Source organism: Bifidobacterium thermacidophilum subsp. thermacidophilum DSM 15837 (genome assembly GCF_000426425.1).
Lineage (GTDB): Bacteria > Actinomycetota > Actinomycetes > Actinomycetales > Bifidobacteriaceae > Bifidobacterium > Bifidobacterium thermacidophilum.
In genome coordinates this window covers 1-57,671 of sequence record NZ_AUFI01000014.1, presented here as the reverse complement: position 1 = coordinate 57,671, position 57,671 = coordinate 1, and the positions used below count along the sequence as shown (strand labels likewise).

50 protein-coding genes and 1 pseudogene (1 of these 51 running past the window's edge) are annotated in these 57,671 nt (G+C 61.6%); 32 read left to right on the top strand and 19 right to left on the bottom strand.

What is annotated here, in order from left to right:
- A protein-coding gene (locus tag K315_RS0108925) for a class I SAM-dependent methyltransferase (protein WP_029577139.1) crosses the window boundary here: on the top strand, positions 1 to 355 show its 3' end. 932 nt of this gene lie to the left of the window's left edge; only the last 355 of its 1,287 coding nucleotides appear in the window; the start codon falls outside the window, past its left edge; the stop codon is at positions 353 to 355.
- A 196-nt stretch (positions 356 to 551) separates the two neighbouring features.
- Positions 552 to 2,786 (top strand): primosomal protein N', encoded by a 2,235-nt coding sequence (locus K315_RS0108920; RefSeq protein WP_029577138.1) that lies wholly within the window; start codon positions 552 to 554, stop codon positions 2,784 to 2,786.
- A gap of 53 nt (positions 2,787 to 2,839) precedes the next feature.
- Here K315_RS0108920 and K315_RS0108915 read toward each other — a convergent pair whose 3' ends face one another.
- The gene (locus K315_RS0108915) at positions 2,840 to 3,139 is read right to left on the bottom strand and encodes a DUF1805 domain-containing protein (protein WP_029577137.1); all 300 of its coding nucleotides are present in this window, start codon (positions 3,137 to 3,139) and stop codon (positions 2,840 to 2,842) included.
- 177 nt (positions 3,140 to 3,316) lie between these two features.
- On the opposite strand from K315_RS0108915, the gene K315_RS0108910 reads away from it, so the two are divergent.
- Both K315_RS0108910 and fmt read left to right on the top strand, forming a co-directional pair.
- The gene (locus K315_RS0108910) at positions 3,317 to 4,024 is read left to right on the top strand and encodes an HAD family hydrolase (RefSeq protein ID WP_029577136.1); all 708 of its coding nucleotides are present in this window, start codon (positions 3,317 to 3,319) and stop codon (positions 4,022 to 4,024) included.
- 132 nt (positions 4,025 to 4,156) lie between these two features.
- Complete coding sequence (fmt, locus tag K315_RS0108905; protein WP_029577135.1) at positions 4,157 to 5,125, top strand: methionyl-tRNA formyltransferase; 969 nt, start codon at positions 4,157 to 4,159, stop codon at positions 5,123 to 5,125.
- A gap of 79 nt (positions 5,126 to 5,204) precedes the next feature.
- Here fmt and serB read toward each other — a convergent pair whose 3' ends face one another.
- Positions 5,205 to 5,888 carry a phosphoserine phosphatase SerB gene (serB, locus tag K315_RS0108900; protein ID WP_033521166.1) on the bottom strand — a complete coding sequence of 228 codons (684 nt, stop codon included), beginning with the start codon at positions 5,886 to 5,888 and terminating at the stop codon, positions 5,205 to 5,207.
- Between the two features lie 37 nt (positions 5,889 to 5,925).
- On the opposite strand from serB, the gene K315_RS0108895 reads away from it, so the two are divergent.
- From K315_RS0108895 to K315_RS0108870, 6 genes are all read left to right on the top strand, one after another.
- Positions 5,926 to 6,660: a DedA family protein gene (locus tag K315_RS0108895; protein WP_029577133.1), complete on the top strand. Its 735-nt coding sequence runs from the start codon at positions 5,926 to 5,928 to the stop codon at positions 6,658 to 6,660.
- 143 nt (positions 6,661 to 6,803) lie between these two features.
- Complete coding sequence (gene arc, locus K315_RS0108890) at positions 6,804 to 8,360, top strand: proteasome ATPase (protein WP_238556500.1); 1,557 nt, start codon at positions 6,804 to 6,806, stop codon at positions 8,358 to 8,360.
- Between the two features lie 40 nt (positions 8,361 to 8,400).
- Positions 8,401 to 10,014 (top strand): depupylase/deamidase Dop, encoded by a 1,614-nt coding sequence (dop, locus tag K315_RS0108885; protein WP_029577131.1) that lies wholly within the window; start codon positions 8,401 to 8,403, stop codon positions 10,012 to 10,014.
- Between the two features lie 105 nt (positions 10,015 to 10,119).
- Positions 10,120 to 10,953, top strand: a complete 834-nt coding sequence (locus K315_RS0108880) for an inositol monophosphatase family protein (protein ID WP_029577130.1) — start codon at positions 10,120 to 10,122, stop codon at positions 10,951 to 10,953.
- A 153-nt stretch (positions 10,954 to 11,106) separates the two neighbouring features.
- Positions 11,107 to 11,298: a ubiquitin-like protein Pup gene (locus K315_RS0108875; RefSeq protein WP_015450674.1), complete on the top strand. Its 192-nt coding sequence runs from the start codon at positions 11,107 to 11,109 to the stop codon at positions 11,296 to 11,298.
- Entirely contained in the window at positions 11,298 to 12,815 is a 1,518-nt protein-coding gene (locus K315_RS0108870) for a proteasome accessory factor PafA2 family protein (protein WP_029577129.1), read from the top strand. Before K315_RS0108875 ends, K315_RS0108870 begins: the two co-directional genes overlap by 1 nt.
- A 160-nt stretch (positions 12,816 to 12,975) precedes the next feature.
- Here K315_RS0108870 and K315_RS0108865 read toward each other — a convergent pair whose 3' ends face one another.
- From K315_RS0108865 to K315_RS0108810, 12 genes and pseudogenes are all read right to left on the bottom strand, one after another.
- A complete protein-coding gene (locus tag K315_RS0108865) occupies positions 12,976 to 13,257 on the bottom strand; it encodes an HU family DNA-binding protein (RefSeq protein WP_029577128.1) in 282 nt (93 codons plus the stop codon).
- A gap of 127 nt (positions 13,258 to 13,384) precedes the next feature.
- A complete protein-coding gene (locus K315_RS0108860) occupies positions 13,385 to 15,922 on the bottom strand; it encodes a lysylphosphatidylglycerol synthase transmembrane domain-containing protein (RefSeq protein WP_238556492.1) in 2,538 nt (845 codons plus the stop codon).
- A 148-nt stretch (positions 15,923 to 16,070) separates the two neighbouring features.
- Complete coding sequence (gene purB / locus K315_RS0108855) at positions 16,071 to 17,516, bottom strand: adenylosuccinate lyase (RefSeq protein WP_029577126.1); 1,446 nt, start codon at positions 17,514 to 17,516, stop codon at positions 16,071 to 16,073.
- A gap of 56 nt (positions 17,517 to 17,572) precedes the next feature.
- Positions 17,573 to 19,153 carry an alpha/beta fold hydrolase gene (locus K315_RS0108850; protein ID WP_029577125.1) on the bottom strand — a complete coding sequence of 527 codons (1,581 nt, stop codon included), beginning with the start codon at positions 19,151 to 19,153 and terminating at the stop codon, positions 17,573 to 17,575.
- Entirely contained in the window at positions 19,150 to 19,440 is a 291-nt protein-coding gene (locus K315_RS10560; RefSeq protein ID WP_029577124.1) for a hypothetical protein, read from the bottom strand. Before K315_RS10560 ends, K315_RS0108850 begins: the two co-directional genes overlap by 4 nt.
- A 118-nt stretch (positions 19,441 to 19,558) precedes the next feature.
- Complete coding sequence (locus K315_RS0108840; protein WP_029577123.1) at positions 19,559 to 20,167, bottom strand: DUF6466 family protein; 609 nt, start codon at positions 20,165 to 20,167, stop codon at positions 19,559 to 19,561.
- The gene (locus K315_RS0108835) at positions 20,164 to 21,183 is read right to left on the bottom strand and encodes a VWA domain-containing protein (RefSeq protein WP_029577122.1); all 1,020 of its coding nucleotides are present in this window, start codon (positions 21,181 to 21,183) and stop codon (positions 20,164 to 20,166) included. The genes K315_RS0108840 and K315_RS0108835 overlap by 4 nt, the downstream gene beginning before the upstream one ends.
- Entirely contained in the window at positions 21,180 to 22,265 is a 1,086-nt protein-coding gene (locus tag K315_RS0108830) for a VWA domain-containing protein (RefSeq protein WP_029577121.1), read from the bottom strand. The genes K315_RS0108835 and K315_RS0108830 overlap by 4 nt, the downstream gene beginning before the upstream one ends.
- On the bottom strand, positions 22,262 to 22,831 hold the full coding sequence (locus K315_RS0108825) for a hypothetical protein (RefSeq protein WP_238556493.1): 570 nt from the start codon (positions 22,829 to 22,831) through the stop codon (positions 22,262 to 22,264). The genes K315_RS0108830 and K315_RS0108825 overlap by 4 nt, the downstream gene beginning before the upstream one ends.
- Entirely contained in the window at positions 22,828 to 23,820 is a 993-nt protein-coding gene (locus K315_RS0108820) for a DUF58 domain-containing protein (RefSeq protein ID WP_044086122.1), read from the bottom strand. The genes K315_RS0108825 and K315_RS0108820 overlap by 4 nt, the downstream gene beginning before the upstream one ends.
- An 8-nt stretch (positions 23,821 to 23,828) precedes the next feature.
- Positions 23,829 to 24,902 (bottom strand): AAA family ATPase, encoded by a 1,074-nt coding sequence (locus K315_RS0108815; RefSeq protein WP_029577118.1) that lies wholly within the window; start codon positions 24,900 to 24,902, stop codon positions 23,829 to 23,831.
- A 222-nt stretch (positions 24,903 to 25,124) separates the two neighbouring features.
- A pseudogene (locus K315_RS0108810) lies at positions 25,125 to 25,823 on the bottom strand (uracil-DNA glycosylase); the annotation flags it as partial.
- Between the two features lie 209 nt (positions 25,824 to 26,032).
- On the opposite strand from K315_RS0108810, the gene K315_RS0108805 reads away from it, so the two are divergent.
- From K315_RS0108805 to groL, 3 genes are all read left to right on the top strand, one after another.
- Complete coding sequence (locus tag K315_RS0108805; RefSeq protein ID WP_029577116.1) at positions 26,033 to 26,674, top strand: LytR C-terminal domain-containing protein; 642 nt, start codon at positions 26,033 to 26,035, stop codon at positions 26,672 to 26,674.
- A gap of 104 nt (positions 26,675 to 26,778) precedes the next feature.
- The gene (locus K315_RS0108800; protein WP_029577115.1) at positions 26,779 to 26,982 is read left to right on the top strand and encodes a cold-shock protein; all 204 of its coding nucleotides are present in this window, start codon (positions 26,779 to 26,781) and stop codon (positions 26,980 to 26,982) included.
- 665 nt (positions 26,983 to 27,647) lie between these two features.
- Positions 27,648 to 29,273 carry a chaperonin GroEL gene (groL, locus tag K315_RS0108795; RefSeq protein ID WP_029577114.1) on the top strand — a complete coding sequence of 542 codons (1,626 nt, stop codon included), beginning with the start codon at positions 27,648 to 27,650 and terminating at the stop codon, positions 29,271 to 29,273.
- A gap of 312 nt (positions 29,274 to 29,585) precedes the next feature.
- Here the strand turns inward: groL and K315_RS0108790 are convergent, their stop codons facing one another.
- The gene (locus K315_RS0108790) at positions 29,586 to 29,879 is read right to left on the bottom strand and encodes a WXG100 family type VII secretion target (protein WP_015450656.1); all 294 of its coding nucleotides are present in this window, start codon (positions 29,877 to 29,879) and stop codon (positions 29,586 to 29,588) included.
- Positions 29,880 to 30,006: 127 nt separating this feature from the next.
- Positions 30,007 to 30,237, bottom strand: coding sequence for a hypothetical protein (locus K315_RS10555; RefSeq protein WP_162142825.1), 231 nt, complete (start codon positions 30,235 to 30,237; stop codon positions 30,007 to 30,009).
- Between K315_RS10555 and K315_RS09805 the strand changes: the two genes are divergently transcribed.
- The 5 genes from K315_RS09805 (at position 30,224) to K315_RS0108765 (ending at position 35,795) form a co-directional block, all read left to right on the top strand.
- A complete protein-coding gene (locus K315_RS09805; protein WP_193345927.1) occupies positions 30,224 to 31,063 on the top strand; it encodes a TPM domain-containing protein in 840 nt (279 codons plus the stop codon). The genes K315_RS10555 and K315_RS09805 overlap by 14 nt on opposite strands.
- 69 nt (positions 31,064 to 31,132) lie before the next feature.
- Complete coding sequence (locus tag K315_RS0108780; RefSeq protein ID WP_029577112.1) at positions 31,133 to 31,879, top strand: response regulator transcription factor; 747 nt, start codon at positions 31,133 to 31,135, stop codon at positions 31,877 to 31,879.
- Between the two features lie 98 nt (positions 31,880 to 31,977).
- A complete protein-coding gene (locus K315_RS0108775; RefSeq protein WP_029577111.1) occupies positions 31,978 to 33,903 on the top strand; it encodes a sensor histidine kinase in 1,926 nt (641 codons plus the stop codon).
- 102 nt (positions 33,904 to 34,005) lie between these two features.
- Positions 34,006 to 34,395: a cold-shock protein gene (locus K315_RS0108770; RefSeq protein WP_015450651.1), complete on the top strand. Its 390-nt coding sequence runs from the start codon at positions 34,006 to 34,008 to the stop codon at positions 34,393 to 34,395.
- Between the two features lie 5 nt (positions 34,396 to 34,400).
- On the top strand, positions 34,401 to 35,795 hold the full coding sequence (locus K315_RS0108765) for a DUF3027 domain-containing protein (protein WP_420796745.1): 1,395 nt from the start codon (positions 34,401 to 34,403) through the stop codon (positions 35,793 to 35,795).
- Positions 35,796 to 35,916: 121 nt separating this feature from the next.
- Here the strand turns inward: K315_RS0108765 and K315_RS0108760 are convergent, their stop codons facing one another.
- Positions 35,917 to 36,897 carry a universal stress protein gene (locus tag K315_RS0108760; RefSeq protein ID WP_029577109.1) on the bottom strand — a complete coding sequence of 327 codons (981 nt, stop codon included), beginning with the start codon at positions 36,895 to 36,897 and terminating at the stop codon, positions 35,917 to 35,919.
- A gap of 150 nt (positions 36,898 to 37,047) precedes the next feature.
- On the opposite strand from K315_RS0108760, the gene K315_RS0108755 reads away from it, so the two are divergent.
- Positions 37,048 to 39,654 carry an ATP-dependent Clp protease ATP-binding subunit gene (locus K315_RS0108755; protein ID WP_029577108.1) on the top strand — a complete coding sequence of 869 codons (2,607 nt, stop codon included), beginning with the start codon at positions 37,048 to 37,050 and terminating at the stop codon, positions 39,652 to 39,654.
- 286 nt (positions 39,655 to 39,940) lie between these two features.
- Here the strand turns inward: K315_RS0108755 and K315_RS0108750 are convergent, their stop codons facing one another.
- Positions 39,941 to 41,392, bottom strand: coding sequence for a DUF349 domain-containing protein (locus tag K315_RS0108750; RefSeq protein WP_029577107.1), 1,452 nt, complete (start codon positions 41,390 to 41,392; stop codon positions 39,941 to 39,943).
- 101 nt (positions 41,393 to 41,493) lie between these two features.
- Here K315_RS0108750 and hisS point away from each other — a divergent pair, with 101 nt between their 5' ends.
- The 12 genes from hisS to K315_RS0108695 all read left to right on the top strand — a co-directional run bounded on the left by hisS (position 41,494) and on the right by K315_RS0108695 (position 55,211).
- Positions 41,494 to 42,885 (top strand): histidine--tRNA ligase, encoded by a 1,392-nt coding sequence (hisS, locus tag K315_RS0108745; protein WP_033521161.1) that lies wholly within the window; start codon positions 41,494 to 41,496, stop codon positions 42,883 to 42,885.
- Between the two features lie 70 nt (positions 42,886 to 42,955).
- On the top strand, positions 42,956 to 44,755 hold the full coding sequence (aspS, locus tag K315_RS0108740) for an aspartate--tRNA ligase (protein ID WP_015450645.1): 1,800 nt from the start codon (positions 42,956 to 42,958) through the stop codon (positions 44,753 to 44,755).
- Positions 44,756 to 45,014: 259 nt separating this feature from the next.
- Positions 45,015 to 45,809: an amino acid ABC transporter ATP-binding protein gene (locus K315_RS0108735; protein WP_029577105.1), complete on the top strand. Its 795-nt coding sequence runs from the start codon at positions 45,015 to 45,017 to the stop codon at positions 45,807 to 45,809.
- Between the two features lie 77 nt (positions 45,810 to 45,886).
- Complete coding sequence (locus K315_RS0108730; RefSeq protein ID WP_238556494.1) at positions 45,887 to 46,735, top strand: glutamate ABC transporter substrate-binding protein; 849 nt, start codon at positions 45,887 to 45,889, stop codon at positions 46,733 to 46,735.
- On the top strand, positions 46,732 to 47,409 hold the full coding sequence (locus K315_RS0108725) for an amino acid ABC transporter permease (protein ID WP_029577103.1): 678 nt from the start codon (positions 46,732 to 46,734) through the stop codon (positions 47,407 to 47,409). The genes K315_RS0108730 and K315_RS0108725 overlap by 4 nt, the downstream gene beginning before the upstream one ends.
- Before the next feature lie 5 nt (positions 47,410 to 47,414).
- Positions 47,415 to 48,587, top strand: a complete 1,173-nt coding sequence (locus K315_RS0108720) for an amino acid ABC transporter permease (RefSeq protein WP_029577102.1) — start codon at positions 47,415 to 47,417, stop codon at positions 48,585 to 48,587.
- Between the two features lie 18 nt (positions 48,588 to 48,605).
- Entirely contained in the window at positions 48,606 to 48,734 is a 129-nt protein-coding gene (locus K315_RS10880) for a hypothetical protein (protein ID WP_274518223.1), read from the top strand.
- 249 nt (positions 48,735 to 48,983) lie between these two features.
- Positions 48,984 to 49,316 carry a YbaK/EbsC family protein gene (locus K315_RS10800; RefSeq protein WP_244874300.1) on the top strand — a complete coding sequence of 111 codons (333 nt, stop codon included), beginning with the start codon at positions 48,984 to 48,986 and terminating at the stop codon, positions 49,314 to 49,316.
- Positions 49,307 to 49,486, top strand: coding sequence for a YbaK/EbsC family protein (locus K315_RS10795; RefSeq protein WP_238556496.1), 180 nt, complete (start codon positions 49,307 to 49,309; stop codon positions 49,484 to 49,486). The genes K315_RS10800 and K315_RS10795 overlap by 10 nt, the downstream gene beginning before the upstream one ends.
- Positions 49,487 to 49,537: 51 nt before the next feature.
- Positions 49,538 to 50,605: a PPK2 family polyphosphate kinase gene (locus K315_RS0108705; RefSeq protein ID WP_029577101.1), complete on the top strand. Its 1,068-nt coding sequence runs from the start codon at positions 49,538 to 49,540 to the stop codon at positions 50,603 to 50,605.
- A gap of 384 nt (positions 50,606 to 50,989) precedes the next feature.
- Positions 50,990 to 53,590, top strand: a complete 2,601-nt coding sequence (locus K315_RS0108700) for a DEAD/DEAH box helicase (protein WP_029577100.1) — start codon at positions 50,990 to 50,992, stop codon at positions 53,588 to 53,590.
- 67 nt (positions 53,591 to 53,657) lie between these two features.
- Complete coding sequence (locus tag K315_RS0108695) at positions 53,658 to 55,211, top strand: replication-associated recombination protein A (protein ID WP_029577099.1); 1,554 nt, start codon at positions 53,658 to 53,660, stop codon at positions 55,209 to 55,211.
- A gap of 33 nt (positions 55,212 to 55,244) precedes the next feature.
- On the opposite strand, the gene K315_RS0108690 is transcribed toward K315_RS0108695, so the two are convergent.
- Entirely contained in the window at positions 55,245 to 55,550 is a 306-nt protein-coding gene (locus K315_RS0108690) for a YhbY family RNA-binding protein (RefSeq protein ID WP_015450635.1), read from the bottom strand.
- Positions 55,551 to 55,829: 279 nt separating this feature from the next.
- Here K315_RS0108690 and K315_RS0108685 point away from each other — a divergent pair, with 279 nt between their 5' ends.
- Positions 55,830 to 56,966, top strand: coding sequence for a 4-hydroxybutyrate dehydrogenase (locus K315_RS0108685; RefSeq protein ID WP_029577098.1), 1,137 nt, complete (start codon positions 55,830 to 55,832; stop codon positions 56,964 to 56,966).
- The last annotated feature ends 705 nt before the right edge of the window (positions 56,967 to 57,671 follow it).

Here is a 57,671-nt window from a genome sequence, read left to right as displayed (position 1 = left end):
TGCGGCGGGCGAGTTCATCGACCGCTACATATTCCCCGACGGCCAACTCGCGTCCCCCGGCGAAATCGAGATGAACATCCAGGACACCGGTTTCGAAGTGATCCACGAGGAGAACCTGCGGCAGCATTACGCGTTGACCCTGCATCATTGGAACCGCAATCTCGTGGACAACTGGAATGCGGCGGTCAAGCTGGTCGGCGAGCCGAAGGCGCGCCTGTGGGGCTTGTACATGGCCGGTTGCGCGTACAACTTCGAGATGAATAACATCCAAATTCACCAATACCTGTGCGTCAAGCCGAACGAGGAGGGGACAGCCACCTATCCGCTCCGGCCGTGGTGGGTTCATCAGGACTGACCTGACACCAGCGATGCACTGACCGGTCAATGTGCGGCCGGGCGCATTCCAGGGGTGTGGGGCACGGCGTTTTAGCTGTGCCCCACACCCCTTCCATATGCGGGCTGTCACGCGCCGCCGCTCACATACGTGGTGCGGGCGGAAACATGTTTTGTACGGTGACACGCCGAGTCTTGCAGGTGATATGGTGAACACCATGACTATCCCAGACGCCGAACAACCTGCCTTCGAGGGGCTTGAGCCGCGGCGCAGACGCAAGCGCACGGCGGCGAAGCGGCAGCGTGCCGAGCATCAGCCGATCGCGCGCGTCGTACTGGACGTGCAGGCCGCGCATCTGGGACAGACCTTCGATTACCTCGTACAGGACAAGCAGGATACACAAGCGGTGCCCGGCACCTTGGTGCGCGTGCGATTCGGCGGTAGACGCGTCAACGGCATCATCTGGGAGCGCGCCGAACGCAGTGAGACCCCGGACTCCTCGCTGCGGTACCTCGAACAGGTGCTTGGCGGGGAAATCCTGGTTCCCGCTAGGCTTAGGGACGATATCACGCTGATCGCGCAGGCGTACGGCGGCACCCGCGCCAATATCGTCAGACTCGCTGTGCCCCCGCGTGTCGCGCGCGTCGAACACGAGCAGCGGCTTGCCGCATCGTTCAGCGGGGATGCTGGTGCGCGCCAGACGATGTGTGCGCAGCACGCCGATGACCTGGGCGAGCGGCTTCTACCTGATTACGAGAACCTGCGGATGCTTGGCGAGACCTTGTCCACAGGGGGCAAAGGCGCTTTCGTAGCCGACGCCATGCCGGGGGCTGGGCATTGGGCGCTGCTGTTCGCCTGGATGGTGTTGCGTGCGCTCGCCGCCGGTCGCGGGGTTGTTGCGGTGATGCCTTCGATGCGTGCCGTGGATGATGCCGTGCGGCAATTGGGGTCGTTGGGACTGCGCCTCTTCGGTCCGCGCGCCTCGCAACAGGGCGGGTACACGGGAGATATCGCCGTGCTCGGCGCTTCGATGTCTCCGGCGGAGCGATACCGGTCCTATCTTGCCGTCGCATGCGGGCAGGTGCGCTGCGTCATCGGCACACGTGCCGCCATGTATGCGCCGATCGACGGCAACGCGATGTTCGTCATCGTCGACGATACCGCCTACCAGCAGGCGGATGGCATGGCGCCGTACGCGAATGCCCGCGGCGTGCTGCGGCTGAGGGCCAAGGCGCATGACGGTGTGTTCGTCGCGCTCGGCAATGCGAGAAGCCCGTTGAGCCAGTGGGAGACTGACGGCGGTCATGTCGCCGAGTCGCCGGTGAGCGGGTACAGCACTTCGATTCAACCCTTGCCAGCAGCTCTCAAGGAGCGCTCGCCTTGGATCAGGTGGCTCAACCGCGAGGAGCTTACGCGGCTTGCCGATCCCACCATCGGTTCGCGGGTGCCGCATACCGCGGTCGCCGTGCTGTCGCGGGCGCTGAAAACCGGCCCCGTGCTGCTGTCCATTCCCCAGGACGGCATTGCTCAAACACTCAGTTGTGCGGCGTGTCACCGGCAGGCGAGGTGCGGCAAGTGTACCGGGCCTTTGGAAATGGTGCCCGGCGTTTCGCAGCCGCGATGCCGTTGGTGTGCCGCGGCGGCGGTGAATTGGACATGTCCGCACTGCCATGGCGACCGTATGCGCGTCGTGCGGGTGGGAGCTGCAGGAACCGTGCAGGAGTTGCGCGGCCTGTTCAGGAACATCCCCATGGTGGTGTCTTCGCCTCACCAGCCTCAGGGGGTGATTGCCGATATCGCCGATGCACCGATGCTGGTAGTGGCCACTCCCGGAGCGGAACCCCGGGTGCGTGCCGATGACGGCGGCGTGGGAGCGTACCGCGCGGTGGCGATTCTCGACGCGTGGACCAGCCTGTATTCCCCAGACATTGATGCCAGGATTGATGCGCTTGATTCGTGGATGCGAGCCGTTCAATGGTGCGCGCCGCGCTCCGCAGGCGGTCAGGCGATGCTCATCGGGGAGGCTGACCCATTAGTCGCCCAATCCCTGATGACTTGGAATGCGCGCCTGCTCGCTTCCAAAGAGCTTGAAGAACGTGCCCAGACCGGATTACCGCCGGTATTCGCTTCGGCATGCGTATGGGGGTCGCGCCCTGCGGTCCGGACGATGCTGCAAGGTGCCGGATTGCTTGCCGGAGGCGATTGGGCGCTGCTGGATACCCAGTTCGGTCCGATGCCGGCGGTGCTTGGCCCGGTGCCGATTCCGCCGCCGCGAACGGTTGACGCGCGTGAGCTGGAAACCATGGCGGACCGGGTCAAAGCCGTCGTGCGTGTCCCGCAATCCAAGCGCGCTGAACTCGCCGAGCGTTTGCACCGGGAAAGTGCCCGGCATGTTGCCTCGCGCGAACCGGGGGAATTGCGTTTCCAACTCGATCCGAAAGACCTGATCTGAGCCGTCCCGCCGAATCCTTGCGCGCTCAGCACCGTACTCGACAGGAAAATGGTTCAGGCCAGCACAGCGGCGGCTTCGGCGCCTGTCATGCCGTCTTTGACGCCGGCGGCACGGGCCGCTTCGGTCATGCCCTTAATCGGGTTGCCGAGCACGGCCGCGAAATCCGCGCCTCCCACGAGCACGGCGGCATCGCCGAACTTCTCGGCGGCGGCGAGATTGAGATACCCGCACATGAGATAGCCTTTGCGCCCCTGCACCAGAATCATGTTCGGGTGGCCTTCACCGCCCGGGGCAACGACCATCGTGCCCTGCACTGTGGCTCCGTTCACATCAAGTTGTTCGATATTCAGCATGGTTCCTCCATACGTTGTGGCGTCTCAGCCGATGAGACGCGAATTGATCATCACAACAGTCTTATCACGAGCATGTCACGCGCCGACGGCTGTGTCTTGCGGCAGCTGTCCCGGCTATGCTGGAAGCGGATAGGAGCCCAGTGCGATGGGCGTGCACAGAACCCGAGTGAGGTGGATATGAAAGGCTGGCCAGGAGAACCGCAGATGGCGTATGACGAGCTGATGGCGCGGGATGCCGCCGCAGCCGCAGAAGGGGAGCCAATCACCCAAGTGATTTTCGATTTCGGCAACGTGCTGCTGTATTGGGATCCCGAAGCGGTGATGATTCCACGCTACAGTCAGCGGCTTGTGGACGGGTTCCTTGACAACGACATCTCCTCCTTCTACGACGCGAACGATCTGATGGACGCCGGCGCCTCGCTCGAGGAGGGCGTCGCGTATGTCCGCGAGCGCAAAGGCGAGCCGTGGGCGTCGATGATGCGCTATTACGTGGATAATTTCCGCGATTCGCTGACCGGCGTGGTCACGGGTGCCCGCGTGCTGATCGACGACCTCCATGCTGCGGGTATCGGGGTGTGGGGACTGTCGAACTGGCAGCAGGACCTGTATCGCATCGCCGACCGTGATTGTGATCTGCTTGGCATGCTCGATGGCAAGGTCGTCTCGGGCCAGGTGCGGATGCGCAAGCCGAACCGCGATATCTACGAGTACGCGTTGCACAGTTTCGGCATTCGCGCACGGGACAGCGTGTTTATTGACGACAAGGCGATGAACATCGTCGGGGCGAATCAGGTGGGGATTCGCGGCATCCGGTTCCGCGATCCGAGGAAGCTTCGCGCCTGCCTGATTGCGGCGGGCGTACCGATCCCGCCGGTACGGGACTAATCGGCCGAATCCGGCGAACCTTGATGATGCCGGCACTCTGGTAAGGTGCTGTTGCAGTCGTTTGTTGCCGTCCGGAGCGCCGGTCGCCGATGCGCGAGTGGAATACGGCATCGATGTACAGAATCGAGGATTATGCTCAAGGTCTTGTTCGCAGGCACGCCTGATGTGGCGGTGCCATCGCTGAAACTGCTGGCTGCCGATACGGAGCATTTCGAAGTGGTGGCGGTGCTCACCCGTCCCGACGCGCCGCAGGGCAGGGGACGCAAATTGACGCCGAGCCCAGTCAAGCAGGCCGCATTGGAATTGGGCTTGCCGGTGATCGAATCCGATCCGTCGGAGGAATGCTTTGTCGCCGAACTCGCCGCCACCGGTGCTGAGGCCGCAGCGGTCGTCGCCTACGGCAAAATCCTCAAACAGCGGGTGCTGGACGCGCTGCCGCTTGGCTGGTACAACCTTCATTTTTCGCTGCTACCGCAATGGCGTGGTGCCTCTCCAGTGCAACGCGCGATTTGGGCGGGGGATACAATCACCGGGGCCACGGTGTTCCGTATCACCCGCGGTATGGATGAGGGGCCGGTTCTGGCTCAGTCCACGGTTGAGATTGGCGCGCATGAGACCGCAGGGGAGCTGCTCGGGCGTCTGGCCGAAGACGGCTCGCATCTGCTTGCCGCCTCACTTGAGGCGATGGCTGAAGGCCGTATCAGTCCGGTTGACCAACCGCAGGGAGCCTATGAGGTCGCCGACAAAATCCGCACCGAGGACGCACATATCCGGTTCGATGTGCCGGTGTTCGCCGCTGACCGGCAGATTCGCGCATGCACCCCGCATCCCGGCGCATGGTGTACGCTCCATGCCGAGGGCGCAGACGGCGAATCCCAGACTCTGCATGTGCTTGAAGCGGCGCCCGCCGATATGGCCGACCCGAACCTGCCGGGGGCGCTTGAGACCGGAAAACTCGCGCTGAGTAAGAAACACGTGTGGATTGGAACGAAAAGCCAGCCTCTGGAGTTGATTCAGGTCAAGGCGCAAGGCAAAAAAGCGATGCGCGCGGCGGATTGGGCACGAGGCGCCCGGCTCACCGGAGAGGCCTACTGCGATTAACTGAACAGGTACGGCGCCTCGCCATGGCTGGTTGTGCCGACGCTGACAGCGTATTCAGCGTCCGCACAACCAGGCCGGGTCAGTCACGCGACAGCAGTCCGAGCACTTGGCGCAGGTCGCGTTCGTTGATTGCGACATCGGCGGCGAGCTGTACTTTCGGCTTGGCGCAGAACGCCACGCCGAGGCCGGCCGCCTTGATCATGGGTATGTCGTTGGCGCCGTCGCCGACCGCGACCGTCTGGTCAACGGCAATGCCGTCGAGTCGAGCCCACGCCTGCAAAGCATGCAGTTTCGTGGTTTTGCATACGATTTCACCGAGAACTCTGCCGGTCAACCGGCCGTCAACGACCTCCAGTCGGTTCGCCAGCGCATGGTCGATATGCGCATCTTGCACCAGACGGTCCACCACCTCGTGGAACCCGCCGCTGACCACGCCGACCGTCCAGCCATGCTGGTGTAGGGCGTCAATCAAATCAAGCGCGCCATTGGTGAACGTGATCCGGTGATACACCTCGTCGAACACGCTCACCGGCAGTCCGGCAAGCAGCTTGACCCGTTCGCGCAACGCCTCGCAGAACTCCAGTTCACCGGCCATCGCGCGGGCGGTCACGGCGGCAATCTGCCCGCCGACCCCCGCGGCGACACCCAGCTCGTCGATCACTTCTTGGTCGATGAGCGTGGAATCCACGTCCATCACCAAGATGCCCGGGCGGGCGAGGGTAGGGGTGGATTCGTTGGAAGCTCGCAAAGGTTCATCGGTCATGCCTTCGATTGTCTGAAAATACTGGGACAATGCCGACATGCGTGTTTATGCTTTTGCGACCACTGCCCCCATGTGCGACACATCCGACGGCGGCCTCATCGGCACCATCACCACATGGTTGGTGGAACTCATGGAATCCATCGGCGGCATCGGCGTGATGCTCGCCATCGCACTCGAATCCATATTTCCTCCCATTCCTAGTGAAATCATTCTTCCATTGGCGGGATTCACCGCTTCACGAGGCACCATGTCCCTGCCTGCGGCCATCGTGTGGGCCACCGTCGGCTCGCTTGTCGGCGCGCTGACCTTATACGGCGTGTCGCGTCTTGTCGGGCTGCATCGTATCCACCGTGCCGCCGACCTCATTCCGGGTGTGAGTCGCGATGACGTCAATCGTGCCAGCGATTGGTTCAGCCGCTACGGCACATGGTCCGTGCTGCTTGGCCGGGTCATTCCGGTGGTGCGTTCGCTGATTTCCATCCCCGCCGGTTTCAACCGTATGAACCTGCTGCAATTCAGTGGCTGGACCCTGCTCGGTTCGGCTGTCTGGAACACGGTGCTCGTCACTGCCGGCTACCTGCTGGGCGACAACTGGTGCTCGATTCTGGGCGTGCTCAACGTATTCGAGGACGTCGTCATCGCCGTGGTAATCGTGGTCGTGCTCGCGTTCATCGTGCTGCGGACGCGTAAGCTGATTGAGGGCAGGCGTACGCGCGCGGAGGAGACCGACGAGTCTGATCGCGCAACGAGGAACGACCTGCAGGAGCGGTGACGGCCACCGCAGGAAGCGAGACGACTATGAGCGATGACGAGACGAAAACGGCACAGGGGCCCGGTCAGGCGGACTGCCAAACCGATGCGCTTCAAGCGCGGGATCGTGCCCTTGATGAGCTCGCGCAAGCAAATGATCAGCTGATGGCGAAGAACCATGCGCTGGCGGCCGCGCTCACCCGCGCGAGTCAGGAGCTGACAAAAGCAAAATCTCAACTCGGCCAGTTCGCTCAGCTGCCGCTGAATTTCGCGACGATGGTCGCGGTTGAATCCTGCACCACCGATGATTTAGGCGTTCAGCACGCGAGTGCGGAGATCCTTTCCGGTTCCCGCCGCATGATTGTCCCCGTCTCGACGACCTTGCAGGCATCGCGCCTAAAGCCGGGGGATACGGTACTGCTTAACGAGAATATGGTGATCGTTGGCCGCAGGGACGCAGACCGTCTCGGTGCCGTGCTGCACGTCAAGCAGGTGTTCGCGGACGGCCGCGTACTGGCCGCCGATGCCGGCGGAGCCTTGCAGGTCGTCCGTCCGACGGCGGTGTCGCTCGAATCGACGCTGGAACCCGGCGACCGTGTGCTGGCTGATGCCGCCCGCCGTTTCGTGCTCGACGTGCTGCCTCCGCAAGAGGATGCCGATTTGGTGTTGGAGGAGACCCCGGATGTCACTTTCGACGACATCGGCGGTCTTGACGAGCAGATTGGGCGTATTCGGGACGCCGTCCAGCTGCCGTTCCAGCATCGGGAGCTGTACCGCAGGTATCATCTCAACGCGCCGAAGGGCATTCTCTTGTATGGCCCTCCGGGCAACGGCAAGACGATGATTGCCAAGGCCGTCGCCCATGCGCTCGCCCAAGGGACGGGTGCTGGTTCCGGGGTGTTCCTGTCAGTCAAGGGCCCGGAACTGCTCAATAAATACGTCGGGGAGTCGGAACGCTTGATTCGCCTGATTTTCCGCCGCGCCAGGGAGCGTGCAGCTGACGGGCGTCCGGTCATCGTATTCATCGACGAGATGGATTCGTTGCTGCGTACGCGAGGTTCTGGCGTGTCCAGCGACGTGGAGACGACAATCGTCCCGCAGTTCCTGGCCGAGCTGGACGGTGTGGAGCGGCTGGACAATGTGATGGTCATCGGCGCTTCGAACCGCGTGGACATGATTGATCCGGCGGTGTTGAGGCCAGGGCGGCTCGATGGGAAAATTCGCATCGACCGGCCGCGCGAATCCCAAGCATGTCAGATTGTGCGGCATTATCTGACCGATGATCTGCCGTTGGAACCCGGGGTCGATGTCGATGCGCTGGTCGGGGTGCTGGTGCATGACTTGTTCGCACATGGCGAACACCGACATGTGGCAGATGTGCTTGACGATTCCGGCGTGTGGTCTCCCCTATATCTAGGCGATGTCGTCTCGGGTGCGATGCTCAAGAACATCGTCGACCGTGCCAAAACTCGGGCGGTCAAGGCGTCGATTGAAACCGGCGCGGACGTCGCGTTGAGTGTCGCGATGCTCGCCAGCGCCGTGGACGGCGAATTCCAGGAGACCCGTGATGCCGTGCTTGACGCCGATCCGGTGCAATGGTCCCGTATCAATGGCATCGCTGGCGGCCGTGTCGTACGCATCCGGCCGGCGGCAGGGTATCAGGCGGGGTATGCGACCGGCTATGATGCCGGTACTGATGAGACCCGCGCGCGCGACGAGTAATGCGTCGTGCGAGCCGGAATGCGGCGGATAAGGAGACCGAATGAGCGTTCGCAGAGTGATGGGGACGGAAACCGAATATGCGGTCAGCCGGCCGGGCGATGCGCGCGCGAATCCGGTGCGGCTGAGTTTCGATGTGGTCGCCGCCGCCGACGACGACGGCACCCGTGGTGGTATCCGCTGGGATTACCGGCAGGAGGATCCGGTCAATGACGCGCGCGGACACCGGTTGGAGCGTGCAGCCGCCCGGCCCGACATGCTCACGGACGCGCCCCAGCTGCATATCACCAATATCATCGCGCCCAACGGTGGCAGGGTGTACGTCGACCACGCGCATCCCGAATATTCCGCGCCGGAGACGACCAACCCGTTCGAGGCGGTCCGCTACGACCATGCCGGCGATCTGATCATGTACCGTGCGGCGCAGGAGGCGTCGCGACGCACCGACAACCCGGTGGTCTTGTACCGCAATAATGTTGACGGCAAAGGTGCCTGCTGGGGCACGCATGAGAATTACATGATGCTGCGTTCCGTGCCTTTTGACCAGGTTGCGGCGTTGATGACCGCGCATCTGGTCACGCGCCAGCTGTATACGGGCTCCGGGCGTGTGGGGCTGGGGGAGCGATGCGAGCATGCGGGCTTCCAGCTCAGCCAGCGCGCCGACTACATCCATACGCGCGTCGGATTGCAAACCACCTTTGACCGTCCGATTGTCAACACGCGCGACGAATCGCATAGCACGGGCGAGTACCGGCGTCTGCATGTGATTGTCGGGGACGCCAATCGCATGGACGTACCGCAGGCGTTGAAACTCGGCACGACGAGCCTGCTGTTGTGGCTGCTGGAGGTGGCGTCGGAGGTCTCCTACGATGTGAACACGTTGCTTTCGCAAGTGACGTTGGACGATCCGGTCGCAGCGATGCACGAGGTTTCGCATGACTTGACGCTGGACATACCGTTGCAGCTAGCCGATGGCGGGATGATGACCGCATGGCAGATTCAGACGCGGCTGCTCACCGCCGTGTTCGAGGTTGCGGCGATGCGCTACGGCACCGATAGCCAAGGCACCCCGATATGGCCGGATGTACAGACACGCAGGATAATCGGATTGTGGCGTCAGGCGCTCGCCGATGTCGCCGCCGTCAGACATGCGAATGACGACACGCGGTTGACGATGACCGACGAGGGGTCGCGCCTGGAATGGCTGCTCAAATGGCAGCTGCTGGAGCGTATGCGCCGCCGGTTGGGCGCCCGACCGGGGCGTGAGGCGTCTTGGTCGGACCCGAGCATCGCCGCGCTTGACCTGCGTTGGGCGGCCTTGGACCCGAAGATTTCGCTGTTCGAGGCGGTGAAGGCGCGTACTGAGCGTCTTGATGATCGTGACGCCGATGCGTTAGTCGCCGAGGCCGCCGTGCAGGCGCCGGAGACGACCCGTGCATGGTTGCGGGCGCATATCGTCGAAGGGTTCACGCCTCAAGTCGTGGCGGCATCGTGGTCGCGGTTGACAGTGCGTGAACCGGATGGCTCGTTGTTCGGCTTCGATATGTCCGATCCGTTGTCGTGGACGCGGGCACGTTGTGAACACGCCGTGCACGATGGCTTGACTCAGGGCAAATCCGCGGCGGATGTGCTTCGTGACATCATCGCCGACAGGTAAGATACCCCAAGAAAATATTGTGATATGTGGCGTGGCAGCGGCCGGACTGAACTGCGTTGCGCCACCCAAGCCGGACAGGCCGGCGAACGACAGGTGAGGTGAAACATGGATCTGCAGCAGCTGGCGCTTGAAGCCGCCCGTGTGGCGCAGGACGTGGGCAAGCATGCGTTCCAGGCGCAGGCAAACCCATCCAGTATGGTCGAGGCGCATATCCCGGATGTCCCTGGCGAACCTCCGGTGTTGCCGGTCAACGAACGTCTTGTGCCGTTCATTGAGAACCGCTTGACCTATCTTGACCGGTTCAACGGGTTCTGGCATGACCGTCCGGGGCATTGCCAGCCGGGAGAGCGCTATTGGTGCGTCGGTCGGATTGATGGGGCCATCAATTTCGTACGCGACATGTCCGAATGGACGGTGACGATTTCCCTGTTCGAAATCGACGAGCATGGGGGAGCGAACCCGATTCTCGGCATCGTTCACGCCCCGGCGCTCGAGCTGACGTATCTTGCCGCGCGGGGCAAAGGCGCGATTCGCATCTGGCGTACCCCGTTCGGGGACAAGCGGCAGAAGATTATCCCCACCACGCGTGCCAGCCTGGAAGGCTCCGTCATTAGCTATGGCATGTCCTACGTGCCATCGGAATCGGAACGCGCGCTGCACGTGGTGGCCGCGCTCGCCGGCAAGCCTGCCGACATCAAGCGAGTCGGCCCGGTATCGCTGGACATGTGTCGGGTGGCTGACGGCACGTATGACGCGTATTTCGAACCGCATCTGCACTCTTGGGATATTCCAGCCGTATCTGCAGGCACGGTGGTGGTGCGTGAAGCGCAAGGTCAGGTGTCCCGCTGGGACGGCGGGGACATCCGTTGGCGTGAGGCCAACGACGTCGTGGCAAGCAACGGTCTGCTCATCGACCAGTTGCGCCCGTATCTGCGCTGATCGCCGAACGGCTTCGAGACTTATTACGTACACGCCGGCACAGCCCTGTACAGGCTGTAAGCCTCGGTGGTTCGGTCATCTGCTGGTATTCGGCTGTCTAGGCGCGGTACGCTGGAATTTGGGACCGAATCGGTCGAATGAAAGGAGTGGGTCATGCCACAGGAATTCGCGCAAGGCCGTGCGCGAGGGGAACAACGCGCCGATGATAGCCAACAACCGTTGGAACGTGCGCAGGCCGAAACCCAAACCGACGCGCTCGACCAGGTGCTTGACGATATCGCCTCCACCTTGGAAACCAACGCGCAGGACTATGTGAACAGCTTCGTGCAGCAAGGCGGCCAGTGATGCCGCAGCTGCGCGATAGCGGAACCCATGCGCTCACCGGCTCCGACGGGGTAGACGCGGCGCGTTCGCCACAATATGGGACAGGCGAGCGGATCTTCGGCATCGAAACCGAATACGGAGTCTCCATGACCGGCGGCGAACGCCGCATCGATGCCAGACAAGTCGCGGCGACGATGTTCCTGCCCATGGTCGCACAGGCGCGTTCGACGAACACCTATCTGCGCAATGGCGCCAGACTCTACCTTGACGTGGGCTCACATCCTGAGTATGCGACCGCTGAAACGCGTGACCCCTTCGACGCGCTCGAACAGGACCTTGCCGGCGAATCGGTGATCCGCGGGCTCGCTCTTCAGGCGCAGGAACGCATTCGCGCCAAAGTCGGGGAGCATGCCACGGTCCACGTGTTCAAGAACAACGTCGATTCCGCGGGGCACGCCTTCGGATGCCATGAGAATTATCTGGTTCGACGCTACGTGCCGCTTCCGGTCATCGAACGTGAGCTGCTGCCGTTCCTGATTACCAGACAGCTGTTTTCCGGTGCGGGCAGGGTCACTGATCATGGATTCGAACTGTCCCAGCGCGCCGATTACCTTGATGAGGCGGTGTCCTCGGCGACCACGAGGGCTCGTCCGATGGTCAACACCCGGGACGAACCGCACGCCGACCCCGACCAATTCCGCCGGCTGCATGTGATTATCAGCGATTCCAACCGCTCACAGTTCGTTACCTTCATGAAACTCGCCACCACGCATCTGGTTCTCGGTGTCATCGAATCCAGCGTGCGTGCCGGACGTGCCTCGGGATTCCAAGCGTGTACGCTTGCCGACCCCAATCTTGCGAATCGGGCAATCAGCCGCGATATCACCGGCAGAACGGCAGTACGGCTCGCCTCCGACCGCGGTGATGGGAACGCTGCATGGCATCCGGAAGGTTCGGCCAGCGCTCTGGACATCCAACAGCATTATCTCGATATCGTCAGGAAGGCGGTCACCGCAGACCCGGATAGTGTCTCCGGGACGCTGCCCAGAACCGATGTGCCTCGCGTCCTGGACGATTGGCAGGGGCTGCTGGATCTCATCGCCGCGAATGACGTGGCCGCGCTCGCCGACAGACTTGATTGGGCGGCGAAATACCGGCTGCTGTCCGCGCTCGGAGGGCATGGGCGGCGCATTGACCCGTGGCGCGCCCAACAGCTTGATATGGATTATCACGATATCGTCAACGGTAGCGTGTACCCGGCCTTGGTACGTCGCGGCATGATGCGCGTGCTCGTGTCGGAACTGGATGTTGGGCGTGCGGTTGATCGACCGCCCGCCGATACGCGTGCGGCGATGCGTGGACAGTTCGTCCGGGAGGCGATGCGGTGCGGGGCGCGCTTTTCATGCGATTGGACCCGATTGACGCTGAGCGAACCTGTGCACGGCGAGGTGGTCATGCTCGATCCCTTCGACGCCGGCCCGTCTCCAGCCTTCGACGAGGTGCTAGCCCGGCTCGAGAAATCCGCGTCGCAAACCTGACTGTGCGTTACCCGCAATCGTCAAGCGTCGCAAGAGCACTGCTGCGCGTCAAAAGCCGCGCGTCGTGCTCTTGGCGGCAACAGGTTGCATAGAAACAGAAAACCCCGGCCGCCAATGGTCGGGGTTTCCTTGTCCTTCACAGGGTGAAACCGGAATCAGTTCACTCGGCGACGGCCTTCTTCAGCAGGGAGCCTGCGGAGATGCGCACGCCGTAGGAAGCCGGAATCTTGATGGTCTCGCCAGTGCGCGGGTTGCGGCCGGTGCGCTCAGCGCGCTTGACACGCTCAGCGGAGAACAGACCGGTGAGCTTCAGGCCCTCGCCGGACTTCATTGCCTCGACGAACACATCCTGGAACGCGTTCACGGCGGCTTCGGCCTGAGCCTTGGTCAGGTTGGACTTCTGCGCGATCTTCGAGACGAGATCAGACTTGTTGTATGCCATAAAGCATCCTTCTTGTCAGGGGCCTTCACATTACGAAAGGCCGTGTCAACAGTCGATAATAGCGCAGATTCTGGAGAAACACGGCTATTTTCTGGGGTTTCCGCCACTTTTTAGCAAATCGGCACATTCAGATGAGATTGTGGCGGTCCAACCACTGCATGGCGAGCGCGCCGAGCGGGATACGCAGCCAGTAGAAGCAGATGCGGTACAGCAGGGTCGCCGACAACGCCACCGCCGCAGGCACCCCGACCGAGCTGAACGCGAAGGTCAGAGCCGCTTCGATGGCGCCCAGGCCGCCCGGGGTCGGCACCGCCGAACCCAAGGTGTTCGCGAGGATGAAGATGAACATCGTTTCGATGGGATTTGTCCGGTATCCGAAGGCGAGGAGCGCGGCCCAGAACCCCATGCCGATGGCGAGGTTCAAGATGATCGCCCCCGCGATAGCGATGCCGAACTCCTTGGGCTTGGTGAGCATCTCGACCAGCTGGCGCGCATACGAGCGGACGATTGGCAGGTAGGTGGTGATGATTTTCTTGCGCATCGGCGGAATGATCATCGCCAGCGAAATCACCAAGGCGACGATGGCAATGGCGATGATCAAGGTGTTGGTGGGCACCATGCCCGAGAGGGTGTTGCGGCCGGAGAAAATGCCGATGCCGAGCAGCAGCGCGACTGTGGTGAGCGCCTGCGAGACGACGACGGCGCTCATAATTGCGGTCGCCGAGGTGTTCTTGTAGCCGCTTTTGCGTAGGAATTGCAGGTTCACGAACGCCGGGCCGACGCCTGCCGGCATGGACACCGCCGTGAAGCCGGATGCCGCCTGCGAGCAGAAGATGCCGAAGATGTGGCGTTTGTCCTTGTCCATGAACGCGGCGAGGGTCAGGCCGGTGCCCATCCACGCAACCATGCTGAACAGCATACACAACAGCGCCCACCACGGGTTCGCGTTGCGGATCGCCTGGATCATCGCGTCAGGACGCAATTGTGTGAAGATCACTGCGATGGCGACGATGGTCAGGGTCAGGGCGATGAACGATCGCAGGCTGAATCGTGAGAGCGTGACGGTTTCCAACTGCTCATCGGCGTCTTCGGGCAGCAGGGTTTTCAGCCCGTCACGCAAGGTGCCGAGCAGGTGCTTGTCCCAACCAGGCATTGCGCGCGTCGCCGCAGGAACCGCGGCTTTCTGCACGAATGGGGCAATATCGATTAACGTGGCGTCTCCCCAGATGTCCCGGGCCGCGGCAATGGAACGTTCCACACCGATCGAGGCGCACAGCAGGGCGAGCAGCTGGACCTTGTCGAGGGCCATGTTCGCGGCGTTGCTTGCACAGTCGCCGTTCTGCCATCCGGCGATGACCGGAGTGGCGCCGTCCAGTAGCGCGATGGTGGACGGGGTGATTCTGCGGTGGGTATATCCGCGCATATTGGCGTGGTTGAGGTATGCGAGCAGGTCCCGCGCCTGGGGGTCGCTCAATTGCTGCAAATCACACGGTGCGAGCCGGGTGTTCGAATCGAATATCAGAATCGAGGATTCCGCTGCGTCCGCCACTCCATATGCCGAAGGGGTTTGCAGGCCGATATTGCGCAAACCGAGGAGCATGGCGAGATGATGGTGCATTGCGTCCTGGGCGGAACGGTCGCGGCGCACGACGACGCCGTTGAGCCGGATCCACTGCCACAGTTGGCTGAAATAGCCGGCGCTGTGTTTCTGGTCGTCGAGTACGGAAACCACGTAGTCGTGGCCCTTGGTGTCCGTAACGTCGTAGATGCGCGAATTCTCGATCAGATCGTCATCCACGCAGGTCTGGATGACCGCGTTGTCGCTGTTCGCGTCGATGCGCCGTGCCAAAGACGCGACATCGATGCCGATCCCGTGTAGGGCCTCGACCAGGTGTTCGCCCCAGATGCCTTTGTTTTCGCTACCGGCAGCGAAACGGATAAGCATGCCGATGACACGGGCCAACGCGAATGAGACCAGCACGCCGGGTACTGAATGCCAAGAGACGATGACTAGGATCGCGGCGACGATATACAGCGTGTTCCAACCCCACCGGACGGTGGAATGGATGCGCCTAGGCCCGGCGACGGTGAGGAACGCTCCAAGACCGGCATAGATATCCGGAAGCAGGGACATCGGCGAGGCGCCAGTGCCGTTCGAAGCGAGTGCGGAGATGAGGTTGATGCTGCCGGTGGCATGCAGTCCGACGCTCAGCAGCGCACAACAGGCATAACCGCTGAGCAGCGCGATGATCGAGACGACTGAATGGAGCCATTCGCGGTTCATCAGGATTTGGATGAGCACGCTGAGCACGATGCACACGGCGGTAAGCTGCTGCAGCATGGTGGTGGGGACGTCCATCAGCCAGTCGAGCGCCTGACCGGCATTGCGTGCATCGGTTTCCACGCCTTTGGTCATGCCGTTGAGATAGGCGGCGATCAGGAGGACTGCCGCCATGACGAGCAACGCGGCGACCGCGTGGGTCAGGTCCGTGAAATCACGGGTCCTGTGGGGCGGGATGTCATGGATAGTGGCTGTTTGCGCATCCTCGTTCCCAGACGGCGAGGCCTGTCCGGGACGCTTGGATGCGTCTGCGTCCTTAGGGGCGATATCATCTGTCGGTGATGCTGGGGTGTGATGCACGGCTTGTCTTTCCGGGATAGACATGACGCAGCCCCCGATGGGTCTGCGGTTATGAACGTGGCAAAGGCGCGTCACGGCCTTACCGGGCTGTGACGCGCCTTCGTTGGCGGACTGTCAGACGGGCGAATGCGAGCTCGCTAGGGCACACCACCCTGCGCCTGATGTCTGGCGGTTACTGGCGGTCGAAATCGACCAGCTTCGACGCAGCGCCGGTATAGGTGGCCGGTGTCAGTGCCTTGAGCCGTGCCGCGGTGGCCGAATCGAAGGACTGCTCGTCGATGAACCGTTCGACGTCCGCCTTGCCGATGCTGTGGCCGCGCATGAGCTCCTTGACTTTCTCATACGGGTGGTCCATACCGGGTGCGCCTGCCAGCTCGCCGGCACGCATCGCGGTCTGGATGGGTTCGCCGAGCACCTCCCAGTTCTCATCCAGCTCGCGGCTGATGACGATCTCATTGGGATGGATGGACTTGAGGCCGCCGAGCAGGTTCGTCAGGGCGAGGACGGAATAGCCGAGCGCGGAGCCGATATTGCGCTGCGTGGTGGAATCGGTCAGGTCGCGCTGCCAACGGCTTTCCACCAGCGTGGCGGACAGGGTGTCCAGAAGGGAGCAGGAAATCTCGAGATTGGCTTCAGCGTTTTCGAAGCGGATCGGATTGACCTTGTGCGGCATGGTGGAGGAGCCGGTGGCGCCCTTGACCGGCTCCTGGGCGAACACGCCGCGTGAGATGTACATCCACACGTCCACCGCGAGATTATGCAGGATGCGGTTGGTATGGCTGATGGTGCCGTACAGCTCAGCCTGCCAGTCGTGGCTTTCGATCTGCGTGGTCAGCGGATTCCAGGTCAGGCCCATGCGGTTGGTGACGAACTCTTGGGAGACGGCGATCCAGTCGACGTCCGGCAGGGCGGCCAGATGCGCGCCGAAGGTGCCGGTGGCGCCGTTGATCTTGCCGAGGTATTCCTGTTCGCGCACATGCTTGAGCTGGCGGTTGAGACGGTGGACGAACACGGCGAGTTCCTTGCCGAGCGTGGTCGGCGTGGCAGGCTGGCCGTGGGTCAGGGCGAGCAGGGACATGTCGCGATATTGTTCGGCCTTTTCAGTCAGCAGGTCGACAATCGCCTGCGCGTCAGGCAGCCACACCTGTTCGATTGCGTTCTTCACGCAGCGGGCGATGGACAGATTGTTGATGTCCTCGCTCGTGCAGGCGAAATGCACGAGGGTTTTCAGATGGGTCAGCTGGGTTTCTTCACCGAGCGCGTCGGCGGCTTTGTCCAGTTCGTCGTCGATATAGTATTCGACCGCCTTCACGTCATGATGCGTGATCGCCTCATGTGCCGCATGACGGGCGATGCCTTCCGCACCTAACTGTTCGGGAATGGCGCGCAGATACTCCTGCTCGGCTTGGGTCAGCGGCTTGACGCCGGGGATGATCGGCTGGTTGCCGTTGCCGGAGAACCCGTTGGCGAGCAGGATCATCCATTCGACTTCCACACGCATGCGCTCGCGGTTTAGCGCCGGTTCGCTCATGTATTCCACCAAGGGAGCCGTCTGCTTGTGGTAGCGCCCGTCGAGCGGGGTCAGTGCGATTGCTGGGGTGATGTCAGTAAGCTTCATACTGCTCAGGATACTTCCTACCGTGAACCGCGGCGGTCATGCTCCCGCCGCCGGTCTCATCGCGTCATGCGGCCCTGCCAGTAGCTGGTTTCCTCCAAGGTGCCGCCGACGACCTGGCTGAAGTGCCGGTCATGCGAGGACACCGCCCCGGAACCAAGCGCGAGCGCGTTGGTGTACGCGGCTTGATGGAATTTCAGATGATGTGACATTTCACGGTGTTTGGCGCTTTGCGGCACCGGCGAAACCATATCCGCCGTATTGCTCTCATGGTGTTCGGGCTGTCGGCTGACCGAGCCGCGGATGGTGAGCCATGATTCGCTTGCCGGATTAGGCGTGCCATCCAGCGCCGCGACCAGTTCGTCGTCCATTTCGATGCTTGTGGTCCATACCCCTTCGCGGATCGGATGGTTCGCCACGGGCGAGCCTGCGGTGACGATATGCCTGATATTGTACCCGCTATCGGCCGCGAGTGTGGCGGCCACGATACCACCTTGGGAATGCCCGATGACGGCGACGGGGTCGTCGTGCTTGACGCCGGCGCGGTCCATGGCCTCCATGACCATCCGCGCGCTGTCGGCCCCGATCCTGGTATCCGCGTCGCTGCTCATCAGCTCGATATTCTGTGGCCAGCCGAATGGGGAATCCGCGTGGCCGTCCGTGCCGGGTACGATGACGAGCCATCCAACGCTCCCGTCGTCACGCCGGTAGCGTTGGATGGCAATTGTCGCATATGACAAGCCGTTGTCTGTTCCGGTGCCGTACTGGCTTTCTGCGAGGGAACGCAGTTGCGCGATGGCCCCAGCGATATCATCGACCGGTTGCACGACTTGCCCGGGAGGGTGCTTCCGGGTCAGATCGAGACGGTTGCCTTGCCGGTTGTCGTTGAGTGAGGTGGTGAGTGAGGCGAGTTGCCCGGCGGCGATGTTGACGCGTTGCTTGGTGAGCATGCCCTGGAACAGGTCGTCGGCTCTCCGGGCGCTGCCCGTTCCGCTGCCCGTCCCGTCGTCGCCGCCTGGTGCGTAGCCGCCTGCGGTCCGTGTCACTGCTATGCCGCCGAGGACCATCGCGCTGAACCCCGCCATGATTGCCTCATGATAGGGGGCAGTGGAATGCAGTGCTTCAAGCGCCGCCTGCCGCGCGTCGCCGCCTGCGCGTATCGATCCGATGGATTCGAGAATCGAGGCGGCAAGCCCTTTCAGACTCGGTGCGGATGTGGCCAGCGGGTCTGTGGGGATTGAACCGCCGTACGACGAAGCGCGGTGTTCGGCATCCAAATATAGGCCGTGGGCGCGCGCCACGAGCCGGGAGAGCGTATCAAGCCGTGCGGCGACGGCATGGCAGTCGTGGGTCTGTTCATCGCACCAGTGCGACAGTTCGCGGTGCCGCAGGGGGATATGCCTGAACGCGTTGATGGCGTTGCTGTGGCTGCCGGGACTGATCTGTCGATTGGCCGGGCAGCATCCGGATTGAAGCTGGGAGGAGACAATGCGTTCGCGTGCCTCGGACCATAGCCTTGCCTGAAGCGTCATCCTGCGCGAAGCCTGCTCAAGTGAGGCAATCAGCGCTTGGAACTGCTGCGCATCGGGAACGCTCAACGTCGGGCCGCCTGAGATGCGGGATGTAACCTGCCATGTCATTGTGCGTCCTCCCGGCGGTTGGCGAGTATGATGCGTGCGCGTTGCCCGATGGTGTCGGCTTGAGCGATCAGCATGTTGAGTGATTGTCTCATCAGTGTCGCTGCTTGGCCTTGCCAGTGTGCGGCGGTGGCGAGCGCCGTGCATTCGTCGAGTGCCGTTGCGCCCTCGCGGGTGTGGAAATACGCGGCGTCGAGCGCGTCAATCGCTGTGGTGGCGGCACGCCGACATGTGCATGTCACTGGTTCGCCCATGAGCGGTGAAGTATGAAATGGTGTGAATGATGTCATGCTTCCATCGAAGCGTATGACGCGACCAGATGCACGTCTGAGGCTTCGATGTGGTCAAAAGTTGATCAGGTTTGTGCTGTCGCCGTTTTGTCGCCGCAGGCGCAAGCCTGACCAGCATTCACCATGGTTTGACGCTCCCACTGGGGGTGGGGGTTGTCGTTCCCGTGGTGGAGCTCGTCGATGGCGATGGCGAGGCGGACTGGTTGGATTTGAGCAGATCCTGCACCTGTTGACGTTGTTCATCGTTCAACCCGTCCTGGGAAGGTGATGGGGACGAAGAAGCCGACGGCTGTTGTGCAGAACCATCCCCGGAATCGGCTGAAGAGGACGAAGCCGCGCCCTGCTGCTGTTTGAGTTCCGCAGCGATGCGCTTGGTCAGGGTGCGCGATGTGGCACTGTTGGCGGCGATGAGCTGTTTGAGCTCAGGCAGCAGTACGGCGTTCCATGTCGCTGCCTCGGCGAACTGATCGTCGGTCTGCTCTTGACGTGCCGCGAGCGTCGACCAGTCCGCGGTGGCTTTCGCTGACGCCGCCAGATCGGCTTTGAGACTTGCGGTGGCCTGGTTGTAGGAGCTCTGGGCCTGCAGATTAGCCGCCGCAACCAAGGCCAGAATGAGTGCGAGGCACGCGAACACAACCAGTGCGATGCGGACCGCGAGTGCAGCGCGTTTCGTGCCGGTGACAGGAGGTTTAGGCAGCGAGTTCGATGTGCCGTTCGTGGCGGTCATAGCAGTCTCCTTGACATTCCTACCCATGCACCGAACTCCCATGCCAGCAGCGCGGCGATGGCGATGGCGATCGGCCAGACCACGGGTGTGGTGCGTTGCCGTGTCTTTGCGGTGGAGGTGGTCCTCCACGTCTTGGACGCCTTCGGCAGCGAATCGGTCGCGGTGTGGGTGGCGTCCAGCATGACGGCGGTGCCGCTAAGCTCGTCGGCTATGGTGCTCAGCGTATCTGGGCTGAGTTTTGAAATACCGGGTTGGCCGGTGGTCGGGTCGGTCACCCAGGTTTCTTGGCCGTCAGGGCTGTCGTCTGAACCGTCGGCGGGGATTTGCCCACCTGTGGTTGATCCGGCGCCCAGCACGAGTGCATCATCGAGATACCGGCGCAACGACGAGTATGTTCTGCGCGTGGTGGTCGAGGTTTGCTCGCCGTCGCTGATCAGGAACAGTACGATGGTGTCGTCCTGATGGCGTTTGCGGATGTCTTTGAGCGTGAGCAGCAGTTTGTCCAGCGGAGTGTCCAGCGACGATCCTGACGATGTCGTCGTGGGCTCGGCGCTCAACGTATCCGCCCAATTGTCGATGGCAAGCGTGTCGGGCGTCAGCGGGACGTCCAGCGAGGCGCTCGCCCCGAAACTCATCGCGGAGAAACTGGCGGCGGGGTAGGCTTTGGTCAGGTCGTGGACGGCGTCTTTCGCGGCGTCGAGACGGCTGATTGTCGTCGCGTCGCCGTAGGTCGCGTCTTTGACCGCCATGGAGCTCGTGGTGTCGATGGCAATGACGATGTCGGTGGCGTTGACTGCTTTGCTGGTGGTCTCTGCGACGGTGCTCGGCGTCAACACCGCGACGGCAGTCAGCAGGCAGATCAGCGTCCGTCGCACGCATGAGGCCACGGTTTCGTCGCTTGCGGAGCGCTGCCGGATGTGGATGACGATCTCGGCGATTGCGCATGCCGTCATGATCACGGCGAGCGCGACACCTGCCGGCCAGCCGAGTGCGGGGGATAGTGTCCATCCGTTCATCGTCTCAGCCTCCAAGCGAATGCGAGCCATACGATGATGCACACTGCAAGGGCGAGCGTCCACCAGCCCGGGGCGTCATCGACGGCTGATTGCGCGTCGCGTTTGCTGTGCGCGCTTTGGCGCTCTTCGATGGTTCGAACCATGGATTCGATCGATGAGCCGTCGGCTTGGGACATGAACGTGCCGCCGTGCGATTCGATCTGCCGTTTGAGGCTGGTGGTCGTCGTGTCGCTCAGGCTTTCCTTGGCACCGGCATACACCGCGTCCACGCTGATGGAAGCCGTGCGGGTCAGGTCTAGCGCCTGCTTGAGCGTGTAGGTCTCCTGTCCGGACACGACATTGTCGGTGGCCAGCACAATGGATGACGAACGCCGGCGTGCAGCGCCCTTGGTGGAGGACGTCTGCTGCGCAGCATTGCCGTATACGAAACCGGGCAGCATCGCCGCGCAGCTGACGAGCCCGTCGCCGATCAGGGATGTCGCGTTGGTCTTGTTTTGCGTGCCGTCCAGCCAATCAGAGACCTTCTGGTAGTCTTCGTCGCTCATCTTGTCGATGTCGTCCTGTGTCTGCACGCCTTTGAGAATCGATGCGGCGGATTTGAGCTGGCTGGTCACCAGCGCATAGTCGTCGGTCAGCGGGAACACTGTGCGTGAAGTCGAGTTGAAGATGCTCATGCCGATGCGTTCGCCTTGGAAATTCGACACGAGTTTCAGATACGTGTCGATGATCTGCCGGTCGTAGGGGAGTGTTGAGCCGGATACGTCAAGGCAGAGGACGATGTCGCGGCTCGCCGAGCGTTCCTGTTCCTCGTTGATGGTCGATGGCCGGGCGACCAGAGAGACGGACAGGATCAGCGCGGCGACGAGCGCGCCCGCCGCAATACGGTTGAAAGTCCGCCATTGGCGGAACAGCTCTGAGGCGTGCTCGGTGTTCAGGTCTTCGTCAAGACTGTACGATTTGAGGTCGGGATTGCGCCCGGACGCCTTGCGTTCCCGCCATGCGGCGAGCATCGAGGCGCCCGCCGCAATCACGCAGGCGGCGCCCAAGGCAATCAGCGCGGCCCAAGGCCATTGCCATCTCATCGGCGCCACCTTTCAACGAGTGTGGATACCCATTCGGCCCCCTGTTCAACGCTTGTCGACCGGGCTGCGTCATTGTACCGTTCGTCGGCGAATTCCGGTGGATATAAGGCCGCGATGGTCTGACGCAGCAGCATGAATCCGGCTTTCTCATTGCCTGTGGACGTCGGTATCGTGCGGTTGAGATCGGACAAGGTCCGGGTTTCCATGGTGTCGTCCGCCATGCCGGACGCGTATGCGCGGGCCAGCGAGGCGAGTTGGGCGAAGGCCTGGTCTCGGCTGATGTCGCCCGCATGGAATCGGTCCACCACTTCGTCGATGCGCCGGTGCCAGATCCGGGTGCCGCTGGTCTGGTGATGCACTCCGCGATGCGCTCGCTTGGCTTGTGGGCGGGATTGACGCGGTTTGGACAGCACAACGGCCAAGACGACAAACAGACACGCCAGGGCGAGTGAAGCCACAAGGACGGCGGCGATTGCTCCGGCGCCAGTGTACGCCTGCTCCGGTTTGAGGTCGTCGAGCTTGATCGCCGCGACGATACGGACGATGTCGGTGATAGCAGTGCTCATAAGCGGTCTCCTGCCTTGCCGGTGGTGCCAAGGGCCTTCGGGGGAGCCACCGGATGGGTCGAGAAGCCGGTGCGCGCGAGTGTCACGGATACCGTGCGCACGAAAGTACGGAACATGGCTTCGCTCGATGAGGCGCGCATCAGCGTCGAACCCCCGGCATGCAACTGGGCTTCGAGCTGGGCGGCGAGATAGCTGCGGTGAGTGTCCACTTCACGCTTGCTTACGGCGTCGATGAGGAACGCCGGCAACCTTCTGCCGGTATCGGCGTCGGCGACCGTACGCTGGCGGGCGGCGAACGGGTTGATGGTTTCCACGTCGACAATCACCATTGGGTGGGTTCGAGCGAGGGCGTGGATTGCGCCGAGCTGACGCTCACCAAGCGCATGTTCGTCGGTCGCCAGCACAATCAGGGCGTTACGGTCGTTGATGCGCCGTGCATAATCCAACAGAGCATCCATATTACGCGGATGGTCCCAAGGGCGTTCCAGCGCGCGGTCGAGTGTGTGCTCGAACTGTGCGAAACCGCCATGGAACGGCACTCTGGTGATACTCGCCGAATCAGCGCAGACCAAGGAGATGTCATCGGACCTGCGCAAGCTCAACGCGGCAAACATTCGCAGACCGTTCGCCGCAACCTGCCACGCCATTTCCCCCGACTCGCACGAGCCGGTCATCTCCCGGCCCGTGTCCATCAGCATCCATACGCGAGACGTGACCCGCCGCTGCCTGTGGACGACCATTGGCCTGCCGCTGCGCGCGCTCGTATGCCAATCGATGCGCCGCGCCTCGTCCCCGGGCTCGTACGGGCGGATATCCATGATGTCGTCGCTGCCGAACCGCCGGTGGGATGGGTGTTCGCCTTCAAGGGTGCCCAACGCCCGCCGGACGGTCGGCAAACTGAGCGTGGTGGCGAGCGCTTCGATTTTCCTGCGAATCGCGTCGCCGCCGGTCTTGTCTCCGGCAATGCTGCCGTTCTCGGTGGCTGTCATGCCGTCGATCATGGCACCGGCACCGTCGCCACGACGGAGTCGACCACTTGGTCGCTGGTCACCCCGTCGGCGAGCGCTTCGAAGGTCAGCAGGATACGGTGGCGCAGGATTTCATGCGCAAACATCCTGATGTCTTCAGGAATCACATAGTCGCGTCCGGCGAGCAGAGCGGCTGCCTGTCCGACGCGGATGAGCGCGATGGAGGCGCGCGGGCTGGCGCCGAGACGGACCTTTGTCGACAAATCCGCAATCGGGTGGGTTCCGGCGCCTCGGGAGGTCGCCACGATATCGACCGCATAGCCCATAATCGCTTTGGAGACGTGAACCCGTCGGGCGGCGGCGCGCAGGAACTCGATGTCGGCGAGCGAGAGGACGTCGCCTTCGAGTGTTTTGGCGTCGACGGTGTCGGAACCGCGTTTGGTGAGCATGGCGAGCATGCGCTGCTCCTCGTCAGCGCTGGGATAGCCCATGACCGCCTTCATCGTGAATCGGTCCATCTGCGCTTCAGGCAGATTGAACGTACCTTCTTCCTCAATCGGGTTCTCGGTGGCGATCACCATGAACGGCTGCGGCAGCGCGATGCGTTCCCCTCCGATGGTCGTGGCACCTTCGGCCATCGCCTCGAGCATCGCGGACTGGGTTTTCGCGTTGGAACGGTTGATTTCGTCAAGCAGCACGAAATTCGCATGGATCGGGCCGATTTGCGTGCTGAACCGCTGCGTGGAGAAGTCGAAGACCTGGGTGCCGACCAAATCGGATGGCATGAGGTCGGGGGTGCATTGCACGCGTTTGAAACTGCCCGACACTGATGTCGCCAGCGTCTGCGCCGCGGTCGTTTTGGCCAGGCCGGGGACGGATTCGATGAGGATATGCCCTCCGGAGACCATGGTGACAATCAGCGCTTCACGCAGGTTGTCCTGGCCCACGAGGGTCTGTGCGAACCGTGCACGGATGCGGTCGGCCAGCTGCCGTGCGTGGTTGAGATCGTCGGGCGACAGGCCCGCGGATGTCGGGGTCGCCGGTTGTTGCGGCATCGGCGGCATCTGTTGCGGGATGTTCGGTTGTGGTGGGAAAAGTGCCATGGTGTGCTCCAACGATTGGTGGCTGGTCGGGTTGCGGCCGGTTGGCCGCAGACCGGTATCCCAGCATAGTAGCGGATTAGGATGCCTCGCTTACAGCAGAGGTGTCATGGTGGGCGCTTGCGGTGCGGGGGCTGCCGGGGTGTCGGCTCGGGACACAAGCGGCGGTATCGGCTTGGAGACCGTAGGTTGCAGCTGTCCGTAAGCAGGGGATGCGGCGGGCGGGAGCGCCCAGTCCACCGGTTGCGCACCCATGGCGACCAGTGCCTGGTTGGCCCGAGAGAACGGGCATGACCCGAAGAAACCGCGCGAGGCAGACAAGGGGCTCGGATGCGGAGATTCGATGATCGCGGCGTTCGTCAGCAGTGGTTTGAGCGTCTGCGCATTGCGTCCCCACAGAATCGCGACCAAAGGCTTCGGCTTGCCCTCTTGGTCGGTACGGGCGTTGAGAGCGCGGATCGCCTCGTCGGTGATATGCTCCCATCCTTTGTCCTGATGGCTGTTGGGACGGCCGACTTGAACGGTCAAGCATCTGTTGAGCAGCATGACCCCGCGTTGCGTCCATGGGGTCAGATCGCCGTTGGACGGTGTGGGAACACCCAGATCGTCGCTGAGTTCCTTGTAGATATTAATCAGGCTTTTCGGCAACGGCCTGACATCAGGGGCGACGCAGAAGCTCAGTCCCACCGGATGACCGGGTGTCGGATACGGATCCTGCCCGACAATCAGCACTTTGATACTGTCGAAGGGGATGGTGAACGCGCGCAGGACATTGCGTCCCGCGGGAAGATAATGGCGTCCCGCCGCGATTTCGGCCCGCAGAAAATCCCCCATCCGATGGATATCCGGTTCCACGTCGGCCAGCGCTGCGGCCCACCCGGGGTCAATGATCTCGGACAGCGGTTTGACATGAGCATGTTCCATGTTTACTACTCTAAGGCGTTGATGGAGGCGTTGATGGACGTATGGCGCTAATCGGCGCACTAACTGATTAGCGTACGTCGTGGAGACGGGCAAAGCGCGGCAGGACGTGACAAAGCTGTGGATATCCGACACATAGGCCGCAGTTTGTGTCGGCGCTGCCCGGCCGTGCATGTACACTCGATGATGAATCTATTCGAAAGGGACGGCATATGGCACGCAAAGACCGTAACACTGATGAGTCGTACGCGCAGGACGTGTTCGACAACCCGCCGCAGGGGCCAATCGGCGTGCACCGCGGCAATCGGTCGGTAGCCTCGCGTTTGGTGCCATTCCTGATCGTCATCATCGTCGCCGCTGTTGCGGGCGTTGGTGCGTGGGCCGCCATGTCGGGTGAAGGCGCCAAGTTGTTCTCCAGTAGCAGCAGTGCTTCGTCATCTTCGAGCCCCTCGGCCAAATCAACTGCGTCTGCATCGGCGTCTGCCAGCGCGAGCGATACTGCCTCGGCTTCGGCCTCCGCCTCCGAGTCGGCGTCTGAGTCTGCGTCGCCGTCGGAATCCACCTCGTCACCGGCGTCTTCGTCCTCGGCGAACCTGTCCACCCAAGTGCGCGTGGTCAATGGCACACGCAAGACCGGATATGCCGCGAAACAGGCGGCGGTACTCACCGGTGCAGGGTACACCAACGTCGTGGCGGCCAATCCTTCGGGTACCCTGCCGAGCGCATCCGTGGTGTGGTATCAGAACGAGTCCGATCTGGCCACGGCGCAGGATGTTGCCGCCAAGCTGGGCATTTCCAATGTCAGCAAGGTGACCAATCTGTCCGCGCCGGTCGTCGTTGTGCTGATGAACTGACTTCTCGGCGTTTCGTTATCTCGTCTTGCTACAATGGGGCACCAAGTGGGCGGTAGCCGGCGTGAATGGTTACGTTGGGCCGGCCCATGCGAGGGATGATCGAAATGACACAAGGCACGGTGAAATTCTTCAACGCAGGCAAAGGATATGGATTCATTGCCCCGGATGAGGGTGGGGATAATGTATTCGTGCATTACTCCGCTATTCAACAGGAGGGGTTCAAGAAGCTCGATGAGGGCGATCGCGTCGAATATGAGGCGGAGCGTGGTCCGAAGGGTTTCCAAGCGACCACCGTCACCAAGCTGTGATCTGGCGATTCTCTTGAACCTTATGATGCGCGTGTCATCCTGACCGGCCTCGCCGACCAGCTTGACAGGCGCACCATCTCACTCCAGGCGTCCCCGACGGGGCGCCTGTTGTTGTTTCGGCATATCGCGTGCCGTGGCTGAGGCCGCTGTAAGCGTAACTGTTTCGTGTGGTTCCCCAAACTGTTTACGCTGGGGTGGCTCAAGGCGTAACTGGTTTGTGGACGATTGGTCGGGCACGCACTTCGAACTGTTCGCATCGTTCAACCTTCTACCGACGCTGACGGGTGACTCAGCGCCGGTAGAAGCAGGGATGAATGATTTCGCTGCCTGTCGCGGCATTGGGCCCACATTCCGACGGATTTGCCTTGCGGCACGCCTTGATTGGGGCGCCCGCGCCACGCAGGATTCCAGGCGTGAACGGCGGCATACGGCGCAGCATCGAAGCGGCGAGGGGTCAGTGCGCCGGGATTATTCCCGTTCGACACTCGCGACACGCATTTCATGCCAACAGCGCAATACATGCGGCGATGTTGGCACTCGACGCCCGAGAGTGCTAATCTCCCAATTAGCACTCGGAAGCCGAGAGTGATAACCGGCAGCTGACGGTCGGCTTACTCAAGGTCTCGGGTGGAAGTTCATACCGTGTAGCCATATGTGGAGGAACGATGGCAAAGATCATTGCATACGACGAGGAAGCTCGCCAAGGAATGCTCGCGGGTCTCGACAAGCTCGCCAACACCGTCAAGGTCACGCTGGGTCCGAAGGGCCGCAATGTCGTGCTCGACAAGACCTACGGTGCTCCGACCATCACCAACGATGGCGTCTCCATCGCCAAGGAGATCGACCTTGAAGAGCCTTACGAGCGCATCGGCGCCGAGCTGGTCAAGGAAGTCGCGAAGAAGACCGATGACGTCGCGGGCGATGGCACCACGACCGCTACCGTGCTCGCCCAGTCCCTGGTCCATGAAGGCCTGAAGAACGTGGTCGCCGGCTCCAACCCGATTGCTCTTCGCCGGGGCATCGAGAAGGCCGCCGACGAAATCGTCAAGGAACTGGTCGCTTCCGCCAAGGATGTGGAGACCAAGGACCAGATCGCAGCCACCGCAACGATTTCTGCTGCTGATCCTGAGGTCGGCGAGAAGATCGCCGAGGCGCTTGACAAGGTCGGCCAGGATGGCGTCGTGACCGTCGAGGACAACAACCGCTTCGGCCTGGACCTCGAGTTCACCGAGGGCATGCGTTTCGACAAGGGCTATATCGCCCCGTACTTCGTTACCAACGCCGACGACCAGACCGCAGTGCTGGAGAACCCGTACATCCTGCTCACCTCGGGCAAGGTGTCCAGCCAGCAGGACATCGTCCACCTTGCTGACCTGGTCATGAAGAGCGGCCGTCCGCTGCTGATCGTGGCCGAAGACGTCGACGGCGAAGCGCTGCCGACCCTGATTCTCAACAAGATCCGCGGTACCTTCAACACCTGCGCGGTCAAGGCTCCTGGCTTCGGCGATCGCCGCAAGGCCATGCTGCAGGATATGGCCATCCTCACCGGCGGCCAGGTCGTCTCCGATGAGCTGGGCCTGAAGCTCGATTCCATCGACATGGACGTGTTCGGCACCGCCCAGAAGGTCATCGTCTCCAAGGACGAGACCACCATCGTCTCCGGCGGCGGCTCCAAGGAAGACGTGGCTGCCCGCGTCGCCCAAATTCGTTCCGAGATCGACAACACCGATTCCGATTATGATCGCGAGAAGCTGCAGGAGCGTCTCGCCAAGCTCGCCGGCGGCGTGGCCGTCATCAAGGTGGGCGCCGCGACCGAAGTCGAGGCCAAGGAACGCAAGCATCGCATCGAGGACGCCGTGCGCAACGCCAAGGCAGCCGTCGAAGAGGGTCTGGTGCCCGGTGGCGGTGTGGCGCTCGTGCAGGCCGCTAAGAAGGCCGAGAAGAGCGAGGCTTTGGCTTCGCTGACCGGCGAAGAGGCGACCGGTGCGGCCATCGTCTTCCGTGCCGTCGAGGCTCCGATCAAGCAGATCGCCGAGAACTCCGGTGTCTCCGGTGACGTGGTCTTCAACAAGGTGCGTGAGCTGCCGGAAGGCCAGGGCTTCAACGCCGCCACGAACACCTTCGAAGATCTGATGGCCGCCGGCGTCACCGACCCGGTCAAGGTCACCCGTTCCGCTCTGCAGAACGCCGCTTCCATTGCCGGCCTGTTCCTGACCACTGAGGCTGTGGTGGCCAACAAGCCGGAGCCGAAGACAGTGGCTCCTGCCCAGGGCGCTGACATGGGCTACTGATCCAAACGGTCACAAGCGTCACACATTCACGTGAAACGACGCAAGTGATATATATGGATGCTTCAGGGGCGTCGACGGGAAACCGCCGGCGCCCCTGAAGCGTTATGGAGCAGCTGTCGAAGGTGTACCGGCGATGAGCGTACGCTGCCGGTGATACGCCCTCGACACCGCCGTAGCCATGCGTTTCGCTGCAATGTCGGCGATACTGCGCGGCAGACGACGACACTAGACACCGTCGCGCACGCAATCGTGACACTCACCGCGTGTAGCGCAGCCTCTCGCGATGCAAGCCGTCGCTACAGTCCTGCGCCGTCACGATATCGTGAACAATCGCGAAGCCTGAGCTTCGGCATCGGCGTATACGTTCGACGCTTGCGTCAGCGACATGCCGATCGCCTCCAGCGACGCGTCCATCTGCTGCTGCGCGGCCCGCCATTGCCTGATGACCCCGGCGAACTGTGCGGACGCCGAGCCGCTCCACACGCTGTTGAGCCCCTCAAGATTCGCGTACATGCCTTGGACGGCTTGTCTGATCTGCTCGATGGAAGAGCGCACCGCTGCGCTTGAGGACTGAATCTGTTCCGAATCGACTTGGTACTGTGCCATGGACGTTCCTTTCTTGTCTTTCCTGACATGATTCACGCCTTGCGGCGTTGGCGGTCGGCGGACCGTACGTCCCCCGTTTGGTGCAGCCGACCGCTACAGTGGACAATATGCGGTTTTTGAACATGTCTCACGTCCGTACGGCAAATGTGGTCAAAAGACGACAGCCGCAGCAGACGGCCATATGGTGGCAGCGCGCGCTCGCGACGCTCGTTGCGGTGTTCTTCGTTTTCGCGGTGGCGGCGCTGCCGATGTGCGCCGAAGCAGATGACGCGTCGAGCCCCAGCCCATCCGCATCGTCGTCTTCCTCTTCCTCATCCTCGTCGGATACCTCATCGGGCGCCACCTTGAGCGCCGACATCACCGACCCGAACAACCTGCTCGGCGAGAACGCCACCAGCGTGACCGATATGATTACGAAAACGAAGAACGAATACGGCGTTTCGGTGCGTTTGCTGTATCTGGACAGTTTCGGGACAAAAACGAAGCCCACGACATGGGCGAGCACCTTGCTGCAGTCGACCAGTCCGTCGCCTAACACTGTATTGCTGGCGGTCGCCAGCGCGGATGGCAACCTCGTCGTCGCGGTGTCGAACAATTCGGATAAGTGGCTCAAAGATCAGAAATCCGTAGATGCGTTGTCGGAAGCCGCCCTGGGGCCACTGACCGCCAAAAAAGGTGCCCCTGACTGGTCGGGCTCGGCCATTGCGATGATGAACGAAATCGGCAAGCTCAAGGAGACATCGACGTCGGGGGACACGAAGGATTTCTCCATCGGGCTATTTGTAGGTGTGGCGCTGCTGCTGGTCGCCTTGGTCGTGGTGATTATCGTGCTTGCACGTAATGCGAAAGGCGCTCACAGCAAGGGAGGCAAGCAGGACCGATCGCGCAAGGCGATGCGCCGCCGCGACGCAAAGCGATTAAAGCGGGGGAAGCGATCAGAGCGGCGAACGCCATCGAATCGTCATAGCGATACATCGAAGCATGTGCGTCCCTCCTACCGCCACACGGGTTCTATGATCGACGGCGAACCGCAAGAAGATCCGCAGGCGTCGGAATCGGAAGCACCGTTGGAGAACCGAACAGAAAACCGCGCCGAACGCCGACCTGACCTTGGTGACACCGGCGCCGAAGCCCACACGTCAGCTGCATCGGAATCGGGCTCCCGGCGGTGGATGAATATCTGAAGCGATTTTCTCAGCAAGTTGCAGAACATTCTCAGGAAACACGAAGACAAAAGAGGAATGCTAGGAAGCATGAGCAAACCAATTGAAGCATCCATCGTAGTTGTCGACGACGAGCCCTCCATCCGCGACTTGCTCGTCGCCTCCCTGCATTTCGCAGGATTCGAAGTGAACACCGCGGCTTCGGGCTCGGAGGCGATCGAGGCCATCGAGAAAGTGCACCCCGACCTCATCGTACTCGACGTCATGCTCCCTGACATCGACGGATTCACCGTGACGCGCCGCATCCGGCAGGAGGGCATCGACTCGCCGGTGCTATTCCTCACCGCACGCGACGACACCCAAGACAAGGTCATGGGCCTGACCGTCGGCGGCGACGACTACGTCACCAAACCGTTCAGCCTCGAGGAGGTTGTGGCGCGCATCCGCGCGATTCTGCGCCGCACCAGCCATCAGGAAGCAGATGACCCGATCATCCGCGTCGGCGACCTCGAAATCAACGAGGACTCCCATGACGTGACCCGCGCCGGAGTGCAGGTGGACCTGAGCCCGACTGAATACAAGCTGTTGCGCTACCTCATGGACAACGAGGGGCGCGTGCTGTCGAAAACCCAGATCCTCGACCATGTGTGGCAGTACGACTGGGGTGGGGACGCCGCAATCGTCGAATCCTACATCTCCTACCTGCGCAAGAAGATCGACGGCGTGGTCGTGGAGGATGAAAACGGCGAGAAGCACAAGGTCACCCCGCTGATTGAGACCAAGCGAGGCATCGGATACATGATTCGCGCGCCCAAGACGGCGAAGAAAGACGCCTGATGCCGCTCCATCCAGGAAACACACCGAAGGAATCCCCGCAATGCGTTGCAGCCGCAGGCGGGGATTCCGCGTCAACGACAACACGGAAGGCACCTGCTATGCCCGCAAGTTCAGCGCAGACAAGTGCGCCCGGCGACGCGTCCGGCACGACACGGGACGAAAGCGGACAGCCTGCCAGCCAGGCCAGATACAGCAGGCTTCCTAAGCCGATTGCGGCCATCGCACGCGCAATGGACACCGTGCGCGACATGCTGGTCCATCGTTTCGACGCCATCCCGCTGAGCACCAAACTGCTGGCGTGCATGATGGTCCTGCTGACCGTATGCGCCGCGGGCATCACCTTCTCGATCAAGGAGCTCGTAGGCAACTATCTGTTGCAGAAAACCGACAACCAACTCGCAGAGCAGGCGCAACTGGTCTACGACAACATCGACGGGTTGCGCAGCAAGGACAGCAGCGAACAGGGCAGCGTAGGCCCGAACGACTACTTCATGCAGATTCGCGACACAAACTACCACATCCTCAACACGCCGCTCGTTCCGGTGATGCGGGAGAACGTCATCTCGGTGCCTGATCTGCCGCCGGACGGGTCGATGGGCGATGTGAAAATCGGTCAGCCGTTCACCACCTCTGCCATCGTGCGCACGAGTACCAGCTCGGTCAGCCGTACCACGTTGCAGGCGGCCAACGCCCCGTGGAGGGTGCTCGCCCTGTCGTGGGGCAAGAAAGCCGAGGACGGCAGCGCGCAGATCAAGGGCGTGATCTATATCGGCCTGTCGCTGAGCGACCAGATCGACACCGTGAATACCCTCACGAAATACTGCACGCTGGTGAGCATTGCCATCGTGCTGATCGGCGCTGTCATCGCGACCATCCTGATTCAAAGTACGCTCGCACCGCTCAAACGCATCGAGAAAACCGCAGCAAAAATCGCTGCAGGTGATTTGAGCCAGCGCGTTCCGAGTGCCCCGGAGAACACGGAAGTCGGCTCCCTTGCCGCATCGTTGAACACCATGCTCGCGCGTATCGAGCAAAGCTTCAACGAGCAGCAGGAAACGACCGAGAAGATGAAACGCTTCGTCTCCGACGCCAGCCACGAGCTGCGCACCCCGCTTGCCGCGATCCACGGGTACGCCGAGTTGTACACGCTGCAGCGCAACATGCCGGGGGCGTTGGAACGCGCCGACGAGTCGATCAGTCATATCGAGGCGTCAAGCGCCCGCATGACCGTGCTGGTCGAGGATCTGCTTTCGCTTGCACGGCTTGATGAAGGCCGTGGCATCGACGTCACCCAGCAGGTGAACATCACGTCCCAGCTGACTGACGCGTGCGACGACTTGCATGCGCTCGACCCCCAGCGTGGCATCACCAAAGGCGTGCTTGCGCTGAGGCATGGCGGCGACAGACAGGGTACATGGCTCGCGTTCAGCCCCGGCGAGATGCCGTCGATCACCCTTACGGGCGACGGTTCGCGGTTGCGGCAGGTCATCACCAATATCGTGGGCAACATCCATCGGTACACGCCGTCCGATTCGCCCGTTGAAGTCGCGTTGAGCATGCTGCATGCGTCCATCACCCCGCAGCAGCTGGCCCATCTGTCGTCGAACGCCAAGGGACTCACATCCTTCCTTGAGGCGGCTGAAGTCGGGCAAAGCGTACAATCGGGCATGCTCTATGTGGTCATTCGTTTCTCTGATCACGGACCCGGCGTGCCGGAAGCCTCGCAATCGCAGATTTTCGAGCGGTTCTACACCGCCAATCCGTCCCGTGCGAGGCAGAAAGGCGGCACCGGACTGGGCATGGCGATCGCGCAGTCAGTGGTCAAAGCGCACCACGGTCTGATCAGCGCAACCACGACGCCCGGAGGCGGCTTGACGCTGACGGTGGTTCTGCCAATTGACCCCAACCAAACCAGAACGCCGATGCAACGCCCGCAGCAGCCGGCGCAGACCCGCGAACGAGGCAAAGAACGCAAGCCGTCCAAGGGCCGGAAAGACAAATCATCGCCGTCCGACGAGAAGTGACATTGCCCACAGCCGATACGGAAGGCTATGCGGTAAACTGATATGCTGGTTCAATGACGGCAGGCGCGGCTTGCCTTGGTATGGAGTAGGAGAGGTGTGCTTATGCCCACGGGACGGGTGCGTTGGTTTGATGCGAACAAAGGTTACGGCTTCATCGCCACGGATCAGGGCAAGGACGTGTTCCTGCCCGCCGCGGCGCTGCCTCAAGGTACGACGACGCTGCGCAAGGGCGTGAAGGTCGAATTCTCCGTGATCGACGGGCACAAGGGACCGCAGGCGATGGGCGTCAAGCCGATTGCCGCGGGCCCGTCGCTGGTCAAGGCCACCAGGCCGAAGCCTGACGACATGGCCGCCATCGTGGAGGATCTGATCAAGCTGCTTGACAAGGCGGGCAACGATTTGCGGCGTCACCACTATCCTTCGCCGGCGGACAGCAAGAAGCTCGCGACGGTGATGCGTGCGGTTGCAGACGACTTCGACGTACAGGAATGATGAGCATGCAGACAATTGAGAATCCGCAGGACGAGCCTGAGACGCCACGGATTGACCCCAAGTCGCTCGCCCGGTCGGTGGCCATGACCGTGGCCGACGAGCCGGACCAGGTCGGGCGGTTGACTCGTTCAATCGACGAGGACGATCATGTCACGGATTTCCGTTTCGAATCCAAGAAACGGGGATACGAAGGCTGGGAATGGTCGGTGACGCTGTATCACGACACCGATATCGACGAGTGGACGGTCAACGAATCCTCGCTCGTGCCTACGGATCAAGCCTTGATGCCGCCGGCATGGGTGCCGTGGAAAGATCGTTTGCTGCCCACCGACTTGTCGGTGACCGATTCGATTGGGACCGAGCCGGACGATTCCCGGCTCGAGGACGGTTTCCGTCGTACTGAGCCGTCCGCGGCTGCGCCGACACCCGATGCTGATCAGGCACAGGCCAAGGAGCAGGGTGAAGATGGGCGGACACAAGCCGAAGACGATGTATCCGTACAAACTGGGGATACGACGGACAACCCCGAGGACGCATCGGTGACTTCCGCACAGGACCTTGAGGACAGCGTCGAGGAATTCATGTTGTCCCGCCGTCACGTACTCAGCCCGCTGGGACGAGACCAGACCGCAAAACGCTGGTATGAAGGTCCTCACGGCCCCAAGGCGCTGTCCACGAAAACGGCGGCCGGCAATCTGTGCTCGACATGCGGGTTCTTCGTACCACTCAAAGGTGATTTCGACCGGATGTTCGGCGTTTGCGCGAACAAGTGGAGCCCCGACGACGGCCGTGTCGTCTCGCTTGACCACGGGTGCGGGGAGCATTCGGAAATCGATCCGCCGCAGCCGTCGCATCTGTGGGTGCAATCCAAACCCGCCTACGACGACATGCATATCGATGTCATCGCTCAGTCTCCGCGCGAGGAGCGTGGCCAGGTCGAGCTGCTTGAAGAGGCCAGCGAAGTCGATATCGACAACAACACCGTCGAGGATGACGAGACGGATAGCGAGGAACGCGATGACACCCAGCAGACCCCGCAGGTCGAATCGGTGATCACCGTGGACGATTTGGAAGCGGCAGGGTTCCCCGAGACCGATCACGGTGACGACGGTGACGATGATGACGATGCGGCTGACGACACCGCTGACACCGCCGAAGCCGCTGGCAACGCTGGCACCGCTCAGAACGCGGAAAACACTGACGCCGGTGATGTGGCTCAGACAGCGGAAGTTGTACCATCCGACGGCAGGAAGCAAAACGACGATACGGAGACATCGGATGATGCCGCGGAAACCGGCAACGCCAAGTCCGCCGCCTATGGCGATACCGACGATACCGCGAATCCGACTGATGCTACCGGCGCCGACGGCAACGGGGGCAACCCCCAAAGCGCCGATTGAGCCGGCTTGACCGTTTCGCTTAGAGTAAGGGCCGCCTTCCGCCCAGGAATGTGAATCCTGCGGACCGGCGGCCCTTGTCGTATCTGTACGGTCTATCCGCACAGCGCGCGGCCGGGAACACTCAGTGCACGACCGTCACCGTGCATTCGGCGAAATTCACGAGCTGACGAGAAACCGAGCCGAGGAAATGGGCGTCCAGACCGCTCAACCCGCGCGACCCGACCACCAGATGGCTTGCGTAGCGTGAAGCGCTGATGAGCCCCTTCGCTGCGGGGATGTGGAACGCATTCGCATGGACGTCCACCGTGTCAGGGATATGCGCTTGCGCGACGACATCGTCAAGCAACTGTTGCGCGCGCTGCTGGTCCACCGACATCGGCGCGACCGCGTTCTCATAGCCTGGAACAGTGTCCAGATCCTTGAGCTGCCAGCAGAACAGGATATGCAGCGGCGCCCCATGGATGCGCGCCTCATCGACGGCGAACGCCAGCGCGCGTTTCGAGATGGAGGAGCCATCAATACCCACGACAACCGGCTTGCTGCGGTTGTCACCGACAACCGGCGGCTGCGCGTAGTGCACGGTCGAATCTCCCGGAGTCAGCGAATTGGCAATGGCGTCCTGCACATCGGCTTCCTCGTCGCTGGCGAACCGCACGACTGTGACCGGAACCTTCGCTTCCTCCGCCAGCGAAGCGGACAGCGATCCCAGGAACCAACGGGCAACACGATTGAGCGACCGGCGGCCGACGACAATCTGCTGCGCGTTCGACCCGAGCTCGAGCAGCGCATGCGTGCCGGTGGCCCGAACCGAAGTGAGTTTGAGCTTTTCAGGATCGAAATCCATGTCAGCGCCCGCCCTGTCAACCCAGTCGCGCAGCCGGGCCGTCATCTGCTCGCGTGCGTCTTTCCACGCGTCATCGGTTTCAGGTTTCGCGCCCATATCCCACGAATGGGTCCATCCGAATACCGCATTGACATGCTGTCCAGTCAGTGAGGCTTCGCTCAAGGCCCAGCGCAACGCGGCGAATGATTCGTCAGAACCGTCCACGCCGACGACGATGTCGGCCTCGCGGCCGGTGACCTGTCCAAGATTGTCCGTCATTTCATCCTCCTTGAGGCGGCTTATGAGGAAGCTTACACTGCCAAGCATATCGTCTTGTTTGCGTTGATAGCGCAATTGCCACGCATGAGGGAAGAAACGTCACCGCGAATCTGTAAAGTGAAGTGGACAAACAACAGTGGAAGGACAAGCATGTTCGAACGGTTTACAGACCGTGCACGGCGCGTGATCGTGTTGGCGCAGGAAGAGGCTCGCTCCCTGCAGCACAACTACATCGGCACCGAACATCTGCTGCTCGGCCTGATTCGCGAGGGCGAGGGCGTGGCCGCAAAGGCGCTCGCCTCCAAGGGCGTGAATCTGCAGGACACCCGCAAGCAGGTTGAGGAGATGATCGGCAAGGGCAATGCGTCGCCCAACGGCCACATCCCATTCACCCCACACGCCAAGCAGGTGCTTGAGCTGAGTCTGCGCGAGGCGCTGCAGTTGGGGCACAGCTATATCGGCACGGAGCACATCCTGCTCGGCCTGATTCGCGAGGGCGAGGGCGTCGGCACGCAGGTACTCATCAAGATGGATGTCGATCTGGGTGAGCTGCGCAGCACGGTCATCGATATGATCCGCGGCAATTCAACCGGCCCGGATACCGACAACAAGGGCGAACTGGCGAATGCCGGCGGCGTCCAGGACAAGCGTGGGCAGACCGGCTCAGCGATTCTCGATCAATTCGGCCGCAACCTGACCGCCGAAGCCGCGGAAGGCAAGCTTGACCCGGTGATTGGCCGTTCCGCGGAAATCGAACGTGTCATGGTCGTGCTGTCCCGCCGCACCAAGAACAATCCGGTGCTGATTGGCGAGCCTGGCGTCGGCAAGACCGCTGTCGTCGAGGGGCTTGCGCAGAAGATCGTCGCGGGCGATGTGCCTGAAACACTTAAGGACAAGCAGGTTTATTCCCTTGATCTGGGCTCCATGGTGGCCGGTTCGCGCTATCGCGGTGATTTCGAAGAGCGCCTGAAGAAAGTGCTCAAGGAAATCAAGACCCGCGGGGATATCGTCCTGTTCATCGACGAAATCCACACGATTGTCGGCGCCGGTAGTGCCGACGGTGCCTTGGGCGCGTCCGACATGCTTAAGCCGATGCTCGCGCGCGGCGAACTGCAGACCATTGGCGCGACAACGACCGAGGAATACCGCAAGTACATCGAAAAGGACGCGGCGCTGGAACGCCGTTTCCAGCCGATTCAGGTCCACGAGCCTTCGATTGCCGAGACAATCGAGATTCTCAAGGGTCTGCGTTCGCGGTACGAGAACCATCATCATGTGACCATCACTGATGGCGCGTTGCAGGCCGCCGCTGAGCTGTCCGCACGCTACATCCAGGACCGTCACCTGCCGGACAAGGCGATCGATCTGATCGACGAGGCCGGTGCGCGGCTGCGGATCAAGCGTCTGACGGCCCCACCAGAGCTCAAGGATCTTGACGCGCAGGTCGCCAAGGTGTCCGCTGAGAAGGACGAAGCCATCAAGAAGCAGGACTTCGAGAAGGCCGCAGAACTGCGTGACAGTCAGGAGAAGCTGGAAGCCGAGCGCAAAGAGAAGGAATCCTCGTGGCGCGAAGGCGAATCCAACGTGAAGATGGAAGTGAACGAGGAGGTCATTGCCCAGGTCGTGGCCAGCACGACGGGTATCCCGGTCTTCAAGCTCACCCAGGCGGAATCCAAGAAGCTGCTCAACATGGAAGCCGAGTTGCACAAGCGCATCATTGGCCAGGACGAAGCGGTTTCCGCGCTCGCCCGGTCCATCAGGCGTACGCGTGTCGGCCTGAAAAATCCTAAGCGTCCGGCAGGTTCCTTCATCTTCGCCGGTCCGACCGGTGTCGGCAAGACGGAGCTCGCCAAGACCTTGGCGCAGTTCTTGTTCGATGATGAGGACGCGTTGATCCGCGTCGACATGTCCGAGTTCTCCGAGAAGTACGCCGCATCCCGTCTGTTCGGCGCGCCTCCGGGGTATGTCGGGTACGAGGAGGGCGGCGAGCTCACCGAGAAGGTGCGCCGCAAGCCGTTCTCCGTCGTACTGTTCGACGAGATCGAGAAGGCTCACCCCGACATCTTCAACACCCTGCTTCAGGTACTTGACGATGGTCATCTGACCGATGGCCAGGGTCGCAAGGTGGACTTCAAGAACACGATCATCATCCTGACCACCAACCTGGGCACACGCAATATCGCCAAGGCAGCGAACACGGGCTTCAACCTCGGTTCGGACACCGAGACGAGCTACGACCGCATGAAGGAGCAGGTGTACAGCGAACTCAAGGAACAGTTCCGTCCCGAGTTCCTCAACCGCCTTGATGACATCATCGTGTTCCGTCAGCTCACCGAGCCGCAGGTGCGTCAGATCGTCGATCTGGATGTCAAGCAGCTCAACGACCGTCTGTTTGACCGTCATATGTCGCTCGAACTGACCGACAAGGCCAAGGACCTGCTTGCTGAGAAGGGCTTCGACCCGCTACTCGGCGCACGTCCGCTGCGCCGTGTGATCCAGCGCGACATCGAGGACGCCATTTCGGAGAAGATTCTCATGGGCGAGTTGCACGACGGCCAGCGTGTGGTCGTGGACGGCGAGGGCGAAGGCATTCTCGGCGATTTCACCTTCACCGGAGAGGAATTCTCTGAAGGTGACGACGCCGGCAATCCGGATGCGAAGCTGGTCGGCGCCACGCCGGCACTGGCAACGGATGCGTCAGCACAATCCGGCGATACCGGAGCTGAGGGCAACGGAGACATGCCGTCGTTGTCGTAAATCTGTCCGCGATTGTCGCCACTGTTGAGGGGTGGTCCTGCACGGTTTGCAGGGCCACCCCTCTTGCGTTGTCTCACTGCGTTGTGCCGCCGCGTAGCGCCAATGGCAACAGTCACGTCACCTCGTTGTCGTCATCGAACCGGTGACTCCGAGGCATCTCGACCAGGCTATCGTGTGGAATAGGGTAGGGCAGTGGAGGGCAGGACTGCTTGGCTGATAAGCAAATCGCCGGAATCCCGACACTTGCGGGATTCCGGCGATTCGCGCACGTTCGGTTGGCAGCCGACTACTTGATGGCGTTCAGCCACTGCTCCTTGGTTGCCTTCTCGGCTTCTAGCTTGGCCTTCTCGGCCGGGTCGGATTCCGCGGCGATCTTGTCGTCAAGCTCCTTGAGCTGGGCGTTGAGCTGCTCTTCGAAGCTGGACTTGCGGGCGTCCGCCTCCGGATCGCTCTTCTTCCATGCAGCGTCTTCAACGGCCTTGATCTGACGATCGACTGCGTCAAGACGGTCTTCGATGCGACGCATGTCCTCGCGCGGCACGTATCCGATCTGGTCCCATTCGCCTTGGATCTCCGCGAGCTTCTGACGAGCCTGCTTCGCGGCCTTCGCGTCGGCGACCGGCACCAGCGCCTCGGCCTTCTTTAGCAGCTCTTCCTTCTTTGCGAGATTCTCCTTCTCGGAAGAATTAATCTGGTCTCGATCGGCCTGACGAGCGTTGAAGAAGGTGTCCGCGGCCTCACGGAACTTCGCCCACAGCGCGTCGTCATCGCTGCGGCCTGCGCGACCGGCTTTCTTCCAACGGTCCATCAGTTCGTTGAACTTGCGGGAGGTTTCCGCCCAGTCGGTGGAATCCTTGATCTCGTTCGCCTCGGCGATGATCGCTTCCTTCTCGGTCTTGGCATGCGCGCGCTCGTTGTCGCGAGCTTGCGCCCACTTGCGACGCTGCTGGTTGAAGGTCGTGCGCGCGGCGGAGAAGCGCTTCCACAGCGCGTCGGCATCGGCACGGTCGATGCGCACAGAATCGCGCTGATGGGCCTGCCATTCGTCGAACAGCGCGCGGAACTTGTCTGCGGTCGAACGCCAGTTCGTGTTGTCGCCCAGTCCGGCGGCGACGGCTTCGGCCTTCTCCACGATTGCCGTACGCTCCTGGACCGCCTTGGCGACGGCTTCTTTGCGGCGGTTCGCGAGTTCTTCCTTCTTCGCGTCGCCGTCCTTCTTGAGCTGCTCGAATTGTGCACGCAGTTCGGCGACATCGCCCACGACAGCGGGTTCCTTGGTCTCTTCACCTAGCAGCTTGACCGATTCGTCGATCTCGTGGGGCTTGATGGTGTTGGACTTCAGCCGGTTGGCGAAGACATCGAGCTTCTCCTTCAAATCGAGGAACCGGCGGGCATACAAGGCGAGTGCCTCTTCCTTTGAGGCGTCGGGGAACTGGCCGACTTCGCGCTCGCCGTCTCCGTCCTTGACGTACACGGTGCCGTTGTCGTCAACATGTCCGAAGGACTCGGCCTGCTTGACATCCTCATCCGAATACGCAACGTGCGCCGCGGGAGCCGCGTTGTGATGTGCCGGCTTCTTCTTGGCGAACGCCGCGGGCGACAACGCGTGATGCTTGATGTTGGCAGGAGAGGGGACCGCTGTTGGCTCGGCGCCGGTTTGCGGTTGCGGGGTAGTCTTCGTCGTCTGCCCCGCGTTTTCGGTGGTGTTCTTTGGTTCGGTGACGTTTTCGTCGGCCATGGCCAGCTCCTTAAGCTCATGTAGTGAGGTGTCGCGGGTCGCATGAGGTCGTATGAGACGGTGCCGCATGTTTTCCACAACTTCACTTATTATAGGGAATCGTGGCTAAAGGCGCATCAATTTCAGGATTTCCAGAGTGGCTCCCCTCTGAACGTGTTGTGGAGCGGCGTGTCATCGACACGCTCCGTAGGGTTTTCGAGCTCAATGGCTTCATCGGCATTGAGACGCGCGCCGTTGAAACTGGCGCGAGTCTGCTGAAGAAAGGCGAAACCAGCAAGGAGATCTACCTGCTGTCGCGTCTTCAGGAAGTCGGCCATGAATCCGACACGCCGATTGAGGAGCGTCTTGGTCTGCACTTCGATTTGACGGTGCCGCTGAGCCGGTATGTGGTCGAGCATTCCGGCACGCTGGCGTTCCCGTTCAAGCGTTGGCAGATTCAGAAGGTCTGGCGTGGCGAGCGCCCGCAGGAGGGCCGCTTCCGTGAATTTGTCCAGGCTGATATCGACGTGGTCGGCAATGGCGATTTGCCTGAGCATTACGAGGTCGAGCTGCCGCTGGTCATGGTCAGCGCGTTGGAGCAGCTGCGCGAGTTCGGCCTGCCGAAAGCGATCGTGCATGCGAACAACCGCAAGCTGTCTGAAGGCTTCTACCGTGGGCTCGGTCTGACTGACATCGAAGGCGTGCTGCGCGAGATCGACAAGCTTGACAAGATCGGCGCCGACGAGGTCGCGCGTCTGTTGGTCGAAGGCTGTGGCGCGAACGAGGCTCAGGCGCGTGCCTGCCTGGAGCTTGCCGAGTTGACGGCAGCCGATGGCAAGGAGCTTGCCGAGAAGTTCGACGCGCTGTGCGCCAAGCATGGCATCGCGACTGACAGCGAGGCTTGCGCACTGGCCCGCCAGGGGCTCGATACGCTTGCGATGATCGTCGACGAGGCGGCTCGCATCCGTCCCGGCTCGGTTATTGCCGACCTCAAGATTGCCCGCGGTCTGGATTATTACACCGGTTCCGTGTACGAGACCTTCCTTGACGGCGCCGATTCGCTCGGTTCCATCTGCTCGGGCGGCCGCTACGACAATCTTGCCTCCCAGGGCAGCAAGCGCTACCCGGGCGTCGGTCTGTCCATCGGTCTGTCCCGCTTGGTGTCCTACATGCTGCACACAGCGGGAGCGCATGCCTCACGCATCTCCCCGGCTGCGGTCATGGTCGCGGTGTGGAATGAGGACGACCGTCCGGCCGCCAACGCGATCGCCAATCAGCTGCGTTCCCGCGGCATCGCGGCCGACGTCGCGCCGACTGCGGCGAAACTCGGCAAGCAGATCAAGTACGCCGACAAACTGGGCATCCCGTACGTGTGGTTCCCTGCGGCGGCGAGCGAGGACGGCGAAGCCAAGGGCGACGAGGTCAAGAACATCATCACCGGCGACCAGACCCCGGCCGATGCCAAGTCGTGGGAGCCGGATACTGTGTATGCCCGGCAAACTGTCAACCTGTAAACAAGACTGAAATGCTTGGAAAACCCGGTTTTCCGCCGATTTCTGAGGACTTGACAAGAATAGAGGAAGCATGAGCCAGACGGCTTACAGAACACATCATGCCACGGAAGTGACCGAGGCGCTGGTCGGGCAGAAGGTCACGCTCGCCGGTTGGGTCGATCGTCGTCGCGACCACGGTGGTGTGGCGTTCATCGATTTGCGCGACAACACCGGTCTCGTGCAGATCGTCATCTATGATGAGGAAATCGCGCGTCCGCTGCGCAGCGAATTCGTCATCCAGGTCACCGGCGAGGTCCGCCTGCGCCCGGACGGCAATGAGAACACGCATCTGGCCACAGGCAAGATCGAGGTCGTCGTCGAGGATCTCAAGGTGCTCGCCAAGGCCGACGCCCTGCCGTTCCAGGTGTCCACCGCGCTCGAGAACGAGTCCGAGAACAAGCTTCCGGGCGAGGACGTGCGCCTGAAGTACCGCTATCTCGATTTGCGCCGCCCGCAGATGCAGCGCAACCTGAAGCTGCGTTCCGATATGACGAAGGCCGCGCGCCACGCGCTTGAGGACATGGACTTCACCGAGGTGGAGACCCCGACCTTCATCAAGTCCACTCCTGAAGGCGCCCGCGACTTCCTCGTGCCTGCCCGCTTGGTGCCGGGCTCCTGGTATGCGCTGCCGCAAAGCCCGCAGCTGCTCAAGCAGCTGCTCATGGTCGGCGGTGTTGAGCGATACTACCAGCTGGCGCGCTGCTACCGGGACGAGGACTTCCGTGCGGACCGTCAGCCGGAGTTCACCCAGCTCGATATGGAAATGAGCTATGTCGACCAGGAAGACGTCATCGCGATGGCTGAGAAGGTCATCCAGGCGATCTGGAAGACCCGCGGCTATGACATCAAGCTTCCGCTGCCTCGCATCTCCTGGAAGGATGCGATGGACAAGTACGGTTCTGACAAGCCTGATCTGCGGTTCGGCAATCAGCTCATCGAACTGACCGACTACTTCAAGGACACGCCGTTCCGCGTGTTCCAGGCCCCGTATGTCGGCGCGGTGCTGTTCAAGGGCGGTGCTTCGACTCCTCGCCGTCAGTTCGACGCGTGGCAGGAGTGGGCGCGCCAGCGTGGCGCGAAGGGCCTTGCCTATGTGCAGTTCACCGAAGACGGCGAGCTGAAGGGGCCGGTCGCCAAGAACCTGTCCGAGCAGGAGCGCAATGGCCTCAAGGAGGCTGTGGGCGCTGAGGACGGCGACGCGGTGTTCTTCGCCGCTGGCGCCCGTGAATCCTCCCAGCTGCTGCTGGGTGCGGCTCGTGTCGAACTTGCCCGTCGTGCCGGCCTGTTGCATCCGGACGAGTTCGCGTTTACGTGGGTTGTCGACTTCCCGCTGTTCAAGCCGACCGATGATCCGGATGACGATGATGTGGCAGTCGGCCACTCCAAGTGGACTTCGATGCATCACCCGTTCACCATGCCGAGCGCTGATTGGATCGACAAGTTCGACAAGGATCCGGAACATGCGATGAGCGATTCGTATGACATCGTGTGCAATGGCGAGGAAATGGGCGGCGGTTCCGTGCGTATCCACCGCGTGGATATCCAGGACCGTGTGCTCAACGTGCTGGGCATCGGCAAAGAAGAGGCCGAGGAGAAGTTCGGCTTCCTGCTCGAGGCCTTCAAGTACGGCGCCCCACCGCACGCGGGTATCGCGCTCGGCTGGGATCGTACGGTGTCCCTGCTCGCCGGTGCCGATTCCATCCGCGATGTCATCGCCTTCCCGAAGGCAGGTGGCGGCCGCGACCCGCTGACCGGCGCCCCTGCCCCGATCTCGGACGAGCAGCGCGCCGAAACAGGTGTCGACTACGACCCCGAGGAGGACGAGGACTGAGCCCTCGCATCCGGCATGTGCCCGGCTGAGCCTTGGACGGCAGCAGGCAGGCGAATACGTCCGCCGGCTGCCCATACCACGGGTGGTGATGCTGTGGGCGCGAAAAATTAACGTCCAAGAAACATGATGCCCTGTTCCGCGCAATGGTGCGGAACAGGGCATCTGCGTTCCAGCGAACGGCAGCACCGCCAGCAGGTGCGGGAACAATTTTGCGGGACGCCTCCTGACTTTGTGCCTTGAACCGGTTAGACTGGCATGCATGTTAGAAATCCAAGAACAAGAAACCGCGAATTCTGCCGTTCCACAGGCGCAGGACACGCATCCGCTGGTCGAATTGACCCATGTCGAGAAGCATTTCGGTCACCTGCACGTGCTCAAGGACATCAATCTCACTGTCAACAAAGGTGAGGTGCTGGTTGTCGTCGGGCCGTCAGGTTCTGGCAAATCCACAATGTGCCGCACCATCAACCGTCTCGAAACCATCGATTCGGGCGATATCCGCATCGACGGCAAACCGTTGCCGCAGGAAGGCAAGGAGCTTGCCGCCCTGCGCGCCGAGGTCGGCATGGTGTTCCAGTCCTTCAACCTGTTCGCCAACAAGACGATCCTCGACAATGTCACGCTCTCCCCGATCAAAGTGCGTCATATGCCCAAGGATGAGGCGGAGAACCTCGCCATGGACCTGCTCGCACGCGTCGGCGTGGACTCGCAGGCTGAGAAGATGCCGGCGCAGCTGTCCGGCGGCCAGCAGCAGCGCGTCGCCATCGCCCGGGCGCTCGCGATGAAACCGAAGGTCATGCTGTTCGACGAGCCGACCTCGGCGCTCGACCCGGAAATGGTCAATGAAGTGCTTGATGTGATGACCGAACTGGCTCATGAGGGCATGACCATGATTTGCGTGACTCATGAGATGGGGTTCGCCCGCAACGTGGCCGACCGTGTCGTATTCATGGCGGACGGCAAGATCCTTGAATCAGGCACGCCGGACGAGTTCTTCGAACACCCCAAGACCGACCGGGCCAAGGACTTCCTGTCGAAGATCCTCACCCACTGACCATCACGCTCCATCGGTGCGGGGCCGCCCTGCGGGGATGAGGGCGCAGACGCCGGTGGCACCAAGGAAAAGGCATTATGAACAAGAGATTGAGCAGTATGGCCGGGCGTATCGCGCGCACGGCCGTGGCGGCCGTATGCACGGTCGCGTGTGTGCTGTCCGTCGCCGCCTGCGGCGCGGACGACGAGGCGGGCAAGATCCGTATCGGCATCAAATTCGACCAGCCTGGCTTGGGCTTCAAGAAGTCCGGCACGTATGTCGGCTTCGATGTCGATGTTGCGAAATACATCGCTAAAAGCCTCGGCTATTCCGAGGACCAGATCATCTGGAAGGAAGCGCCGTCCAAGCAGCGCGAGGCAATGATCCAGAACGGCGATGTCGATATGATCCTCGCCACGTATTCCATCACCGATGACCGCAAACGCGTGGTCTCCTTCGCCGGCCCGTATTTCGTCGCCGGGCAGGACCTGCTGGTACGCAAAGGCGAAACCGGTATCAACGGGCCGCAGGACCTCAACGGCAAGCGCCTGTGCTCGGTGACCGGTTCGACTTCCGCTGTCACGGTCAAAGAGCGGTTCGCCAGCAAGGTGCAGCTTATGGAGCAGCCCGGGTACGCCGAATGCGCGACCGCGCTGTTGTCAGGCATCGTAGACGCGGTCACCACGGATGACATCATCCTCGCGGGTCTCGCCTCGGCGTCCCGCGGCAGGTTGCGAGTCATCGGCAAGCCGTTCACCGTCGAGCGTTATGGCGTCGGCATCAAAAAGGGCGATACGAAACTCGCGTCGCAAATCAACAACGCCATCACCCAGATGATCCAGGACGGCTCCTGGAAACGCGCGATTGACGACAACACCAAGGGCGTCGCCTACACGCCGAACGCCAAATACAACCCGCCGACACCTACGGAAGGGGAGAAGCAATGAACGCATTCGCACAGCTGTTCAGCCAATATGACATCCCTGGCGCATTTCTGGTGAACATCGAGCTGACCCTGTGGTCGGCGCTGTTTTCCACGATTCTCGGCGTGATTCTGCTACTCATGCGGATTTCGCCGATTTCCTCACTGCGCCGGGTCGCCAGCGGATACGTCGAGCTGTTCAAGAACATGCCGTTGACCATCATCATGGTGTTCATGGTGCTCGGCGTGTACGCGCAGCTCAAACTCAGCTTCTCGAATACTTTCGCCACGAACTTCTTCTGGCTGGCCATCACCGGCCTGTCCCTGTATACGGCGGCATTCGTGTGCGAGTCCCTGCGTTCGGGCATCAACACCGTGCCGGTCGGACAGGCCGAAGCCGCGCGCGCCTTGGGACTGAACTTCTGGCAGGCGGCCACGCAGGTCATCCTGCCGCAGGCCATCCGCGGTTCAGTCGCGCCGTTGGGCAACACCTTCATCGCGCTGCTCAAGAACTCCACCGTCGCCGCGGCGGCATCGGTGGCGACGGAAACCTCGACTATGATGAGCGAGATGATCGAATACCACGCCGATCTCATCGTGCCGATCTTCCTGACCTTCGCCTTCGGGTACGTGATTCTCATCATCCCGTTCGGCGCGTTGACCACGTATCTGTCCAACAAGCTCGCGGTACGGAGGTGACCGGTATGGCGAACGCAACAAGCAACAACGACACCAACACTTCGGTCCTGTTCGACGCCCCAGGGCCGCGCGGACGTAAGCGCATCCGTATTGCCAACGCGGTGGCGATCGTCGTCTTTGCCCTTGTGCTCGTGCTCATCCTGATGCGCCTGCACAACCCGCCACAAGGCGAGAACCAGCTCTCTTGGGAGCTGTGGAAACCTGCGCTCGACGCAGAAGCGTGGACCGACTTCTATCTGCCGGGACTGTGGATGACCGTCAAGGCTGCATTCGTCGCAGTGATCGGAGCAGTGCTCTTCGGCATCGTCTTCGGTATCGGGCGTCTGCTGCCGGCGGCCCCGTTGCGCTGGATTTCCGCGGTGATCGTCGAATTCTGCCGCGCGGTGCCTGTGCTCATGATGATGATCTTCTTCTGGCGTCTATTCGCCTTCATGGGCATGGAAAATCCTGCTTACTGGTCGGTCGTCTTGGGACTGGTGCTCTACAACGGCTCCGTGGTCGCCGAACTCGTGCGCTCCGGCGTGGGCAACCTGCCGAACGGGCAGCATGAGGCGGCGCTCGCCCTCGGTCTGACCCGCACGCAGTCCCTCATGCAAGTCGAGGTCCCGCAAGCCATCTATGCGATGCTCCCCGCGGCAGTCACCCAGCTGGTGGTCGTGCTGAAGGATACCGCGCTCGGCTCGATCATCATGTACACCGATCTGCTCCAGGAATCGCGTCGTCTCGGCTCGATGTACTTCAACATCCTGCAGACGCTCGTGGTCGCCGCGGTCATCTACTTCGTGTTGTGCTGGCTGCTGTCTCGACTCGCCGAATGGCTGCCCTCGCGCATGCAGCGCCATACTGCGGCCCCCGCCGAGCCGGAAGTGGTTGCGCCGATTGCAATCATGGACCCATCCAATGTCAACCAGATCGCGGTGGCGAAGGAATCGGACGAACTGCCGCGCGGCGGTGCGCCTCGCACCTATCATGAACATCACCGCGGGTCGAACGCGTCCATCCATGAATGGCAGAAGACCCGGTACATGCAGGGCTACGACGAGAAACACCCGGATGTGGCCCAGCAGCGCCATCATCTCGAGGTTGCCTTGCCCGGCATACCAGGTACCCACAAGAAGCGGGACAGTGATGCGGGGCAAGGTGGTGAAGGTCGCGACGACGCCAGACGCGCAGACTGACCGACATCTGACATCAGTATGCCCGAACATACCGGCACCGGCCCGGTCGGCGGATTCGATATCCCGCCGGCCGGACCGGTGCAGTTGAGCGGCGGTGTCCGTAGGGGAGTGGATGCCACTGTGGACGCCGTCCTTGCCCGTGCCTGACTCCGTCGAATATCGGCGGTGTCTGTGGCCATGAACACCGGCCATAACCAAAGCGTATATGCTGAAGGCCCCGGCAGGCGTTTCCCCACACATCCCCGCGTTATGCTCGCAACCACAATCGCTCGCGAATAGAGCGTAGGCAACAACAGGTACGGACATGAAAGCGAGGATTCCATCGCGGATTTCAAGGCGGCGACCGGCGATCTGGTACTTCACGACTGGCACGGCAGCAAGCTGCTCGCCCAGCCTGTGTTGGATGCGCTGACGCGGTTCACTTCGGAAGGCATCATCGATCCGGCCCAGATCCTCGGTGTCAGCGAAAACCTCGACGAGGAATCGGATACGGATATCTTCTGCCTACGGCATGGGCTCGATCTCGCGCAGGCCGGCAATGTCGTCATCGTCCACACTCATAAGACGCGCAAGGCGCCCCCGCAATTCGCCGCGGCACTGGTCAACGGCGACACGCGGGCCGATCTCAATGGTCTGGTCAAGCACACGCTACAGGTCAGCAAGGTTTCATTTGCCCCTGTGGCCGACGCCACAGCCGCCACCGGTATGGAGTCCGAGGTATGTCGCTGATTGGTTTGCCGGCAGAATGGCCCGTGTTGGTTGACGCGCGCATTCTGGAAACGCCTACACTGTTTATCGGAAGCGGCATACGTCCTTCGAAACTGGTCGTCAACGGCGCACTGTTCGCATACCTTCCCGGTGTGCGTGTCATCGAAGGGCTTGGCAAGCCTCGCGGATAAGCGCGGTGATTCGCCGGTAGGCCTGCTTCCGCACGTATCAGGAGGCATACGATGACAGACACGGCACCACATGCTGCCGAAGGCGGCAAGCAGCGCAACCACGACCACAAGGGCCACGACAAGGATAAAGATAAAGCCAAGGACAAGGACGGCGCCAAGCAGGTCGGCAAGGCGCTGCGCAAGGCCGAGCATCATATCGAGAACCTCGACAAGGGCCCGGATAATGATATCGAACGCCGTCTGGAACGTGCCGACGCGTCGTCCAGGCTGCTCAGTTCAGTGTGGGATGAGTCGCCCTCTGAGCTTCTGCAATTCCATCCGGGAGACCAGCTGACGGACGTCGATGGCGGTTCCACTCCCGGCTTCCCAGGCAACAAGGCACAAGGCGAACGTTTTATCGCCATCAGCTTCGGTGAAATCGCGAGATACCAGCAACTGCTGTACGCAAACGGGACGAAAGGGTCTCCGAGGCGCATGCTCATCGTGTTGCAGGGCATGGATGCCTCCGGCAAGGGCGGAATCGTGCGGCATGTGTTCAGCCAGACCGACCCGATGGGCATCCATTACCACGGCTTCGGCGCTCCGACGGAAGAAGAGCAAGCGCATGATTATCTGTGGCGCGTCCGCCGCGAGCTGCCGAAACCCGGCTGGATTTCGCTGTTCGACCGGTCCCATTACGAGGACATCGTCATGCCGCATATCTACGGCACGTTCCCTGAGGATGTGTGGCGCGCCCGGTACGACCAGGTCAACGAGTTCGAGCATGAGCTCGTGGACAGCGGCTGCACGGTCATCAAGATCTTCCTCGTAATCACCAAAGACAAGCAGAAGGAGCATTTCCTTACGCGTCTGAGTGATCCGACCAAGCACTGGAAGTTCGACGTGAGTGATTTGGACGCCCGAGCCCGGTGGGATGACTACATGGCCGCATGGCAGGAGGTGTTCGAGAAAACCAGCACCCCGGAGGCGCCGTGGTACCTGGTCCCAGCGGACAACCGTTGGTATTCGAGGGCGGTTGTCAGCGAGCTGCTGCGCACGTCGCTGCGGGATATGGGCCTGAGCTGGCCGCCGCTGAACTGCGACGCGGATGCGATGCGCCGCCGGCTCGACGAGGAGTAACGGCCGGGGAGTGGCTCGGCGCGTGGTGTTTGGTGCTTGGGTAACTCCGCCGCCGTGCGACTTTCCGGTTGCACTGTTGCCCGGTACCGCCGCCCGCCTCGCCGATTCCCGTGGTATTTCCCCGTTGTGCGACAACTCGGTAGCACCGCTTCCCAGTACTTATCGTCTGTTCTGCGAGACTCTCCGTATCTCGCCGTTGTGTCCTTGAGAAGTCGCATCCCATTGGAGTGTCTCTTGTCCGATATTGAAATCCGAAGGTGTTCCGTCATCGGGCAATCTGATAGTCGCACGGTGGTCAGTGATCTTCTTCTTGTTCGTGGAAATTGTCGGCATCCCGCTCTCCCCCATCGCCCGCAAGGCACGCCACGCGTTAGACTCAGGGGTATGACGCAGGACGAGCAACGGCTGGATGCCGACGGAACGAACGGGTACGGGTCACTCGGGGTGTTGGCCCCGCACGACGGCGAGCGGCGCAACCTTGACGCCGACGCGATTTTCGATCGCTTCTTCGGCTGGGTGGAGGACACCAAGGGCATCACCCCTTGGCCCCACCAGGAAGAGGCTATCATGGACCTGCTTTCGGGCGACCACGTGATCCTCAACACCCCGACCGGCTCCGGAAAATCGCTGGTCGCGCTCGGTATGCATTTCGCAGCGTTGTGCACCGGTCGCCGCTCGTACTACACCGCGCCGATCAAAGCACTGGTATCCGAGAAGTTCTTCGACCTGGTCGAGGTGTTCGGCAGGGAAAACGTCGGCATGATCACCGGTGACACGCATATCAACGCCGACGCGCCAATCATCTGTTGCACGGCGGAAATCCTTGCGAACCAGGCGCTCAGGGAAGGCGACCAGGCGGACATCGGTTGCGTGGCGATGGACGAATTCCACTATTACGGTGACTCTGAGCGCGGCTGGGCTTGGCAGGTCCCACTGATCACGCTGCCGAACACGCAGTTCCTGCTCATGAGCGCGACGCTCGGCAACGTCGATGCGATCGCCGACCGGCTCGAAGACGCCACCGACACGGATGTCGACATCATCGCCGACGCCCCGCGCCCGGTCCCGCTGACCTACGAATACACCGACAAGCCGCTGCCGGCGACCATCGAGCTGCTGGTCGGCAAGGGCGACACCCCGATCTATATCGTTCACTTCTCGCAGGATGCTGCATTGACCACCGCGCAGGCGCTCGCCAACAGCAATGTCTCCACCAAGGAGCAGCGTCAGGCCATCGCCGAGGCGATGAAGGGCACGAAGTTCACCACGGCCTTCGGCAAGATCCTGCAACGTTTGCTGCGCACCGGTGTCGGCGTGCATCATGCCGGCATGCTCCCGCGATACCGCCGATTGGTCGAGCAGCTCGCCCAGCAGGGCCTGCTTCCGGTGATTTGTGGTACCGATACTTTGGGCGTCGGCATCAATGTGCCGATTCATTCCGTGGTGCTCACCGCGTTGACGAAATTCGACGGTGTCAAGACCCGTCGTCTGCGCGCCCGCGAATTCCACCAGATCGCCGGTCGTGCCGGCCGCATGGGCTTCGATACCGAAGGGCTGGTGGTCGCCGAGGCTCCGGAGTACGAGATCGAGAACGCGCATCAGCTGGCCAAAGCCGGCAATGATCCGAAGAAACTCAAGAAAGTCAAGCGCAAGAAGCCGCCGGAGGGCTTCGTCACATGGAACGAGCACACCTTCAACAAGCTCATTGAAGCGGCCCCCGAGACTCTAGTCCCGCATTTGAAAATCACGCATTCGATGGTGCTCAACGAGGTCGCCCAAGGCGGTGACGCCCGTGCCCGCGTCGACAAGCTCATCGACGACTCCGCGCAGAGCGACGAGCAGAAAGCGCATCTGCACCAGTTGGCGGACGACATCTTCCGCACTATGCTTGACGAGCATTTCATCGAAGCCGTTCCGCGTGACGACGACACCACGGATTACGTGCTTGACGTCGACATGCCTGATGATTTCGCGCTCGACCAGCCGTTGTCCCCGTTCCTTGTTGCCGCGCTCGACCTGCTCGACCCGGATTCGCCCACGTATGCGCTTGACGTCATCTCGATGGTCGAGGCGACGCTCGACGACCCGATGCCGGTGCTTAAAGCCCAGCAACGGCAAGCCCGCGACAAGGCGATGCAGGAGATGAAAGCCGACGACATCGACTATGACGAACGCATGGAACGCCTTCAGGAAATCACCTATCCCAAGCCGCTTGAAGATCTGCTGAATCAGGCTTTTGACACGTACCGCCAGTCGGTGCCGTGGGCGGGCGACTACATGCTCAGACCCAAATCGGTGCTGCGTGACATGGTCGAAACCGCCTCCGATTTCAACGGGTACATCGCCCGGTACAATATCGCCCGCTGCGAGGGCACCCTGTTGCGTTACTTGTCGGACGCCTACCGTTCGCTCGCACGCACGGTTCCGCAGGACATGCTTGACGACCAGCTGCGCGACGTCATCTCCTGGCTTCGCCTTGTCGTCCGGTCCGTCGATTCCAGCCTCGTGGACGAGTGGGAGCATGCCGGCCAGAACGATGAATCCGCGCTTGACACCACCGCTCCGGGTGATCGCGACGCCGTGGTTTCCGACCGTCGCGGGCTCACTGTGCTCATCCGCAACGCCATGTTCCGCCACATCCAGCTTATGGACCTCGACCGCCCCGAAACGCTCGGTGACCTCGACCACGACTGGGGTTACGGCGTTCACGAATGGGAGGATGCGCTCGAAGACTACTATGACGAGCACGACTATGTCGGCATCGACGCTGCCGCCCGCTCGCCGGAATTCTTCATCATCGATGACGCGAACGAACGCAAGGAGCATACGTGGCGTGTCCGACAGATTATCGATGATTCCGATGGCGACCATGACTGGGCGATCGGTGGCACGGTCGATCTCGATGCCACGCAGGAGACTGGCGAGACGGTGTTCGTCGACTATCATGTCGGCCCGATCGGTTCCGACGGCCAGATCGAGGACTGATCGGACCGTGGGGCGATCGCGCATCGCCGGAGTCGAACGATTGTTCGAATTGGAGTAGGGTGGAAGTATGACCGATGATCTGTTCGCCGCGGCCGCCGCGCCTGACGACGTGCTGCGTCCGCTCGCCGTGCGTATGCGTCCCGAGACCCTCGATGAGGTGGTGGGCCAACAGCATGTGCTGGGGGAGGGCTCGCCGCTGCGTCGGCTTGCCGACCCGCAATCGCAGGGCTCATTGACCGCTCCGAGCTCAATCATCTTGTTCGGCCCTCCGGGAGTGGGCAAAACCACGCTCGCCTACATCGTTGCCAAACAATCCGGGCGCGCCTTCGAAGAGCTCTCTGCGGTGACCTCAGGGGTCAAAGACGTGCGTGCGGTCCTCGAACGCGCCCACGAACGGCTTGTCACCTCGCATAAGGAGACCGTCCTGTTCATCGACGAGGTCCATCGTTTCTCGAAATCCCAGCAGGACGCCCTGTTGCCCAGCGTCGAGAACCGTGACGTGACCTTCATCGGGGCCACTACGGAAAACCCGAGCTTCTCGGTCATCAAACCGTTGCTCAGCCGTTCTGTCGTCGTCAAACTCGAATCGCTCGACGACACCGACCTCGGCACGCTCATCGACCGTGCCATCGCCAGCCCACGCGGACTGGAAGGCACCGTCGCCATCGACGATGACGCCCGTGACGAGATCATCCGCATGGGCGGGGGAGATGGGCGCAAAACCCTGACCATCCTCGAGGCGGCCGCAGGTGCGGTCACCGGCGGCAAGCACGCGAAGGATTCAGACAAGCCTGCGGTCATCACCCCGGACATTGTCAGCAGTGTCATGGACGTGGCGACCGTGCGTTATGACAAGCACGGCGACGACCATTACGATGTCATCTCTGCGTTCATCAAATCCATGCGAGGCTCTGACCCGGATGCGGCCATCCACTATCTCGCCCAGATGCTCAGAGCGGGAGAGGACCCGAGATTCATCGCCCGGCGCATCATGATCGCAGCGGCCGAGGAAGTAGGTATGGCCGCCCCGCAGATCCTCCAGGTCACGGTAGCCGCCGCGCAGGCGGTCGCCATGATCGGCATGCCGGAGGCGCGCATCATCCTCGCCGAAGCGACTATCGCCGTGGCCACCGCCCCGAAATCCAACGCCAGCTACAATGCGATCAATGAGGCGCTCGCCGACATCGATGCCGGGCATATCGGCCAGGTTCCGCTATATTTGCGCAATGCCCCGACGAAACTCATGAAAAGCTGGGGTAATCACGAGGGCTACAAGTACGCCCACGATTATCCGGGAGCCGTCGCGCCGCAACAGTATATGCCTGACGAACTGGTCGGTCGTGAATATTACCGTCCCAACGACCGTGGGTATGAGCGTCAGGTGAAGGAGAATCTGGCGCGAATCAAGCCGATTCTCCATGGAATCGGGGCTACCGGAACCGCAGAGGCCGCCGGAACCGCCGGAGCCAGTGCCCGGCCGGGATTGTCAGAATCCGGTCGGGCACCGCAGACCGAGTCCGAGGCGGCATCGAAAAAGCAGCACGCTTCACCGCAATCCGAATCTGCGGCGTCGCATACAGCGTCGGATGCTTCACCGCAGACAGATAAACGGATTGAATGAATTATTCGATTGATTGATACAGCTCAGAAACGCCTACTCGCGCACTAGCACGATTTTCTTTACATCGTCCCGGCGAGATTCGCGGTACAGCACGAATCGGTTACCAATCACCTGCACGACATCGGCCCCAAGCCGTTGGGCAAGCTGGTCTGCAGCCTCACGGGCGGTCAGACCTGAGCCGTCCTGGACCGCGCATTTGATGAGTTCATGCTTGTCGATTGTCTCATCAGCCTGCTTGATAGCGGCATCTGTCACATCGTTCTTGCCGATCCACAGCAGCGGGTTGAGCTGATTGGCCATCGCCCTCAGCTGCTTGGTTTGTTTCTTGGTCAGTGCCATGACATCCTCCGTATCGATTGCGGGTCCATCGGTTCGCCCCGCATGCGCGTGAACCAACCATACCGCATGCCGCGGTCCTTGGAAGCGGGTGTCGCGAAGTGGCATGTCCACATCATGATCATGGTGGCAACGGAACGTTATCCATGAATCTAAACGATTCCGAACCACTGTCACATGTAGGAAACACGCCGGACATATCAGGTGAAATGTCCGGTCCGATAATGCGCGTATCGCTCCCGCATACCGCAATGGGTTGCGGGCCGTTGAAAGAAGGTTCGTATGAAGCAGCTCACCGTTGGTCCCGTGATCCACAAGTTCCCCACAGTCGCGGAATTTGCGAAGGAATTCAATCTTGGGCCTGACGACCTGCTGGTCACCATGGACGTGATGCATGATACGTTCTTCGCAGGCGTCACCAACGGCGCCCATGTGATCACCGTAGACAAGTACGGCAGCCAGGAACCGACCGATGAGATGATCGATGCGCTTATCTCCGACGCTTCCAAGTTCAAGTATTCCCGCATCATCGCAGTCGGCGGCGGTGCCGTCATGGACATGTCGAAGATTGTCGCCGTCGCCGGTGGTGATGGTATCGATGACGTCATCGACCATCTTGCGGACCACCGCCGCAAGGTACGTCTGGTGCTCGTGCCGACCACGTGCGGTACAGGCAGCGAAGTCACGGAAATCGCCGCGGTGAACCGCACGCGTCTGGGCTGCAAGGCGGGCATCGCCGGGCCGGAGATGTTCGCCGATGATGCCGTGCTGATTCCGGAACTGCTCACAGGCCTGTCCGATCATGTCTTCGCCACAAGCTCGATGGATGCGCTTGTACACTCTGTCGAATCTGCTCTGTCGCCGAACGCCACCCCATACACGAAGATGTTCAGCTACAAGGCGATTGAAATGATTGTCGGCGGATATCGGAAAGTGACCGAGGCCGGCGAGGCGGGGTCGGCCGAACGTCGTGCGAAGCGCAACGAGTTGATGGACGACTTCCTCATTGCCTCCGATTTCGCCGGCATCGCCTTCGATACCGCTGGATGCGCCGCGGTACACGCGCTTAGCTATCAGCTGGGCGGCAAATACCATGTGCCGCACGGCGAATCGAACTATGCCATGTTCACGGGCGTGTTGCGCAACTACATGGAAATCAAATCCGACGGAGAAATCGCCACGCTCAACGCCTTCCTCGCGAAGATCCTTGGCTGCGATGCCGCCGTGGTCTATGACCGGCTCGAGGAGCTGATCAACAAGCTCCTACCGAAGAAGGCGCTGCATGAGTATGGTGTGACCCGCAAGGATCTGCCCGAATTCGCCGAACGTGTGATGACCACCCAGGAGCGGCTGATGCGCAACAACTTTGTGCCGCTGGATTACGACCGCGTGCTGAAGATCTTCACCGAACTCTACTGACGCGCGCCCGTCTGGACTTTACGACGGTTGCTGGTATCGCGACGGCCAAGCGCCGCAAAGCGTTGCTGATTGGCGTTAGGTCGCATGCCGGCGCGTTGCATGGGTCCATGTGTTGATACTGGTCGACGATGAATCCGGGTGCAGTGGGACTGAAACGTCTCACCGCACCCGGATTCATCGTTACTGGTGATGTTGCGATGCTGCACTTGATGGTTTCAACGATGTGGTTCAGCATGCGAGCTGCTCGATTTGGGGGATGGGGCAGGTAACGGACGTAGTCGGCGTGCGTGACACGGTGAGGTTTGTTGTTGCGCGGTGTGTGTGGCGCCGTGTTGTTTTTGGGTTATTGGGTGCGGCGCGCTGTTGTTGGTTGGTTGTGTGTGGTGTTTTCGACACGCCGGTGTTTGGGTGTGTTTTGTAGGGTTTGTGGGGTGGTGGTTGGGTGGTTGGTTTGCGTGGGTGGGGTTGGTGGTGTATGTTGTTCTCTTGCTGCCGCTCGCGGGCCGGCTTCCTTTGGGGGGTTGGTTTTGTCGGGTGTGTGGTGGTGGTTTGAGAACTCAAGAGCGTGTCTGTACTACTTTTTTATAGTCAATGATTGCCAGTCCGGTCCCCGCTTCCGTGCGGGGTGTTTGATTGTCCTGCGTGGGAGTCCGCGAGGGCGGTTGATGGGGGTCGGGGTTTTCGTGCGAGTCGCCTTTCCTTATT

Coding starts and splice junctions, on each gene's coding strand:
- K315_RS0108915 (WP_029577137.1), bottom strand. CDS start 3,139: ATGCTGAATATCGAACAACTTGATGTGAACGGAGCCACAGTGCAGGGC.
- K315_RS0108880 (WP_029577130.1), top strand. CDS start 10,120: ATGGATCTGCAGCAGCTGGCGCTTGAAGCCGCCCGTGTGGCGCAGGAC.
- K315_RS10880 (WP_274518223.1), top strand. CDS start 48,606: ATGCCCGAACATACCGGCACCGGCCCGGTCGGCGGATTCGATATCCCG.
- K315_RS0108690 (WP_015450635.1), bottom strand. CDS start 55,550: ATGGCACTGACCAAGAAACAAACCAAGCAGCTGAGGGCGATGGCCAAT.
- K315_RS0108790 (WP_015450656.1), bottom strand. CDS start 29,879: ATGGCACAGTACCAAGTCGATTCGGAACAGATTCAGTCCTCAAGCGCA.
- K315_RS0108850 (WP_029577125.1), bottom strand. CDS start 19,153: ATGACATGGCAGGTTACATCCCGCATCTCAGGCGGCCCGACGTTGAGC.
- K315_RS0108920 (WP_029577138.1), top strand. CDS start 552: ATGACTATCCCAGACGCCGAACAACCTGCCTTCGAGGGGCTTGAGCCG.
- K315_RS0108875 (WP_015450674.1), top strand. CDS start 11,107: ATGCCACAGGAATTCGCGCAAGGCCGTGCGCGAGGGGAACAACGCGCC.
- K315_RS0108780 (WP_029577112.1), top strand. CDS start 31,133: ATGAGCAAACCAATTGAAGCATCCATCGTAGTTGTCGACGACGAGCCC.
- K315_RS0108775 (WP_029577111.1), top strand. CDS start 31,978: ATGCCCGCAAGTTCAGCGCAGACAAGTGCGCCCGGCGACGCGTCCGGC.
- K315_RS10555 (WP_162142825.1), bottom strand. CDS start 30,237: ATGTCGGCGCTCAAGGTGGCGCCCGATGAGGTATCCGACGAGGATGAG.
- K315_RS0108800 (WP_029577115.1), top strand. CDS start 26,779: ATGACACAAGGCACGGTGAAATTCTTCAACGCAGGCAAAGGATATGGA.
- K315_RS0108755 (WP_029577108.1), top strand. CDS start 37,048: ATGTTCGAACGGTTTACAGACCGTGCACGGCGCGTGATCGTGTTGGCG.
- K315_RS10560 (WP_029577124.1), bottom strand. CDS start 19,440: ATGACATCATTCACACCATTTCATACTTCACCGCTCATGGGCGAACCA.
- K315_RS0108825 (WP_238556493.1), bottom strand. CDS start 22,831: ATGAGCACTGCTATCACCGACATCGTCCGTATCGTCGCGGCGATCAAG.
- K315_RS0108860 (WP_238556492.1), bottom strand. CDS start 15,922: ATGTCTATCCCGGAAAGACAAGCCGTGCATCACACCCCAGCATCACCG.
- K315_RS0108725 (WP_029577103.1), top strand. CDS start 46,732: ATGAACGCATTCGCACAGCTGTTCAGCCAATATGACATCCCTGGCGCA.
- K315_RS0108765 (WP_420796745.1), top strand. CDS start 34,401: ATGCAGACAATTGAGAATCCGCAGGACGAGCCTGAGACGCCACGGATT.
- K315_RS0108910 (WP_029577136.1), top strand. CDS start 3,317: ATGAAAGGCTGGCCAGGAGAACCGCAGATGGCGTATGACGAGCTGATG.
- K315_RS0108820 (WP_044086122.1), bottom strand. CDS start 23,820: ATGACAGCCACCGAGAACGGCAGCATTGCCGGAGACAAGACCGGCGGC.
- K315_RS0108685 (WP_029577098.1), top strand. CDS start 55,830: ATGAAGCAGCTCACCGTTGGTCCCGTGATCCACAAGTTCCCCACAGTC.
- K315_RS0108695 (WP_029577099.1), top strand. CDS start 53,658: ATGACCGATGATCTGTTCGCCGCGGCCGCCGCGCCTGACGACGTGCTG.
- K315_RS0108870 (WP_029577129.1), top strand. CDS start 11,298: ATGCCGCAGCTGCGCGATAGCGGAACCCATGCGCTCACCGGCTCCGAC.
- K315_RS0108835 (WP_029577122.1), bottom strand. CDS start 21,183: ATGAACGGATGGACACTATCCCCCGCACTCGGCTGGCCGGCAGGTGTC.
- K315_RS0108705 (WP_029577101.1), top strand. CDS start 49,538: ATGACAGACACGGCACCACATGCTGCCGAAGGCGGCAAGCAGCGCAAC.
- K315_RS0108805 (WP_029577116.1), top strand. CDS start 26,033: ATGGCACGCAAAGACCGTAACACTGATGAGTCGTACGCGCAGGACGTG.
- dop (WP_029577131.1), top strand. CDS start 8,401: ATGAGCGTTCGCAGAGTGATGGGGACGGAAACCGAATATGCGGTCAGC.
- K315_RS0108770 (WP_015450651.1), top strand. CDS start 34,006: ATGCCCACGGGACGGGTGCGTTGGTTTGATGCGAACAAAGGTTACGGC.
- arc (WP_238556500.1), top strand. CDS start 6,804: ATGGCGAAGAACCATGCGCTGGCGGCCGCGCTCACCCGCGCGAGTCAG.
- K315_RS0108700 (WP_029577100.1), top strand. CDS start 50,990: ATGACGCAGGACGAGCAACGGCTGGATGCCGACGGAACGAACGGGTAC.
- groL (WP_029577114.1), top strand. CDS start 27,648: ATGGCAAAGATCATTGCATACGACGAGGAAGCTCGCCAAGGAATGCTC.
- fmt (WP_029577135.1), top strand. CDS start 4,157: ATGCTCAAGGTCTTGTTCGCAGGCACGCCTGATGTGGCGGTGCCATCG.
- K315_RS0108815 (WP_029577118.1), bottom strand. CDS start 24,902: ATGGCACTTTTCCCACCACAACCGAACATCCCGCAACAGATGCCGCCG.
- K315_RS0108840 (WP_029577123.1), bottom strand. CDS start 20,167: ATGACCGCCACGAACGGCACATCGAACTCGCTGCCTAAACCTCCTGTC.
- K315_RS0108735 (WP_029577105.1), top strand. CDS start 45,015: ATGTTAGAAATCCAAGAACAAGAAACCGCGAATTCTGCCGTTCCACAG.
- K315_RS0108730 (WP_238556494.1), top strand. CDS start 45,887: ATGAACAAGAGATTGAGCAGTATGGCCGGGCGTATCGCGCGCACGGCC.
- purB (WP_029577126.1), bottom strand. CDS start 17,516: ATGAAGCTTACTGACATCACCCCAGCAATCGCACTGACCCCGCTCGAC.
- K315_RS0108830 (WP_029577121.1), bottom strand. CDS start 22,265: ATGAGATGGCAATGGCCTTGGGCCGCGCTGATTGCCTTGGGCGCCGCC.
- K315_RS0108895 (WP_029577133.1), top strand. CDS start 5,926: ATGCGTGTTTATGCTTTTGCGACCACTGCCCCCATGTGCGACACATCC.
- K315_RS0108720 (WP_029577102.1), top strand. CDS start 47,415: ATGGCGAACGCAACAAGCAACAACGACACCAACACTTCGGTCCTGTTC.
- serB (WP_033521166.1), bottom strand. CDS start 5,888: ATGACCGATGAACCTTTGCGAGCTTCCAACGAATCCACCCCTACCCTC.
- K315_RS0108865 (WP_029577128.1), bottom strand. CDS start 13,257: ATGGCATACAACAAGTCTGATCTCGTCTCGAAGATCGCGCAGAAGTCC.
- K315_RS10795 (WP_238556496.1), top strand. CDS start 49,307: ATGTCGCTGATTGGTTTGCCGGCAGAATGGCCCGTGTTGGTTGACGCG.
- aspS (WP_015450645.1), top strand. CDS start 42,956: ATGAGCCAGACGGCTTACAGAACACATCATGCCACGGAAGTGACCGAG.
- K315_RS0108760 (WP_029577109.1), bottom strand. CDS start 36,897: ATGACGGACAATCTTGGACAGGTCACCGGCCGCGAGGCCGACATCGTC.
- K315_RS0108750 (WP_029577107.1), bottom strand. CDS start 41,392: ATGGCCGACGAAAACGTCACCGAACCAAAGAACACCACCGAAAACGCG.